The 57,671-nt window shown below is 65.0% G+C and carries 48 protein-coding genes and 1 riboswitch (1 of these 49 running past the window's edge); of the genes, 21 read left to right on the top strand and 27 right to left on the bottom strand.

Features of this window, described 5'->3' with window-relative positions; genetic code table 11:
• The 3 genes from asd to BVH01_RS22030 form a co-directional block, all read left to right on the top strand.
• A protein-coding gene (gene asd / locus BVH01_RS22040) for an archaetidylserine decarboxylase (protein ID WP_168172890.1) crosses the window boundary here: on the top strand, positions 1-252 show its 3' portion. It extends 606 nt beyond the left edge of the window; 252 of the gene's 858 nt are visible here — the last part of the coding sequence; its start codon lies beyond the left edge, outside the window; its stop codon occupies positions 250-252.
• A 129-nt stretch (positions 253-381) separates the two neighbouring features.
• Positions 382-2,178: a molecular chaperone gene (locus BVH01_RS22035; RefSeq protein WP_075932372.1), complete on the top strand. Its 1,797-nt coding sequence runs from the start codon at positions 382-384 to the stop codon at positions 2,176-2,178.
• 64 nt (positions 2,179-2,242) lie between these two features.
• Positions 2,243-4,306, top strand: a complete 2,064-nt coding sequence (locus tag BVH01_RS22030) for an EAL domain-containing protein (protein ID WP_075932371.1) — start codon at positions 2,243-2,245, stop codon at positions 4,304-4,306.
• Between the two features lie 269 nt (positions 4,307-4,575).
• Here BVH01_RS22030 and serB read toward each other — a convergent pair whose 3' ends face one another.
• A complete protein-coding gene (gene serB / locus BVH01_RS22025; protein ID WP_075932370.1) occupies positions 4,576-5,784 on the bottom strand; it encodes a phosphoserine phosphatase SerB in 1,209 nt (402 codons plus the stop codon).
• Positions 5,785-5,963: 179 nt separating this feature from the next.
• On the opposite strand from serB, the gene BVH01_RS22020 reads away from it, so the two are divergent.
• Entirely contained in the window at positions 5,964-7,496 is a 1,533-nt protein-coding gene (locus BVH01_RS22020) for an AhpA/YtjB family protein (RefSeq protein WP_075932369.1), read from the top strand.
• A gap of 320 nt (positions 7,497-7,816) precedes the next feature.
• Here BVH01_RS22020 and BVH01_RS22015 read toward each other — a convergent pair whose 3' ends face one another.
• The 10 genes from BVH01_RS22015 to BVH01_RS21970 form a co-directional block, all read right to left on the bottom strand.
• A complete protein-coding gene (locus BVH01_RS22015; RefSeq protein WP_013793202.1) occupies positions 7,817-8,032 on the bottom strand; it encodes a molybdopterin-binding protein in 216 nt (71 codons plus the stop codon).
• A gap of 51 nt (positions 8,033-8,083) precedes the next feature.
• Positions 8,084-8,896 carry an aliphatic sulfonates ABC transporter ATP-binding protein gene (gene ssuB / locus BVH01_RS22010; protein WP_075932368.1) on the bottom strand — a complete coding sequence of 271 codons (813 nt, stop codon included), beginning with the start codon at positions 8,894-8,896 and terminating at the stop codon, positions 8,084-8,086.
• A complete protein-coding gene (gene ssuC, locus BVH01_RS22005; protein ID WP_075932367.1) occupies positions 8,893-9,684 on the bottom strand; it encodes an aliphatic sulfonate ABC transporter permease SsuC in 792 nt (263 codons plus the stop codon). Before ssuC ends, ssuB begins: the two co-directional genes overlap by 4 nt.
• Before the next feature lie 50 nt (positions 9,685-9,734).
• Complete coding sequence (gene ssuD, locus BVH01_RS22000) at positions 9,735-10,883, bottom strand: FMNH2-dependent alkanesulfonate monooxygenase (protein WP_027903256.1); 1,149 nt, start codon at positions 10,881-10,883, stop codon at positions 9,735-9,737.
• 55 nt (positions 10,884-10,938) lie between these two features.
• Positions 10,939-11,904 (bottom strand): sulfonate ABC transporter substrate-binding protein, encoded by a 966-nt coding sequence (locus BVH01_RS21995; RefSeq protein ID WP_075932366.1) that lies wholly within the window; start codon positions 11,902-11,904, stop codon positions 10,939-10,941.
• 103 nt (positions 11,905-12,007) lie between these two features.
• Positions 12,008-12,595 carry an NADPH-dependent FMN reductase gene (gene ssuE, locus BVH01_RS21990; protein ID WP_075932365.1) on the bottom strand — a complete coding sequence of 196 codons (588 nt, stop codon included), beginning with the start codon at positions 12,593-12,595 and terminating at the stop codon, positions 12,008-12,010.
• A gap of 9 nt (positions 12,596-12,604) precedes the next feature.
• On the bottom strand, positions 12,605-13,243 hold the full coding sequence (locus BVH01_RS21985; protein WP_075932364.1) for a peroxiredoxin: 639 nt from the start codon (positions 13,241-13,243) through the stop codon (positions 12,605-12,607).
• A gap of 136 nt (positions 13,244-13,379) precedes the next feature.
• A complete protein-coding gene (locus BVH01_RS21980) occupies positions 13,380-13,931 on the bottom strand; it encodes a sugar O-acetyltransferase (protein WP_075932363.1) in 552 nt (183 codons plus the stop codon).
• Between the two features lie 59 nt (positions 13,932-13,990).
• Positions 13,991-14,656, bottom strand: a complete 666-nt coding sequence (locus BVH01_RS24875; protein ID WP_075932362.1) for a DUF4375 domain-containing protein — start codon at positions 14,654-14,656, stop codon at positions 13,991-13,993.
• Between the two features lie 81 nt (positions 14,657-14,737).
• On the bottom strand, positions 14,738-17,095 hold the full coding sequence (locus tag BVH01_RS21970; RefSeq protein ID WP_075932361.1) for a DNA polymerase II: 2,358 nt from the start codon (positions 17,093-17,095) through the stop codon (positions 14,738-14,740).
• Between the two features lie 101 nt (positions 17,096-17,196).
• Here BVH01_RS21970 and BVH01_RS21965 point away from each other — a divergent pair, with 101 nt between their 5' ends.
• A complete protein-coding gene (locus BVH01_RS21965) occupies positions 17,197-17,832 on the top strand; it encodes a class I SAM-dependent methyltransferase (protein WP_075932360.1) in 636 nt (211 codons plus the stop codon).
• A gap of 125 nt (positions 17,833-17,957) precedes the next feature.
• Here the strand turns inward: BVH01_RS21965 and BVH01_RS21960 are convergent, their stop codons facing one another.
• A complete protein-coding gene (locus tag BVH01_RS21960; protein ID WP_083659521.1) occupies positions 17,958-19,832 on the bottom strand; it encodes a potassium transporter Kup in 1,875 nt (624 codons plus the stop codon).
• Positions 19,833-20,001: 169 nt separating this feature from the next.
• On the opposite strand from BVH01_RS21960, the gene BVH01_RS21955 reads away from it, so the two are divergent.
• The 8 genes from BVH01_RS21955 (at position 20,002) to BVH01_RS21915 (ending at position 31,323) form a co-directional block, all read left to right on the top strand.
• On the top strand, positions 20,002-21,528 hold the full coding sequence (locus BVH01_RS21955; RefSeq protein ID WP_075932358.1) for an ATP-binding protein: 1,527 nt from the start codon (positions 20,002-20,004) through the stop codon (positions 21,526-21,528).
• The gene (locus BVH01_RS21950; RefSeq protein ID WP_075932357.1) at positions 21,525-22,214 is read left to right on the top strand and encodes a response regulator; all 690 of its coding nucleotides are present in this window, start codon (positions 21,525-21,527) and stop codon (positions 22,212-22,214) included. Before BVH01_RS21955 ends, BVH01_RS21950 begins: the two co-directional genes overlap by 4 nt.
• Before the next feature lie 300 nt (positions 22,215-22,514).
• Positions 22,515-23,105, top strand: a complete 591-nt coding sequence (gene betI, locus BVH01_RS21945; protein ID WP_075932356.1) for a transcriptional regulator BetI — start codon at positions 22,515-22,517, stop codon at positions 23,103-23,105.
• A 363-nt stretch (positions 23,106-23,468) separates the two neighbouring features.
• The gene (gene betB / locus BVH01_RS21940; RefSeq protein ID WP_075932355.1) at positions 23,469-24,941 is read left to right on the top strand and encodes a betaine-aldehyde dehydrogenase; all 1,473 of its coding nucleotides are present in this window, start codon (positions 23,469-23,471) and stop codon (positions 24,939-24,941) included.
• Positions 24,942-25,081: 140 nt separating this feature from the next.
• Positions 25,082-26,791, top strand: a complete 1,710-nt coding sequence (betA, locus tag BVH01_RS21935; RefSeq protein WP_075932354.1) for a choline dehydrogenase — start codon at positions 25,082-25,084, stop codon at positions 26,789-26,791.
• A 109-nt stretch (positions 26,792-26,900) separates the two neighbouring features.
• Positions 26,901-28,316 carry a multidrug transporter subunit MdtD gene (gene mdtD, locus BVH01_RS21930; protein WP_075932353.1) on the top strand — a complete coding sequence of 472 codons (1,416 nt, stop codon included), beginning with the start codon at positions 26,901-26,903 and terminating at the stop codon, positions 28,314-28,316.
• Positions 28,317-28,389: 73 nt separating this feature from the next.
• On the top strand, positions 28,390-29,769 hold the full coding sequence (gene dbpA / locus BVH01_RS21925) for an ATP-dependent RNA helicase DbpA (protein ID WP_075932352.1): 1,380 nt from the start codon (positions 28,390-28,392) through the stop codon (positions 29,767-29,769).
• A gap of 318 nt (positions 29,770-30,087) precedes the next feature.
• Positions 30,088-31,323, top strand: coding sequence for a diguanylate cyclase domain-containing protein (locus BVH01_RS21915; protein WP_075932351.1), 1,236 nt, complete (start codon positions 30,088-30,090; stop codon positions 31,321-31,323).
• 4 nt (positions 31,324-31,327) lie between these two features.
• On the opposite strand, the gene BVH01_RS21910 is transcribed toward BVH01_RS21915, so the two are convergent.
• Positions 31,328-32,062 (bottom strand): ABC transporter substrate-binding protein, encoded by a 735-nt coding sequence (locus tag BVH01_RS21910; RefSeq protein ID WP_139315582.1) that lies wholly within the window; start codon positions 32,060-32,062, stop codon positions 31,328-31,330.
• Positions 32,063-32,333: 271 nt separating this feature from the next.
• Here BVH01_RS21910 and BVH01_RS21905 point away from each other — a divergent pair, with 271 nt between their 5' ends.
• Positions 32,334-33,518 carry an NAD(P)/FAD-dependent oxidoreductase gene (locus tag BVH01_RS21905; protein WP_075932350.1) on the top strand — a complete coding sequence of 395 codons (1,185 nt, stop codon included), beginning with the start codon at positions 32,334-32,336 and terminating at the stop codon, positions 33,516-33,518.
• A 57-nt stretch (positions 33,519-33,575) separates the two neighbouring features.
• Here BVH01_RS21905 and sstT read toward each other — a convergent pair whose 3' ends face one another.
• Both sstT and BVH01_RS21895 read right to left on the bottom strand, forming a co-directional pair.
• Positions 33,576-34,817: a serine/threonine transporter SstT gene (gene sstT, locus BVH01_RS21900; RefSeq protein WP_075932349.1), complete on the bottom strand. Its 1,242-nt coding sequence runs from the start codon at positions 34,815-34,817 to the stop codon at positions 33,576-33,578.
• A gap of 230 nt (positions 34,818-35,047) precedes the next feature.
• Positions 35,048-36,436, bottom strand: coding sequence for an L-serine ammonia-lyase (locus tag BVH01_RS21895; RefSeq protein WP_075932348.1), 1,389 nt, complete (start codon positions 36,434-36,436; stop codon positions 35,048-35,050).
• A gap of 142 nt (positions 36,437-36,578) precedes the next feature.
• On the opposite strand from BVH01_RS21895, the gene BVH01_RS21890 reads away from it, so the two are divergent.
• Positions 36,579-37,520, top strand: a complete 942-nt coding sequence (locus BVH01_RS21890; protein ID WP_075932347.1) for a LysR family transcriptional regulator — start codon at positions 36,579-36,581, stop codon at positions 37,518-37,520.
• Positions 37,521-37,530: 10 nt separating this feature from the next.
• Here the strand turns inward: BVH01_RS21890 and BVH01_RS21885 are convergent, their stop codons facing one another.
• The 9 genes from BVH01_RS21885 to BVH01_RS21845 all read right to left on the bottom strand — a co-directional run bounded on the left by BVH01_RS21885 (position 37,531) and on the right by BVH01_RS21845 (position 46,834).
• Positions 37,531-38,235 carry a membrane integrity-associated transporter subunit PqiC gene (locus BVH01_RS21885; protein WP_083651887.1) on the bottom strand — a complete coding sequence of 235 codons (705 nt, stop codon included), beginning with the start codon at positions 38,233-38,235 and terminating at the stop codon, positions 37,531-37,533.
• 254 nt (positions 38,236-38,489) lie between these two features.
• Positions 38,490-40,739: a DNA topoisomerase IV subunit A gene (gene parC / locus BVH01_RS21880; protein ID WP_075932345.1), complete on the bottom strand. Its 2,250-nt coding sequence runs from the start codon at positions 40,737-40,739 to the stop codon at positions 38,490-38,492.
• Positions 40,740-40,746: 7 nt separating this feature from the next.
• The gene (locus BVH01_RS21875; RefSeq protein WP_075932344.1) at positions 40,747-41,271 is read right to left on the bottom strand and encodes a TIGR02281 family clan AA aspartic protease; all 525 of its coding nucleotides are present in this window, start codon (positions 41,269-41,271) and stop codon (positions 40,747-40,749) included.
• Positions 41,268-42,251 carry an esterase-like activity of phytase family protein gene (locus tag BVH01_RS21870; RefSeq protein ID WP_075932343.1) on the bottom strand — a complete coding sequence of 328 codons (984 nt, stop codon included), beginning with the start codon at positions 42,249-42,251 and terminating at the stop codon, positions 41,268-41,270. The genes BVH01_RS21875 and BVH01_RS21870 overlap by 4 nt, the downstream gene beginning before the upstream one ends.
• Positions 42,251-44,149, bottom strand: a complete 1,899-nt coding sequence (gene parE / locus BVH01_RS21865; RefSeq protein WP_075932342.1) for a DNA topoisomerase IV subunit B — start codon at positions 44,147-44,149, stop codon at positions 42,251-42,253. The genes BVH01_RS21870 and parE overlap by 1 nt, the downstream gene beginning before the upstream one ends.
• 45 nt (positions 44,150-44,194) lie before the next feature.
• Positions 44,195-44,776, bottom strand: coding sequence for a YqiA/YcfP family alpha/beta fold hydrolase (locus BVH01_RS21860; RefSeq protein ID WP_075932341.1), 582 nt, complete (start codon positions 44,774-44,776; stop codon positions 44,195-44,197).
• Positions 44,777-44,840: 64 nt separating this feature from the next.
• Positions 44,841-45,659: a 3',5'-cyclic-AMP phosphodiesterase gene (gene cpdA / locus BVH01_RS21855; protein WP_075932340.1), complete on the bottom strand. Its 819-nt coding sequence runs from the start codon at positions 45,657-45,659 to the stop codon at positions 44,841-44,843.
• A 114-nt stretch (positions 45,660-45,773) separates the two neighbouring features.
• A complete protein-coding gene (locus BVH01_RS21850) occupies positions 45,774-46,226 on the bottom strand; it encodes a DUF1249 domain-containing protein (RefSeq protein WP_075932339.1) in 453 nt (150 codons plus the stop codon).
• Positions 46,217-46,834 carry an NUDIX domain-containing protein gene (locus BVH01_RS21845; RefSeq protein ID WP_075932338.1) on the bottom strand — a complete coding sequence of 206 codons (618 nt, stop codon included), beginning with the start codon at positions 46,832-46,834 and terminating at the stop codon, positions 46,217-46,219. Before BVH01_RS21845 ends, BVH01_RS21850 begins: the two co-directional genes overlap by 10 nt.
• A gap of 171 nt (positions 46,835-47,005) precedes the next feature.
• Between BVH01_RS21845 and BVH01_RS21840 the strand changes: the two genes are divergently transcribed.
• Positions 47,006-47,761 carry an RsiV family protein gene (locus BVH01_RS21840; RefSeq protein WP_256562820.1) on the top strand — a complete coding sequence of 252 codons (756 nt, stop codon included), beginning with the start codon at positions 47,006-47,008 and terminating at the stop codon, positions 47,759-47,761.
• 103 nt (positions 47,762-47,864) lie between these two features.
• Here BVH01_RS21840 and thiC read toward each other — a convergent pair whose 3' ends face one another.
• Positions 47,865-49,766, bottom strand: coding sequence for a phosphomethylpyrimidine synthase ThiC (thiC, locus tag BVH01_RS21835; RefSeq protein WP_075932337.1), 1,902 nt, complete (start codon positions 49,764-49,766; stop codon positions 47,865-47,867).
• 308 nt (positions 49,767-50,074) lie between these two features.
• Positions 50,075-50,181, bottom strand: a riboswitch (TPP riboswitch).
• A 140-nt stretch (positions 50,182-50,321) separates the two neighbouring features.
• Here thiC and BVH01_RS21830 point away from each other — a divergent pair.
• Positions 50,322-51,752 carry a TolC family outer membrane protein gene (locus BVH01_RS21830; protein WP_075932336.1) on the top strand — a complete coding sequence of 477 codons (1,431 nt, stop codon included), beginning with the start codon at positions 50,322-50,324 and terminating at the stop codon, positions 51,750-51,752.
• A gap of 170 nt (positions 51,753-51,922) precedes the next feature.
• On the opposite strand, the gene waaA is transcribed toward BVH01_RS21830, so the two are convergent.
• Together waaA and BVH01_RS21820 are read right to left on the bottom strand one after the other, a co-directional pair.
• Positions 51,923-53,203 carry a lipid IV(A) 3-deoxy-D-manno-octulosonic acid transferase gene (gene waaA / locus BVH01_RS21825; protein WP_075932335.1) on the bottom strand — a complete coding sequence of 427 codons (1,281 nt, stop codon included), beginning with the start codon at positions 53,201-53,203 and terminating at the stop codon, positions 51,923-51,925.
• 51 nt (positions 53,204-53,254) lie between these two features.
• Entirely contained in the window at positions 53,255-54,142 is an 888-nt protein-coding gene (locus BVH01_RS21820; RefSeq protein WP_075932334.1) for a LysR family transcriptional regulator, read from the bottom strand.
• Between the two features lie 86 nt (positions 54,143-54,228).
• Between BVH01_RS21820 and BVH01_RS21815 the strand changes: the two genes are divergently transcribed.
• The 4 genes from BVH01_RS21815 (at position 54,229) to BVH01_RS21800 (ending at position 57,636) form a co-directional block, all read left to right on the top strand.
• A complete protein-coding gene (locus BVH01_RS21815; RefSeq protein ID WP_075932333.1) occupies positions 54,229-54,561 on the top strand; it encodes a multidrug efflux SMR transporter in 333 nt (110 codons plus the stop codon).
• Positions 54,562-54,600: 39 nt separating this feature from the next.
• Complete coding sequence (locus BVH01_RS21810; RefSeq protein WP_075932332.1) at positions 54,601-55,773, top strand: FAD-binding oxidoreductase; 1,173 nt, start codon at positions 54,601-54,603, stop codon at positions 55,771-55,773.
• Positions 55,770-56,606: an aldo/keto reductase gene (locus BVH01_RS21805; protein ID WP_371915618.1), complete on the top strand. Its 837-nt coding sequence runs from the start codon at positions 55,770-55,772 to the stop codon at positions 56,604-56,606. Before BVH01_RS21810 ends, BVH01_RS21805 begins: the two co-directional genes overlap by 4 nt.
• Positions 56,607-56,676: 70 nt before the next feature.
• The gene (locus tag BVH01_RS21800; RefSeq protein ID WP_075932330.1) at positions 56,677-57,636 is read left to right on the top strand and encodes a metal ABC transporter ATPase; all 960 of its coding nucleotides are present in this window, start codon (positions 56,677-56,679) and stop codon (positions 57,634-57,636) included.
• Positions 57,637-57,671: the final 35 nt, after the last annotated feature.

The raw sequence follows: 57,671 nt of genomic DNA, 5'->3' as shown, positions 1-57,671 counted from the left end.
GTCGGCGCGATGATCGTCGCCTCCATCGAAACCGTCTGGGCCGGGCTGATTACCCCACCCAAGCGCGAACTGAAAACCATCCGTTACGACGAAGCCGCCCGCGCACCGGTCAGCCTGGAAAAAGGCGCTGAGCTGGGCCGCTTCAAACTCGGCTCCACGGCCATCGTGCTGTTCGGCCCAGAGCAGGTTAAATGGGCTGAGGAACTGGGCGCCAACAGCCCGGTGCGCATGGGCCAATTGCTCGGCCAGTGAGCCGATGGGGCGTCGCGCAGCCTTGGCCCGCGGCGCCGCAAAGGCTGCGACGATGGCAAGATGCTGCTAGAGTCGCTTAAACCTGACCAATCAGTCGATCGAATGCTGGCGCTGGAGTAACGAAGCTAGATGGATAAACAGAGCCCCCACCTTTTGCTCCGCGTCCCGACGCCGACCAAGCAGGGCCTGACTTTCTGCGACGCCACGCCACGCGACCTGAAACGCTGGATCGCCGGCCTGCCCAAGGCCAACATCGGCGAAACCGCCCGTCAGCTGTATCAGGCGCTGATCGAACTCAACCAGTTGCTGACTCCTTCGGACAATCGCATACAGCTGCTCGAGCTGTTGCGCCCGGAAGTGTATTTCGTCTGCCAGCATCTGGAGCGCCACTTCCTCAACCAGGCCATCGTGCTCGATGAGCGCCCGCGCAAGGTCGCCAACCTCTGCCAGGCACTACAGAACCACCTGGCCATCGGTTACAAACTGATCATCTCGCGCCTCGCCGCGCAGGCCAGCCGCGAGCGCAACGCGCTGCTCGGTACCGCACTGCAACGCGCGGTGCACAGCCTCAACGGCCCGCTGATCCGCACCAGCCAACTCTATTGCCCGGTGCCCGAAGGCCTCTGGCTGGAGCTGCACCAACTCTACCTGATCGCCCGTCGTCACGAACTGCACAAGGTGGTGATCCGCGACCCGCTGGCTCGCCACACCCAGGGGCTGAGCGTCGAGCAGGGCTATATCGTCGCCCTGCTGATCGGCTGCTCGCGCTGCAACCAGATGCGCCAGAGCGCCATTGCCCGCCTCGCCGAAGCGCTGGAAGCGTGGAGCACACTGGTCAACCTGCAGCCCGACGGCCAGCCGAACAGCATCTTCGCCGTCGCGCCGCAACTCGACGGCCCGCCCCGCTACACGTCGCTTTTCCAGCCGAGCGAGCTGCAGGGCGCGCTGGGCATCGATCCGACCCCGCTGGTCGACGCCATCAAGGATCACCTGGCGCTGACGCCCGAGGAGCGCTCCCGCTCGCGCCTGCAGGTGCCCGACGGTTTCACCGTGGACATGCTGCAGCATGCTGCCGCCGCCTGGGGCGACATCTCAGAGCGCACCTTCCAGCGCACCCAGGGCACCGGCAGCATGACCCTGTGCATCGGCATGAGCGCGCTGAACTACTACCTGGCCAATGGCCGCGTGTTCAGCGAGATCCTCAAGCAGCAGGTCGACACCGCCGCCTCGTTCAAACCACGCAGCGGCGAGCCCGATGTGTGGGCCAACGCCCCGGATGCACGCCGCAACGAATGGGAAAACGGTCTTTCCTTCGAGGAAATCGAATACCCCAAACCTGCCAGCGAGCAGCAAGCGCCGTCCGGCGCTGGGGAAAGCTTCCCGACCTTCATGCTGGCCATCGTCAACCACAGCCCCGGCGGGTACTGCCTGTCTTGGCCCAAGGAAGTGCCCAGCCAGTTGCAGGCCGGCGAGATCCTCGGCATTCGCGACAATCCCCAGCAGGGCTGGAGCGTCGCGGTGGTGCGCTGGATCCGCCAGGTACGCGGCGGTGGCACGCAGATGGGCATCGAGCTGATCGCACCCCACGCACAATCCTGTGGCCTGCAACTGGTGCGCAAGGCCGAGCAGAACAGCCAGTACCTACGCGCCCTGCTGTTGCCGGAGATCGCCGCCATTTCCCGACCGGCCACGCTGATCACCCCGCGTCTGCCGTTCCAGGAAGGCAGCAAGGTGCTGATCAACATCAACGGCAAGGAACGCCGCGCGGTACTCAGCCAGAAACAGGTCAGCACCAGCAGCTTCAGCCAGTTCGAGTACCACGATCTGGAGCACAAAACCGCGGATCACGCGACCTCCGTCACAGCCTCCGGCACCCAGCGCCCAGCCGGGGAGGAAGACTTTGACTCACTCTGGAAGTCGCTGTAGATTGCCGGGAAACCCTTAATTCCCCGCCCTCTTCTGCTGTTTTATCGCAGATTCGACTTCGCTAATGGCCATCGAAAAGAAAACCATCCGCCTGCTGATTCTCGAAGACTCGCAGAACGAGGCCGAGCGTCTCGTCAGCCTGTTCCGCAATGCCGGTAATGCCACCCGCGTACACCGCCTGATCTCCAGCGAAGACCTGCTCGAAGCCCTCAAGCACAACTGGGATCTGATGATCTGCTCGCCAGCGAGCGACTGCCTGGAGCCGCACGATGCGCTCGCCTGCATCCGCCGTGAGGGCAAGGACATCCCGGTGATCCTGCTGCTGGCCGACAACGAGCCGGACAGCGTCACCGAAGCGCTGATGCTCGGTGCCCAGGACGCACTCCCCCAGGGCGAGGACGAGCGCCTGGTGCTGGTCGCCCGCCGCGAACTGGTCAACCTCGAAGAGCGCCGTGCCCGCCGCGCTGCCGAAGTGGCGTTGCGTGAGGCCGAGAAACGCTGCCAGTTGCTGCTCGACAGCTCGGTCGACGCCATCGCCTACGTCCACGACGGCATGCACATCTATGCCAACCGTGCGTACCTGGAGCTGTTCGGCTTCGACGACGCCGAGGAGCTCGAAGGCCTGCCGATGATCGACCTGATCGGTGCCAGCGATCAGGCGGCATTCAAGGACTTCCTGAAGAACCATCAGCAGATGGACAACCACGAACTCGGCTGTGCTGGCGTGCGCACCGACGACAGCAACTTCCCGGCGCGCATCACCCTGTCGCCGGCGGCCTACGACGGCGAACCCTGCATTCAGGTGGTGATCCGCGCCGAGACCGCCAACGCTGAATTGGAAGAAAAGCTGCGCGAGATCAGCAGCCTGGACCTGGTCACCGGCCTGTACAACCGCCCCCACTTCCTCGAGCTGATGGACAACGCCGCTCACCGCGCCGTGCATGACGAGCAGCTGGCCAGCCTGGCCTATATCCGCGTCGATCGTTACGCCGCGCTGCTCGCCGACATGGGCCTGGGCGCCATCGACCTGCTGCTCACCGATCTGGCTGCCCTGCTGCGCGCCCACTTCCCCAAGGATGCGCAACTGGCGCGCTTCGGCGACGACGTGTTCGCCGTGCTGCAGACCGGGCTGTCGCCGCAGCAGCAACGCCCGCTGCTCGAAGCGCTGCTGAAGAAAGCCGAAGCCCATCTGTTCGACATCAATGGGCGTACCGCTCAGACCACGCTGTCCATCGGCGTCGCCGGTCTCAACGACACCACGCCAAAGGCCGGCGAAGTCATCGACCGCGCCCAGCGCTGCGCCGATCAACTGGACGAGCCCGGCACCCTCAAGCTGTTCGACCCGGCCGAAGAGCTGGCAGCCGCCGCCAACCGCGGCAGCGTGGTGGCCATGGTGCAGCAGGCGCTGGAACAGAACAGCTTCCGCCTGCTGTTCCAGCCGGTGATCAGCCTGCGCGGCGACGAACACGAGCACTACGAAGTATTGCTGCGCCTGCTCAGCCCGTCCGGGCAGGAAGTGCCGCCGGATGAATTCCTGGCAGTTGCCAGGGAGTCGGGGATGGGCGAGAAGATCGACCGCTGGGTGATTCTCAGCTCGATCAAGCTGCTCGCCGACCACCGCGCCAAGGGCCACGCCACGCGCCTGTTCGTGCATCTGTCCAGCGCCAGCCTGCAGGACCCGACCTTGCTGCCGTGGCTCAGCGTCGCGCTGAAAGCTGCACGGCTGCCCTCCGACGCTCTGGTATTCCAGCTCAGCGAGCCGGACGCGATCACCTACCTGAAGCAGGCCAAGGCGCTAGTCCAGGGCCTGAAGGACCTGCACTGCCATATCGCACTCAGCCAGTTCGGCTGCGCCCTGAATCCGTTCAATACGCTGCGCCACCTGCCGGTAGACTTCGTCAAGGTGGATGGCTCGTTCACCAAGGAGCTGAGCGATCCGGCCAATCAGGAAACCCTGAAGACCATGCTGGCCAGCCTGCACAGCCAGGCCAAGCTGACCATCGTGCCGTTCGTGGAGTCGGCCAGCGTGCTGGCCACCCTGTGGCAGGCAGGCACCAACTACATTCAGGGTTACTACCTGCAGGGCCCGAGCCAGTCGATGGACTACAACTTCTCGTCAGACGACTGATCGGCGGGGCAGCCCGGCTGCCACGCTCCCGCCTCAAATACCTGGGAACCTAGTCATAATCTTTCAGCCCAGGTTCGTCGATTGTGGCAGCTAAGTGGCGGGAGCGGCCGTTATCCGATCCATTGTGGGAGCCGCGACCTCGCGGCGAATCGCTCAGGCACCGCCGAAATAGGCAGTCAGGCTGCAATCGTTTCGCCCCGAGGTCGGGGCTCCCACAGGTTGGTTTGAGTGTCTGCTCCTGCCGGCGCATAAAGATCGTTAACAGGTTCTTAGCGCTGCAGATCGCGCTCGCGCACACCCAGCAGATACAAAACGCCATCCAGCCCAAGCGTCGAGATCGCCTGCCTGGCCGATTGTTTGACCAGCGGTTTGGCGCGGAACGCGACGCCCAGGCCGGCAATCGCCAGCATCGGCAGGTCATTGGCGCCGTCGCCCACGGCGATGGTCTGCTCCAGCTGCAGGCCTTCCTTCTGCGCCAGCTCACGGAGCAGATCAGCCTTGCGCTGGGCGTCGACGATCGGCTCGACGGCGACACCTGTGACCTTGCCATCGACCACCGCCAGCTCGTTGGCGAACACGTAGTCGATGCCCAGCTTGGCCTGCAGCTGCTTGGCGAAATAGGTGAAGCCGCCAGACAGGATGGCGGTCTTGTAGCCTAGGCGCTTGAGCTCGGCGAACAACCGCTCGGCGCCCTCGGTCAGACGCAGCGAGGCACCTATCTCGTCCAGCACACTGACGTCCAGGCCCTTGAGCAGTGCCAGGCGCTCTTTGAAGCTGGCGCGGAAATCCAGCTCGCCGCGCATCGCCCGCTCGGTGATGGCCGAAACCTTGTCGCCGATACCGGCAGCCTTGGCCAGTTCGTCGATCACCTCGGCTTCGATCAACGTCGAGTCCATGTCGAACACCGCCAGGCGACGGTGGCGGCGCTGCAGCGAATCGACCTGAAAGGCGATATCCATGTTCAGCTCGTCGGCCACGCGCAGAAAGTCGGCGCGCAGGCCGGCGGCATCACCCGGCTCGCCGCGCAGAGAAAACTCGACGCAGGCGTTGCCCGGCTGCGCATCCAGTGCCACCGGCAGCGACAGCCGCTCGATACGTTCGATGCTCAGCCCCTGTTCGGCGGTCAACGCGCTGACGCGCTGCAATTGCTCGGCGGTGACCTGGCGGCTCAGCAGGGTGACGATGTGGCGTTCGCTGCCCTGCCCGTCCACCCAGCGCCGGTAATCGGCTTCGTCGAGCTGGGTGAAACGGGCCTGCTGCCCCAGCGCCTGGGCGGCAGCCAGCACGTCCTTGGATAGCATCGGCAGCGAGGCCTGATCAGCCACTTCGATCAGGATGCCCAACGAGGCGGCGCCATGTACGACGGACTGGGTGATGTCGAGGATGTTGACGCCAGCCTGGGCCAGCACGCCGCTAACGGCTGCCGTGAGGCCGGGCCGATCTTCACCGGTAACGTTGATCAGGACGATTTGGCGCAAGGCGTACTCCGGGGCTCGCAGGACTATGAACGGTCTGCCGAACGGCAATGTGCAGCAGGGCCGGTGAAAAAACGCACATTCTAACCATTTCGGCACCCCGCGGGCACGCGCGGCGCTTTGCCCTGTGCGGGCCGCTCGCTATACTGCGCGCCACTTCCAGTCAACGAGAGCCGAGCTCTGTGAACCGGCCCGCCCCCGTAAAGCCCGACAATTTCTTCCTCCTGCTCTTCCGTGCACTGCGTCAACGTCGCGTGCCGCTGGCATTGCGCATCGTCAGCCACAGCCTGTTGCTGGTGGCCATGGCGCTGGTGATCTATGCCTGGGTGATCGGCATGCAGTTCAAGCAGGCCATGCAGCAGCAAGCCGAAGCGCTGGGCAGCAGCCTGATTACCCAGACGGCTGCCTCGGCCACCGAGCTGTTGGTGTCCAACGACATCCTCAGCCTCAACGTACTGCTCAATAACCTGGTGAAGAATCCGCTGGTGGCCCACGCGGCCATTTATAGCGTGGATAACCGCATTCTCGCCGAAGCTGGCACGCGCCCGAGCAAAAGCATGCTCGGTGAAACCGAAGGCCTGTATTCGACGCCCATCACCTTTCAGGAGGTGATGGCCGGGCAGTTGCGCATCAGCCTGGACATGCAGCAGTTCGAACAGCCGATGACCATCAGCCTGCAGAGCATGGGCATTCTCAGCCTGATTCTGCTGGCCCTGACCCTGTCGCTGAGCCTGCGCCTGGGCCGGCAGATTTCCACGCCGTTGATGCAAATGCGCGTATGGCTGCGCGATCCGGACGACTACGCCCCAGGCGGCAACCGTCAGGACGAGATCGGCGATCTGGCGCGCCAGCTACAGGCGCGCCTGGCCCCCGAAAAACCGCCGGAGCCTGAGCCGGAATTCGACGATCTTGATGAGCTGGGCGAGGATTTCCTCGACGACGAGCACGAAGACGACCGCGATGAGCGTGACGAGCGCCCCGCTCCCAGCTTCGCGATGCGTGACCTGCGCGACACCCGCTTCGACAGCGAGGACGACTACGACCCGCCGAGCCGCCGTCGCGACGAGCACGACGACGATGCCTTCGCCGACCTGTACGACGATGAAGACAGCCCGGCCGCGCCTGCACCAGCGGCGCCGACGGCCCCTCGCAAGAGTGCCGTACTGGCCGTTCAGCTGGGCGCTCAGGAACAGCTGCGTCGCCTACCGCGCACGCGTCTGATGGAGCTGCTGGAAAGCTATCGCGGCTGCCTGGACAAGGCGGCGACGCTCTACAAGGCCGAACTGCACACCCTCAACGATGGTAGCAGCCTGATGCTGTTCCACCACGAGGCCAGCGGGGACGACTACCTGACCCACGCCATCTGCTGCGGCGAACTGCTGCGCGCTCTCGGCCACGCCCTGCAGATCGAGGTGGCCGACAGCGGCATCACCCTGCACCTGCAACTGGGCCTGACCCTGGGCGAAGGCCTGAAGGGCCTGAGTCAGGGCGACCTGCTGCTCAGCGAAACCGCCCAGGATGCCCTGGCGTTGTCGCAGCACAGCCGCAACCTGCTGCTGGTCGAGCGCCGCGTCGGCGAAGATGCCACCCTGCGCCAGCGTGCGCGCATCCGCGCCATCGCCAGCCCCGAAGGCGCCAGCTGCGTCGAGCGTCTCCTCGATCCGTATCCGGCACTGCTGGAGCGGCAGATGGCCAAGCTGCGCGAAGAGCACTAGCGATTCAGCAGTGGAAATGAGAAAGGCCGGCGTATATGCCGGCCTTTTTTATGCGTGGCCCATTTACAGTCGATTTGAGAGCGTGGCGTGGGCATTTTTTCGCGGGCATGGACCAGGCGCCCCCGCCCGCTCCCACGGTTGTTGTATCAATCAGCAATGCCCTTTCCATGGAGCAGCTTTGTAGCCTGGTTTAAGCGCCAACTTACGAACATCCGAGGAGGACGCAGACGGTGAAGCCACAACCTGTGGGAGCGCGCCATGCGCGCGATTTCGCAGGCACGGCTCGCTCCCACGGGTTGCGAGTGAACGACGCAGCGCGATCAGAGCTTGGCGATCGACACTTCGGTGGATTTCACGAAAGCGATCACTTCGCTGCCAACGCCCAATTCCAGCTCGCGCACGGAACGGGTGGTGATCACCGAGGTGACGATGCCGGCGGCGGTCTGCACGTCGATTTCCGACAGCACGTCGCCTTCGACGATTTCCTTGATGGTGCCTTTGAACTGGTTACGAACGTTGATGGCTTTGATGGTCATGGCTGAATCTCCTGGGGTTGTAAGTTGCCCACAAAGGGCATGAAGTCAGGGTTAGAGCGCCCAGCGCAGCTGGGTCGGTAGGGGTGAAACCGGATCGGGTTCGGCAGGCAGCGCCGGTATCTGCAGCACACGGTTGAGCACGTCGGCCTCCAGGGCCGCCAAGTGGGCGGAGCCGCGATTGCGTGGGCGCGGTAGGTTTACCTCGATGTCGAGGCCAATCTCGCCGTCCTCGATGAGGATCACCCGGTCCGCGGTGGCTACCGCTTCGCTGACATCGTGGGTGACCAGCAGCACGGTGAAGCCGTGCTTCTGCCACAGGTTTTCGATCAGTTGCTGCATCTCGATGCGGGTCAGCGCGTCGAGAGCGCCGAGGGGTTCATCGAGCAGCAGCAGGCGTGGTTCGTGGATCAGCGCGCGGGCCAGGGCGACACGTTGCTTCTGGCCACCGGACAGGGACGCCGGCCACTCATTGGCGCGATCGGCCAGACCCACTGCTTCGAGCACCTGCTCAGCCTTGGGCCGCCAGTCGCCCGTGAGGCCAAGGCCGACGTTGTCGATCACCCGCTTCCAGGGCAGCAGGCGCGCCTCCTGGAACATCAGCCGGGTATCCTCGCGGGTCGCTGCCAGCGGCCCGTTGCCGGCCAGCAGTTCACCGCCCGTAGGCGCATCGAGCCCGGCGAGCAGACGCAGCAAGGTACTCTTGCCGCAACCACTGCGCCCCACCACGGCGACGAACTGACCGGACGGGATGCGCAGGTCGATATCCCTGAGCACCTGGCGCTCACCGAAGGATTTCTGTATGCCGCGAATGGTCAGCGGCGTGCCTCGCTTGAGGTTGTGTAAAGCGTTCAATGGGGCATTCATTTCGCAGCCGCTCCCTGATAAGCCGGGTGCCAGCGCAACCAGGCGCGTTCGAGGCCGCGTGCAGCGACGTCGGCCAGCTTGCCGAGCACGGCGTAGAGCAGAATGGCCAGCACCACCACGTCGGTCTGCAGGAATTCGCGGGCGTTCATCGCCAGGTAACCGATGCCACTGCTGGCGGAAATGGTCTCGGCGACGATCAGTGTCAGCCACATCAGGCCAAGAGCGAAGCGTACACCGACCAGGATCGACGGCAGCGCGCCGGGCAGGATCACCTGACGGAACAGCGCGAAGCCGGACAGGCCGTAGCTACGCGACATTTCCACCAGCGCCGGGTCGACGTTGCGAATGCCGTGGTAGGTGTTCAGGTAAATCGGGAAAAGGGTGCCGAGGGCGACCAGGAAAATCTTCGCGCTCTCGTCGATACCGAACCACAAGATCACCAGAGGAATCAGCGCCAGGTGCGGCACGTTGCGGATCATCTGCACCGAACTGTCGATCAGACGCTCGCCCCACTTCGACAAACCGGTGATGAAGCCCAGCGCCAGGCCGATGCCACCGCCGATGGCGAAACCGACGCCGGCGCGCCAGCCACTGATCGCCAGGTGCGTCCAGATTTCGCCGCTGGACAGCAGTTGCCAGCCGGCCTCGAATACCGCGCTGGGCGCCGGCAGAATGCGCGTGGACAACAGCCCCAGCGCCACCGAGCCCTGCCAGGCGACCAGCAGCGCCACGGGCAAGGCCCAGGGCGCCAGGCGTAGGGCCAGGCTGTTGGAAGATGTTTTGCTCATCGCGCACCTCGAAATCATCGCGGGCCGGGCCATCCACGCCCGGCCGTGTTTCAGCTGGCCGAAGCCGCCTTGGGCAGAATGTCGTTGGCGACCATTTCACCGAACGGACTCACGTAATTGGCGCCTTCCGGCAGCGCCGGGCGATTCACCTCCAGATGGGGGAACAGCAGCTCGGCGACGCGATAAGATTCTTCGAGGTGTGGATAACCAGAGAAGATGAAGGTATCGATGCCCAGCGCGGCGTATTCCTTGACCCGTTCAGCGACCGTAGGGCCATCGCCGACCAGCGCCGTACCGGCACCACCACGCACCAGGCCGACGCCCGCCCACAGGTTGGGTGACACTTCCAGGTTGTCCTTGCTGCCGCCGTGCAGGGCAGCCATGCGCTGCTGACCGACCGAATCGAAGCGCGCCAGGGACGCCTGGGCGCGGGCGATGGTGTCGTCGTCGACATGGGCAATCAGCTTGTCGGCGGCCTTCCAGGCCTCTTCATTGGTCTCCCGCACGATCACGTGCAGGCGAATGCCGAAGCGCACCTCGCGGCCCTGAGCCGCAGCCTTTTCGCGCACCTGGGCGATCTTCTCGGCCACCGCGGCGGGCGGCTCGCCCCAGGTCAGGTACAGCTCGACCTGCTCGGCAGCGAGATCCTGCGCCGCTTCCGAAGATCCGCCGAAGTACAGCGGCGGGCGTGGTTGCTGGACAGGCGGATAGAGCAGCTTGGCGCCTTTGACCTGAATGTGTTTGCCGTCGTAATCGACCACCTCGCCTTCCAGCACGCGGCGCCAGATGCGGGTGAATTCGACGGACGCCTCGTAACGCTCGGCATGGGACAGGTTGAGGCCATCGCCGGCCAGCTCGTCCGGGTCACCGCCGGTCACCAGGTTGAATAGCGCGCGGCCACCGGACAAGCGATCCAGGGTCGCCGCCTGGCGCGCGGCTACGGTCGGGGAAATGATCCCCGGCCGCAGGGCAACGAGGAATTTGAGCCGCTGGGTCACCGGGATCAGCGAGGCGGCGACCAGCCAGGAGTCCTCGCAGGAACGCCCGGTGGGGATCAGTACGCCGCCGAAGCCGAGGCGGTCGGCGGCCTGGGCGATCTGCTGCAGGTAGCCGTGGTCGACGGCTCGGGCCCCTTGCGAGGTACCGAGGTAGTGGCCATCGCCGTGGGTGGGCAGGAACCAGAAGATGTTGAGGCTCATGGAGTGGTCTCCTTGGAAGTCGCGAGGCCCCCGCCCGACAGGCAGGGGCGAGGGTTCATTGCTGGGCGACCTTGGTGGCCGGGGCATGCCAGATCACGTCGCTGATGTTCAGCTTTTTGGGAATCAGCTTGAGCGCGGTAAAGGTGTCGGCGATCTTCTGCTGGGCCTCGACCACCTCAGGGGTGATCAGTTGTGCACCGTAGCTCTGGCGCTCTACGGCCAGGCGAGTAATGTCCGCCGACAGGCCAAGCAGCGGCGCGACCTGGGCAGTGGCCTCGTCGTTGTTGGCCTTGACCCACTCGCCGACGGCACGGATTTCCTCGACCAGCGCCTCGATCACTTCCGGGTGTTTCTCGGCATACGGGCGGGTCGCCAGGTAGAACTGGTGGTTGCTGACCAGGCCCTTGCCATCGATCAGGGTGCGGGCTTGCAGTTGCTGTTCGGCGGCCGCCTGGAAGGGATCCCAGATCACCCAGGCATCGACGCTGCCGCGTTCGAAGGCGGCGCGGGCGTCGGCAGGCGGTAGGTAAACCGGCTGGATATCGCTGTATTTAAGACCGGCCTCTTCCAGGGCGCGCACCAACAGGTAGTGCACGTTGGAGCCCTTGTTGAGGGCGACCTTCTTGCCCTTGAGCTCGGCGACCGATTTGATCGGCGAATCCTTGGCGACCAGGATGGCTTCGCTGGTCGGTGCTGGCGGCTCGAAGGCCACGTAGAGCAGATCGGCACCGGCGGCTTGGGCGAACACCGGCGGCGTTTCGCCAGTGGTGCCGAAGTCCACCGAGCCGACGTTCAGGCCTTCGAGCAGTTGCGGCCCGCCGGGAAACTCGGTCCATTTGACGTCGATGCCCTTGGCGGCCAGGCGCTTTTCCAGGGAGCCGTTGGCCTTGAGCAGCACCAGGGTGCCGTACTTCTGGTAGCCGATACGCAGCGTCTCGGCCTGGGCTTGAGTGATGGCGCCGAAGGAAATGGCCGCGGCAAACAAGGCGACCAGACTCCGACGCAGGGTGACAGTGCGCATGGCGCTCTCCTCTGCATTGAGTGTGTGGCCACCTGCTGCCTCGTTGACGGGCTAGTAAGGTGGGGCGGCAGCGAACTGCCTGGGATCTGTAGGTTGGCTTGCTTCAGGCGCTCCAGCGCCCACTGAGCAGACGCTCGTTCAGCAGGCCCGGCTCGATGGGCTGGGGCCGACGATTGAGCGCCTGAATCAGGTGTTGCAAGGCGTCGTCCAGACGCTGTTCCAGGGCCGGCGCCAAGTCGCCGCCGTCCTCGGTGTAACTGATCTGGCTGTCATCGGCGAACACGCCGTGCAGCACTTCCTGGGCCTTGAGCGCGGACAGTACCGGCTTCAGGGCGTAATCGACCGCCAGCATGTGCGCGCTGCTGCCACCTGTGGCGACCGGCAGCACCACCTTGTGGTGCAACGCGCGTTCGGGCAGTACGTCGAGCAAGGTCTTCAGGGCACCGGAAAACGACGCCTTGTACACCGGCGTCGCCACCACCAGGCCATCGGCCGCCGCTACATGGGCTTGCAAACCCTGGATCCGCGGGCTGTCGAAACGGGCAAAAAGCAGGTCCTCGGCCTCGAAGTCGCGTACCTGATAGGTCACCACTTCAACACCAACGGCCTGCAGCCATTGCCTGGCCTTGCCCAGCAACACATTGGAGCGTGACCTCAGGCTCGGGCTGCCGCCCAGAAAAACCACCAACATGAGACATCCTTACTTGTTGGGCTGCGGAGTGAGGCGCAGGTAAGGCTTCACGGCGCGATAGCCTTTGGGGAAGCGCTGCTTGATCTCGTCCTCGTCCTTGAGCGACGGCACGATCACCACCTCATCACCGTCCTGCCAGTTGGCGGGCGTGGCCACCTTGTGGCTGTCGGTGAGCTGCAGCGAATCGATCACCCTCAGGATTTCATGGAAGTTGCGCCCAGTGCTCGCCGGGTAGGTGATGGTCAGACGCACCTTCTTGTTCGGGTCGATGACGAACAGCGAACGCACCGTCAGGGTGTCGTTGGCATTGGGGTGGATCAGGTCATAGAGCTCGGACACCTTGCGGTCGGCATCGGCGAGGATCGGGAAGTTGACCGCGGTGTTCTGGGTCTCGTTGATGTCGCCGATCCACTTCAGGTGTGAATCGACCGGATCGACGGACAGGGCGATGGCCTTGACGTTGCGTTTGGCGAACTCGTCCTTCAGCTTGGCAGTGAAGCCCAGCTCGGTGGTGCACACCGGGGTGAAGTCGGCAGGGTGGGAGAACAGGATGCCCCACTGGCCGCCCAGCCACTCGTGGAAACGAATGCGGCCTTCACTGGAATCCTGTTCGAAGTCGGGGGCGATGTCGCCCAGGCGAATGCTCATGGGTGTGCTCCTCAGGTGAGTCGTTGCGTGGCGCTCACTATGCTGAGGAACAGAAAATATTAAAAAGAATAAATAATGATTTATTTATAACCAAACAATAAGTGCTCGATCAGTAAGCGAGCCGTCATCATTGCGATCAATCGCGTATTCGTGCCGGGTTGCCGACCACCGTGGCACCAGCCGGCACGTCACGGGTCACGACGCTGCCCGCACCGATCAGCGCGTCGTCGCCCACCGTCACGCCCGGCAGGATCAACGCGCCGGCGCCTATCCACACATTGCGGCCGATAGTCACCGGCCGCCCGAACTCCAGGCCGGACTCGCGCTCGGCAGCGTCGCGCGGGTGATCGGCGGTGAGGATCTGTACGCCCGGGCCGATCTGCGTCTTGTCGCCGATGCTCACCGCCACCACGTCGAGAATCACGCAGTTGAAGTTGATGAACACGCCATCACCCAGGCTGATGTTGAAGCCGTAATCGCAGTGAAACGGCGAACGCACCACCACGCCCTTGCCGACCGCCGCCAGGCGCTCGCCCAACACCTGGGTACGCTCGGCCGGCGACAGGCCCAGGTTGCCGTTGTAACGCGCCAGCCAGGCGATGGTCGCCGCGCTATCGGCCTGCAGCTCCGGGTCGCTGGCCAGGTAGAGTTCGCCGGTGAGCATCTTGTGTTTTTCACTGAGCGCCATGGCGGGTCGCCTCCTCACGAATGTCCAGTAAAGAACACGGGACAGAGGTGAGGTTCCGGCTAATCGGTCAAAGGTCGCTCGGCGTCGACAACCAGGAAATGATGCAGGGCCTGAACCGGCAGGCTGCTGATCAGCGCCTCGAAACCTTCTTCCAACTCGTCGATACGCGCGTTCTCCGCTTCGCTGAGCCAGCTGCAGATGTCCCACAGCGCGATGTCCTCGGGTTCGTCCTGCAGGCGGGCGAACACCGCATACAGATCACGCAATGCCTGGCAGGCAGCCGGCAGGCCGATCAGCGTCAACGCCTGCTGCGCCAGTTCGAAGGTCGGCATGCCCCAGTTGGCGAAGAACTGCATCAGCCCACCGTTGTAGTAGTCGGCCTGCAGGCGCCACAGCGCCACCAGTTGCTGATCCCGACGATCGAGCGCCTGCAGATCCCAGCCGGCCTGGTCGAGGCGGCGCATGGACTGGTCCTGCAGCTCGTCCCAGACCAAATCGAGGCTGTCGCAGGCACCTGCCCCCTGATGCCGCCAACTGGCGATGAAACCATCTTCAAGGCGTACGTCCTGCCGTTGTTCGGCTGATAGCCGGTCCAGGCGCAGGTAACCGTCGCTCGGAAGGGAGAACTGCTGGCCGTTGCGCAGATGGATATGCGCGGCCTGGCTATCGACGGCGACGCGTTCGATCTGCAGGCAACCGAGTTCAGCGTGCAGGGGATGACTCATCGAGACTCCAACAGGGGAAGGAAGACGCACGACCATGCCAGAGCTCGACTGGCAGCGCCAGACGCCTGGACAGCGAAGCGCCTAGAACAGCTCGAGCTGCCCGCCGATCAATGCGCCGAAGTCATCGTCCACGAACGGCAGGATGGCGTCGGCCACCGGCTGCAGCTGTTTGCTCAGGTAATGGCCGTAGTCGATGGGCGCTCGGCGCAGCTCCATGGGTTCCGGGCCGGCGACGCTGATCACGTAGCTGATCCAGCCGCCGCTCTGGTACTGGCGAGGGCGGCCCTGCTCGTCGTTGTGGGCGTCAGCCAGGCGCGCAGCGCGCACATGGGGCGGCACGTTGCGCTGGTAGTCGTCGAGGCGCCTGCGCAGGCGTTTACGGTACACCAGACGCTCCTCGAACTCGCCAGCCAGGGTGCGTTGCACGTAGTCGCGCACGTAGTCCTGGTAGGGCTGGCCCTTGAAGATGCGCAGATACAGCTCCTGCTGGAACTGTTGGGCCAGCGGCGACCAATCACTGCGCACGGTTTCCAGGCCCTTGAAGACCATGTCCTCGCGGCCATCGGCGCGGCGGATCAACCCGGCATAGCGCTTCTTGCTGCCCTCCTCCATGCCGCGGATGGTGGGCATCAGAAAGCGGCTGAAGTGGGTTTCGAACTGCAACTCCAGAGCGCTCTGCAAACCGAACTCGGCCGCCAGGTGCTCGCGCCACCAGGCGTTGACGCCCTGCACCAGGCTACGGCCGATACGCTCGGCGTCTGCCTCCGCATGAGCGCGGCGTAACCAGACGAAGGTGGAATCGGTGTCGCCGTAGATCACCGTGTGCCCTTCGGCTTCGATCAGCTCACGGGTACGGCGCATCACTTCGTGACCGCGCAGGGTGATGGACGACGCCAGGCGGGTATCGAAAAAACGGCAGCCGCTGGAGCCGAGCACGCCGTAGAAGGCGTTCATGATGATCTTCAGCGCCTGGGACAGCGGCGCGTTGCCGGCTCGCTTGGCCGCCTCGCGGCCCTGCCACACGCGCTCGACGATGGCCGGCAGGCAATGCCTGGTGCGCGAGAAACGCGCGCCACGAAAACCCGGAATAGAGTGTTCGTCGTCGGGCTGGCGCAGGCCTTCGATCAGCCCCACCGGGTCGATCAGAAAGGTGCGGATCAGCGACGGATACAGGCTCTTGTAGTCGAGCACCAGCACCGACTCGTAAAGGCCCGGCCTAGAATCCATCACGAAACCGCCGGGGCTGGCCTCGGGCGGGCGCTCGCCCTGGTTCGGCGCGACGAAGCCCTGGCGGTGCATCAGCGGCATGTACAGGTGGCTGAACGCCGCCACCGAACCGCCGCTGCGATCCACCGGCAAACCGGTGACCGTGGCCCTTTCGAGCAGGAAGGTGAGCAGCTCGGTCTTGGCGAAGATGCGCGTGACCAGCTCGCAGTCCTTGAGGTTGTAGCGGGCCAGGGCCGGCTTGTCCTCGGCGAACATACGGTTGATCTCGTCCATGCGCTGGTACGGGTTGTCGATCGCCTTGCCCTCGCCGAGCAGTTGCTGGGCGACGCTTTCCAGGCTGAAGGACTGGAAGCTCCAGGTCGCCGAACGCAGCGCCTCGATGCCATCGATGATCAGCCGACCCGGCGCGCTGGCGAAGAAATGCTGCTTGGAACCGTGCTCGCGCCAGCTCAGCAATTCGCCGCCACGGCCCAGGCGCAACGGCACTTGCAGGCGCTGGGCATGTTCGTGCAGCACGCGCAGGTCGAACTGCACCACGTTCCAGCCGATGATGGCATCCGGATCAAAGCGCTCCAGCCAGCCGTTGAGCGCTTCCAGCAGCGCAGCGCGGCTATCCAGATAGTCGAGATCGAAATCGACTTCAGCGTGGCCATTCGGCGGCCCGAGCATGTACACCTGGCGCTGGCCGCAGCCTTCCAGGGCGATGGAATACAGCTCGCCCCGGGCGGTGGTCTCGATATCCAGGGACACCAACTTGAGCTGCGGGCGGTAGTCCGGCGCGGGCTTGAGCTGGGCGTCGACCAGCACGCCGCCTGCCGTCTCGGTGCCACCGAACAGCACCGGTGCAGTGATGAAGCGCTCCATCAGGTAGCGCTCGGGCGGGCGGATATCGGCCTCATAAACGGCCACACCGCCCTGGCGCAGGGTCTGTTCCAGCTGGATCAACGGACGTTGCTGCCGGCAGTACAGGCCGAGCACCGGCCGTTGGTGGAAATCGCGCAGCTGCAACGGGCGCAGCTCGAATTGTTTGTCGCCAGCGATCAGCGCCTCGGCGCGGGCACGCTGCTCGGCGGGGATGAAGGCCACCGAGGTTTGGGGCGGCAGGCGCACCAGGCACGGGCCGGCGTCGGTCGACAGCCAGAATTCCACCTGGGTACCAGCCGGCGTATCGCGCCAGTGCCGGGTCAGGACGAAGCCCTGCCGTAGATCCACCCTGCCACCTCGAATGCTGTTCAGGGTGCGATGGTAACCCGGCCGCGCAACGGCTGCAGAATGGGGTTAAATGGCCGCCAGGTTTTGTACGGAGGCTCGCCATGCCCCTCGATCATCAACAGCTGCAACAGATCACCACCCTCACGCTGGCCCATTATCAGGCCGGCGCCGAAGAATTTCGCGAGGGCACCCGCGACCACGACGTCAGCCAGAACATCGAGGCGCTGCTGCGTCATGTGCGCGGCAGCACGCCTCTGAGCCTCCTCGATTTCGGCTGTGGACCGGGTCGGGATCTGCGCGCCTTCAAGGCCCTGGGCCATCAGCCTGTCGGCCTCGACGGCTGCGCTGAATTCGTCGCCATGGCCCGCGCCGATAGCGGCTGCGAGGTGTGGCAGCAGGACTTTCTGGCCCTGGATCTGCCGGCCGAGCGCTTCGACGGCATTTTCGCCAATGCCGTGCTGTTCCATATTCCAAGCCAGGAGCTACCGCGCGTACTAGGCCAACTGCGCAGCAGCCTGAAGCCCGGCGGCGTGCTGTTCAGCTCCAACCCGCGCGGTGACAACCAGGAAGGCTGGAGTGGCGATCGCTACGGCGCCTGGCACGACCTGGCCAGCTGGCGCCGCCTGCTCGACGCCGCCGGTTTCGACGAACTGGAACATTACTACCGGCCCACCGGCCTGCCGCGGGAGCAGCAACCGTGGCTGGCGAGTGTTTGGCGCAAGCGGGAGATGGTTTGATTCGACGGGCGATGGTTCTGGCCATCCGGAGCCCCCACGTGAGAACGAACCATCCGCACGATTTTCGCGCGCGTGGCGCCGCGCCCACAAAAGCCTGCTGCCAACCGCTCCTACCTTGAAACGTCCTAAATCTCCACCTGCGTCCCCAACTCGATCACCCGATTCACCGGCAGGCGAAAGAAGCCCAGCGAGCTACCGGCGTTCTTCTGCAGCACGGCGAACAGGCGCTCGCGCCACATGGCCATGCCGATGCGCTCGGAGGGGATCACCGTTTCCCGGCTGAGGAAATAGGTGGTCTGCATCGGCGGGCAGTCGATGCCCTTTTCGCTCAGTTGGGCCAGGGCCCGGGGAATGTCCGGTGCCTCGAGGAAGCCGAAGCGCAGGCGCACGCGGTAGAAGCCCTGGTCATAGGCCTCCAGATCGAAGCGTTCGGCCAGCGGCACCCGCGGGCGATCCTCGTAAAGCACGGTGAGCAGCATCACCCGCTCGTGCAGCACCTGGTTGTGCAGCAGATTGTGCAACAGCGCGTGGGGCACCACCTCGACCCGACTGGTCAGGAACACTGCCGTACCGGTCACCCGATGGGGCGGCTGCAGGGCGATGCTGGCGATGAAGTCACGCAGCACCAGGGAGTGTTCGTCGAGACGCTCGAGCACCAGTTGGCGACCGCGCTTCCAGGTTGTCATCAGGCCGAACAGCAGCAGGCCGACGACCATCGGCACCGCGCCGCCGCCGATGATCTTCGGCACGTTGGCGGCGAAGAAGATGCCGTCGACCAGCAGGAACACCGCCAGCAGCGGCACGGCCAGCACCTTCGGCCAGCGCCACAGCAGCAGGATCACCGACGACACCAGCAGCGTGGTGCACAGCATGGTGCCGGTCACCGCCACGCCGTAGGCGCCAGCCAGGCCGCTGGACGACTGGAAGCCGAGCACCAGCAGCACCACACCGACCAACAGCATGCTGTTGATCAACGGAATGTAGATCTGCCCCTGCTCGGCGCTGGAGGTGTGCAGGATCTGCATGCGCGGCACGTAGCCGAGCTGGATGGCCTGGCGAGTCACCGAGAAGGCGCCGGTGATCACCGCCTGGGAGGCGATGATGGTGGCCAGTGTCGACAGGCCGATCAGCGGAATCAGCGCCCAGCCCGGCGCCAGCAGATAAAACGGGTTGCGCACCGCCGCGGGGTCGCCGAGCAGCAGCGCACCCTGGCCGAAGTAGTTGAGGATCAGGCACGGGAACGCCAGGAACAGCCAGGCATGCACGATAGGCTTGCGGCCAAAATGGCCGAGGTCGGCGTACAGGGCTTCCGCGCCGGTGATGGTCAGCACCACGGCGCCCATCACCGTCAGGCCGAGCAACGGGTTGGCGATGAAGAACTGCAACGCCCAGTAGGGGTTGAGCGATAGCAACACTTCCGGACGCTGCACGATGCCATGCACGCCCAGGGCGCCGAGCACCAGAAACCACACCACCATCACCGGGCCGAACAGGTAACCGATGCGCGCGGTGCCATGGCGCTGCAGCAGGAACAGCGGAATCAGGATCAACAGCGCCAGCGGCACCACCCAGTGGTCGATGCCGTCGACCACCAGGCCGACGCCTTCGACCGCGGAAAGCACCGAGACCGCCGGCGTGAGCATGCTGTCGCCGTAGAATAGCGCGGCGCCGAACAGGCCGAGCATGATCAGCACGGTGCGCAGCCGCGGATAATCGGCGGCCGCCCGTTGCGCCAGGGCGGTGAGCGCCATGATGCCGCCCTCGCCGCCGTTGTCGGCGCGCAGGATGAACATCACGTACTTGACCGTGACCACCAGTGTCAGCGACCAGAAAATCAGCGACAGGATGCCCAGCACGCTGGCCTGGGACAGGCCGACGCCGTAATGCGGCGAGAAGATTTCCTTGAGGCTGTACAGCGGGCTGGTACCGATGTCGCCATAGACGATGCCGACGGCGCCGACCAACAGGGCGAAGGGCGAGGTACGGGAAGGGGTGCTCACGTTGCAGGGTATCCGTGATGAACTCGATTACCCTTAGGTATACGCCGGCTTTACGCGCGCAGCAGCTTCATGCCGCGCAGTTTTACGGCTTTTTTACGCGCAGGCGCGCTTCTTTACGCCAACCTTGCACGACGCCATGATCTGCCCACGCCCCGCACCGGAATTGCGCATGACCACCGCCGCCGATCGCCCTACACGCCGCACGCCAGCCCCGCCACGCGATTACCTGCTCGCTGCTCTCGCTGCCGGGCTCGGCTGCCTGTTGGCGCTGGCCGTCTCGCGCTGGCTTGACTTGCCGAACATCTCCCTGGTGTTTCTCGCCGTGGTACTGGTGGTAGCGGTGCGCAGCAGTGTCGGCCCGGCCCTGCTGTGCGCCCTACTGTCGTTCGTCGCCTACGGGTTCTGCTTTCTGCCACCGACCTGGTCGGTGGTGGTACACCGCGAGCAGGACGTGCTGACCCTGCTGTTCTTCCTGCTCATCGCCCTGCTCACCGGCAACCTCGCCGCCCGCCAGCGCCAGCAATTCCGAGACCTGCAGGTGGCCCAGCGGCAGACCGAAAGCCTGTTGGGCTTCGCCGGCAGGCTGTCCAGCGCCCAGGACCAGCGCGACCTGCTGGCCGCCATGCTCAGCCAGCTGGACCTGCCGGCCGAGCGCCTGTGCCTGCTCAGCCGCGACGCCCAGGGCAACTGGTACCAGGCCGACGGCAGCCGGCTGGCGCTTAGCGAGCTGGAGCGCATCAGCGCCGAACACGCCTGGCAGAGCCGTCATCCGCGTGGTTACGACAGCCACAGCCTGGCCCATCCGCACTGGTGGTGGTGGCCATTGATGGACAACGATCAGCCACTGGCGCTGCTGGGCATGCGCACCGCCCAAGGCGATCCGCCAGCGGGTGAGCAACGCCAACTGATCGACGTGCTGTTGCCGCTGCTGGCCCACGCCCTGGCCCGTGTGCAACTGGTCGAGACGCTCGGCCATACGCGCCTGCAACATGAAACCGAGCGCCTGCGCAGCGCCCTGCTCGCTTCGGTGTCCCACGACCTGCGCACGCCGCTGACCGCCATGCGCGGCAATATCGAAACCCTGCAGTTGTTCATCGACAGCCTGGACGCAGCGACCCGCTACGACCTGCTGCAAAGCACCGCCAGCGAAGCCTCGCGCCTGGACCGTTACATCCAGAACCTGCTGGACATGACCCGCCTGGGCCACGGCGGCCTGCACCTGGAGCGCGACTGGGTAGCCGCCAGCGACCTGCTAGCTGCCGCTCTGCAGCGCCTGCAACCGGTGCTGCAGCACCTGCAGGTGCGTATGGATGTACCCGCCGACCTGCCGCTGCTGTGGGTGCAGGGCGCACTGATCGAACAGGCGCTGGTCAACGTGCTGGACAATGCCGCGCGCTTCTCGCCGCCCGGCGGCGTCATCGACATCCGCCTGAGCCACGACGGCGAGACGTTCAGCTTCGCCATCGCCGACCAGGGGCCGGGGATTCCCGCCGACGAACAGGCGCAGATCTTCGACCTTTTCTACACCGCAGCCCGAGGCGATCGCGGCGGTCAGGGCACCGGCCTCGGCCTGGCGATCTGCCTGGGCATGCTCAACGCCCACGGCGGCACGGCGCGGGTCGAATCGATGCCCGGCCAGGGCACCACCTTGATCCTGCAACTGCCCCTGCAAGCCCCTGACGAGAACCCGGCATGACTGAAGCGCGCATCCTCCTGGTCGACGACGAAGCGGCGATCCGCAAGTTCCTGCGCATCGGCCTGCAGGCCCAGGGCTACCAGGTACTGGAGGCCGACTGCGGCGAGGCGGCCCTGCGCCTGGCGGCCCTGGAACAACCCGACCTGGTGGTGCTCGACCTCGGCCTGCCCGACCTGGACGGCCAGGAGGTACTGACCCGCCTGCGCGAATGGTCCGCCGTGCCGGTGCTGGTGCTGTCGGTGCGCGCCGGCGAGAAGGACAAGGTGCAGGCCCTGGACAACGGCGCCAACGACTACGTCAGCAAGCCCTTTGGCGTGCAGGAGTTTCTCGCCCGGGTGCGCGCACTGCTGCGCAGCCGGCCAGCGGGCGAAAAGCCCGCCGCGGCGCTCGCCAGCGGCCCGCTGCGGGTCGACTTCGCCTTTCGCCGCGTGACCCTGGATGACCAGGAAATCAGCCTGACGCGCAAGGAATACGCGGTACTCGAAGCCCTCGCCCGTCATCCCGGCATGGTCGTTACCCAGCAGCAACTGCTGCGCGACATCTGGGGCCCGACCCACATCGAGCACAGCCACTACCTGCGTATCGTCATCGCTCATCTGCGCCAGAAGCTCGGTGATGACCCGGCGGCGCCGCGGCTGATCATTACCGAAGCAGGTGTCGGCTACCGGCTGATCGCCTGTTCATGATCTTTCAGCCCAGATTCGTCGATTTTGGTAGCTGAGTGGCGGGAGCGGTCGTTATCCGATCCATTGTGGGAGCCCCGACCTCGCGGCGAATCGCTCAGCCACCGCCGAAATAGGCAGTCAGGCTGCAATCGTTTCGCCCCGAGGTCGGGGCTCCCACAGGTTGGCTTGAGTGTCTGCTTCTGCCTTGCAGTTACCGCTCCATGCGCATATCGATCGTGAACAGGCTCTGAGAAACTTGAACGCCCCGACAACTCCACGCGCTCTGTTAGACTCGGGAAACACCCCTCGCCGGAGAACACGATGCCCAAGGTCGGAATGCAGCCGATCCGCCGCTCCCAGCTGATTGCGGCAACCCTGGAAGCCGTCGACCAGGTTGGCATGAGCGATGCCAGCATCGCCTACATCGCGCGGATTGCCGGCGTATCGAACGGCATCATCAGCCATTATTTCCAAGACAAGAACGGCCTGCTCGAGGCGACCATGCGTCACCTCATGCAGGCGTTACGCGAGGCGGTACATGCACGTTATCGGCTGCTGCGCGAAGACACCCCACGGGCACGCCTGCGCGCCATCATCGACGGCAACTTCGACGAAACCCAGGTCAGCGGCCCGGCGATGAAGACCTGGCTGGCGTTCTGGGCCAGCAGCATGCACCAGCCGGCCCTACGCCGCCTGCAGCGGGTCAACGACCAGCGACTGTATTCCAACCTGTGCGGCCAGTTCAGCCGCGCCCTGCCGCAAGCACAAGCCCGCGCCGCCGCCCGCGGCCTCGCAGCACTGATCGACGGCCTGTGGCTGCGCGGCGCACTGACCGGCGAAAACTTCGACACCCGCCAGGCCGCGCAGATCGCCTACGACTATCTGGATTTGCAGCTCGCCAAGGCGGGTTAAAGCTAGCTGTCTCCAATTCGGAGGATGGGTCGGGCCGACCTGCGCGGCCCGACCTGCGCGGCCCGACCCATCCTACGGACTATGTGGGAGTGCGCCACGCGCGCGGATCGCGGGCATGGACTAGGCGTCCCCGCCCGCTCCCACAGCCATCGTTCGCCCGCCCGTGAAAACACCTGAAGCCCTGCACTCATGCCGTTCCTGGCATGGTTTCGGTCGTCCCCAGGATTTTTATTGATTGATCGATCAATAAAAATAAAGTAGGCTGTTTTTTAACCAACTCGGCTGACATCTCTTTTCATCTCGTTCAGTCGATCCATTCGCCAAGGCGCTGAGCGCGTCTTGCCCCGATCAGGAGGACGCCCCGTGGCCCGATTCGCAGACCAGCAGCTCTACATTGGCGGCCAGTACGTCGACGCCAGCAGCGGTACTACCTTTCAAAGCATCAACCCAGCCAACGGCGAGGTGCTGGCCAACGTGCAGCGCGCCAGCCAGGACGACGTCGAACGCGCCGTGGCCAGCGCCGAACAGGGCCAGAAGGTGTGGGCGGCGATGACCGCCATGCAGCGCTCGCGCATCCTGCGCCGCGCTGTTGACATCCTGCGTGAGCGCAACGATGAGCTGGCCGAGCTGGAGACGCTCGATACCGGCAAGCCGCTGTCGGAAACCCGCTACGTCGATATCGTCACTGGCGCCGACGTGCTGGAGTACTACGCCGGCCTGATACCGGCCATCGAGGGTGAACAGATCCCGCTGCGCGACACCAGCTTCGTCTACACCCGCCGCGAACCGCTGGGCGTGGTCGCCGGCATCGGTGCCTGGAACTACCCGATCCAGATCGCCCTGTGGAAATCCGCGCCGGCCCTGGCCGCCGGCAACGCGATGATCTTCAAGCCCAGCGAAGTCACCTCGCTGACCGCCCTGAAGCTCGCCGAAATCTACACCGAGGCCGGCGTGCCGGACGGCGTGTTCAACGTGCTGACCGGCCTGGGCGCGGAGGTCGGCCAGTGGCTGACCGAGCATCCGCGCATCGAGAAGATTTCCTTCACCGGCGGCACCGTGACAGGCAAGAAGGTCATGGCCAGCGCTTCCAGCTCGTCGCTCAAGGAAGTGACCATGGAGCTGGGTGGCAAGTCGCCGCTGATCATCTGCGAAGACGCCGATCTAGACCGCGCCGCGGACATCGCCATGATGGCCAACTTCTACAGCACCGGTCAGGTGTGCACCAACGGTACCCGGGTGTTCGTACCCCGCGCCCTGCAGGCGCGCTTCGAGAGCAAGATCGTCGAGCGGGTCAAACGCATCCGCCTGGGCAGCCCGCAGGACGACAACACCAATTTCGGCCCGCTGGTCAGCTTCGCCCACATGGAACGCGTGCTCGGCTACATCGAGCAAGGCCGCCAGCAGGGCGCGCGCTTGCTGATCGGCGGCGAGCGCGTCACCGACGGTGACTACGCCAACGGCGCCTACGTGGCACCCACGGTATTCACCGACTGCCGTGACGACATGATCATCACCCGCGAGGAGATCTTTGGCCCGGTGATGAGCATCCTCGTCTACGACAGCGAAGACGAAGTGATCCGCCGCGCCAACGACACCACCTACGGCCTGGCCGCCGGCATCGTGACCCGCGACCTGAACCGCGCGCACCGGGTTATCCACAAGCTGGAAGCGGGCATCTGCTGGATCAACACCTGGGGCGAGTCGGCGGCCGAGATGCCGGTCGGCGGCTACAAGCAATCCGGCGTGGGGCGCGAGAACGGCCTGACCACGCTGGCCCACTACACGCGCATCAAGTCCGTGCAGGTCGAGCTGGGCGACTACGCCTCGGTGTTCTGACTCGCCACCACGGAGTGGGAGCAGCCGGGCAGCGCACCGCTTAGCTGCTCACACGAGAAAGTCGCAGTCCCGTAGCCCGGATGCCATCCGGCAACAGTCACCGTGTTCTCCCGGACCACAGCCGGGTAACAGGAGGAGCCATGACTCAGGAATTCGATTACATCATCATTGGCGCCGGCTCGGCCGGTAACGTGCTAGCGACCCGCCTGAGCGAAGATGCGGATGTCAGCGTACTGCTGCTCGAAGCTGGTGGCCCTGACTACCGCCTCGATTTCCGCACCCAGATGCCGGCCGCCCTGGCGTTTCCCCTGCAAGGCCGCCGCTACAACTGGGCCTACGAAACCGACCCGGAGCCGCACATGGGCAATCGCCGCATGGAATGCGGGCGCGGCAAGGGCCTGGGCGGCTCGTCGCTGATCAACGGCATGTGCTACATCCGCGGCAACGCCATGGACTTCGACAACTGGGCCAAGCAGCCCGGCCTGGAAGACTGGAGCTACCTGGATTGCCTGCCCTATTTCCGCAAGGCGGAAAGCCGCGACACCGGCGCCAACGACTACCACGGCGACAGCGGCCCGGTCAGCGTGACCACGCCCAAGGCCGGCAACAATCCGCTGTTCCACGCCATGGTCGAGGCCGGCGTGCAGGCCGGCTACCCGCGTACCGATGACCTCAATGGTTATCAACAGGAAGGCTTCGGGCCGATGGATCGCACCGTGACGCCCGAAGGCCGTCGCGCCAGCACCGCACGCGGCTATCTGGACCAGGCCCGCGAACGGCCGAACCTGACCATCGTCACCCACGCCACCACCGACCGCATCCTGTTCGATGGCAAGCGCGCCAATGGCGTCGCTTACCTGACCGGCAATGCGAACGAGGCGACCATCGCCCATGCCCGCCGCGAAGTACTGCTGTGCGCCGGTGCCATCGCTTCGCCGCAGATCCTGCAACGCTCCGGCGTTGGCCCCGGCGAATTGCTGCGCAGCCACGACATCGACGTGGTGCATGACCTGCCGGGCGTTGGCGAGAACCTGCAGGATCACCTGGAAATGTACCTGCAGTACGCCTGCACCCAGCCGGTGTCGCTGTACCCGGCGCTCAAGCTGCTCAACCAGCCGGGCATCGGCGCCAAGTGGCTGTTCGCGGGGGATGGCATCGGCGCCAGCAACCAGTTCGAAGCCGGCGGTTTCATTCGCTCGCGCGCGGAATTCGAATGGCCGAACCTGCAGTTCCACTTCCTGCCGGTGGCGATCAATTACAACGGCAGCAACGCGGTCAACGAGCATGGCTTCCAGGCTCACGTCGGTTCCATGCGCTCGCCGAGCCGTGGCCGCGTGCAGTTGAAATCCAGGGATCCGCGCCAGCACCCGAGCATCCTGTTCAACTACATGAGCAGCGAACAGGACTGGCAGGAATTTCGCGACGGCATCCGCCTGACCCGCGAGATCATGAACCAGCCGGCGCTCGACCCGTACCGCGGTCGCGAGATCAGCCCGGGCGCCCACGTGCAGACCGACGAGGAACTGGACGCCTTCATCCGCGAGCACGCGGAAACCGCCTTCCACCCGTCCTGCTCCTGCAAGATGGGCTCGGACGACATGGCGGTGGTCGACGGCCAGGGTCGCGTACACGGCCTCGAAGGGCTGCGCGTGGTTGATGCGTCGATCATGCCGGAGATCATCACCGGCAACCTCAACGCCACCACGATCATGATCGCCGAGAAAATCGCCGACCGTATCCGCGGTCGCCAAGCGCTGCCGCGCAGCACCGCGCCTTACTACGTGGCCAACGGCGCGCCGGTACGCGGCACCCCGCAACGGGTGGTCGAGGACATGCGCTCGGCCTCCTGAGCCAACTGACACCCCCGCGCCTGAATCAGGGCGCGGGGTGTCTATTTGTTGCGACATTTGTCGCCAAGTTGGGTCACACTGATCCAACCACCGCTGATCACCGATCGCCATGACCCTGCTCGACGCCCGCACTGCCCGCCTGCTGCCCTGGATCGTCGCCATCGCATTCTTCATGCAGACGCTGGACGGCACCATCCTCAACACCGCTCTGCCGAGCATGGCCGCGGACCTGTCCGAAGACCCGCTGCGCATGCAGTCGGTGGTCATCGCCTACATGCTCACCGTGGCGCTGCTGATTCCGGCCTCCGGCTGGCTGGCCGACCGCTTCGGCACGCGGCACATCTTCTTTGGCGCCATCGCCCTGTTCAGCCTCGGCTCCCTGCTCTGCGCGGTCTCCCAGTCGCTGACCATGCTGGTGATCGCACGCATCATCCAGGGCCTGGGCGGCGCGCTGATGATGCCGGTGGGGCGCTTGGTGGTGCTGCGCGCCTACCCGCGTACCGAGCTGGTGCGCATCATGAGCTTCATCACCCTGCCCGGCCTGCTCGGCCCGCTGATCGGCCCGACCCTGGGTGGCTGGCTGGTGGAATACGCCAGCTGGCACTGGATCTTCCTGCTCAACCTGCCGGTCGGCGCCCTGGGCTGCTGGGCCGCGTACCGTTTCATGCCGGAGCTGCGCGGCAGCGAGCGCACGCGTTTCGATCTGATCGGTTTCCTGCTGTTCGGCGCCAGCATGCTGCTGATCACCATGGCCCTCGAAGGCCTTGGCGAACTGCACCTGCCGCACATGCGCGTGGTGCTCCTGCTGCTTGCCGGCCTGGCGTGCCTGGCCGCCTACTGGCTGCGCGCCGGGCGCACGGCCAATGCGTTGTTTCCGCCGCGGCTGTTCAACACCCGCAGCTTCGCGGTGGGCATCTTCGGCAACATCTTCGCGCGCCTGGGTACCGGTGCATTGCCGTTCCTCACGCCACTGCTGCTGCAACTGGGCATGGGCTATTCGCCGGCCCAGGCGGGCATGAGCATGATTCCCCTGGCGCTCGCCGCCATGGCCATGAAACCGCTGGCCAAACCGCTGATCGACCGCCTCGGCTACCGCCGCATCCTGACCTTCAACACCGTGCTGCTGGGCCTACTCATCACCAGCATGGCGCTGGTCGACGGCCAGACCTCGCACCTGCAGCTGGCCATCCAGCTGAGCCTGATCGGCGCCTTCAACTCGCTGCAGTTCACCGCCATGAACACCGTGACCCTGATCGACCTGCCCGACAGCGAGGCGAGCAGCGGTAATGGCTTGCTGTCGGTGGTGGTGCAGCTGTCGATCAGCATGGGCATCGCCACCGGTGCCGCGCTGCTCAGCGGCTTCAGCCTGGACAACGCGGATGCGGCCGATGGCGTGCTCAGCGCGTTCCAGGCCACTTACCTGTGCATCGGCCTGCTGACGATCCTGGCAGCCGGCATCTTCCTGCAGTTGTCGGCGGAGGACGGGCGCAGTGCCAGGCGTGTGAAGGTCGACGTCGACGAATGACGAGCAGTCGGCAGGCCATGACGTGGCGCCTGTTACACTAGGGCTCTTTCCGAACGCTCTTCAGGCCCGTACCGTGACCGCCACCGCTTTCTCCTCGCTTGCCTTGTCGCCCGCCATGCTGGCTAACCTCGAGTCCCTCGGTTACGCGCAGATGACGCCCATCCAGGCGCAGAGCCTGCCGGTGATGCTCAAGGGCATGGACCTGATCGCCCAGGCCAAGACCGGTAGCGGCAAGACCGCGGCCTTTGGCATCGGCCTGCTGGCGCCGCTCAACCCGCGTTATTTCGGCTGCCAGGCGCTGGTGCTGTGCCCGACCCGCGAGCTGGCCGACCAGGTCGCCAAAGAACTGCGCCGCCTGGCCCGCAGCGAAGACAACATCAAGATTCTCACCCTGTGCGGCGGCGTGCCCATGGGCCCACAGATCGGCTCCCTGGAGCACGGCGCGCAGATCATCGTCGGCACCCCGGGGCGCGTACAGCAGCACCTGGCCAAGGGCACGCTGAAGCTGGACGGCCTCAATACCCTGGTGCTCGACGAAGCCGACCGCATGCTCGACATGGGCTTCTACGACAGCATCGCCGAAATCATCGGTCAGACCCCGGAGCGCCGTCAGACCCTTCTGTTCTCGGCCACCTACCCAGCCGGCATCAAGCAGCTGTCGGCGACCTTCATGCGCAACCCGCAACAGGTCAAGGTCGAGGCGCTGCACGACGACAGCCAGATCGAGCAGCGCTTCTACGAAATCGCCCCGGAAGAGCGCATGGACGCCGTGGTCAAGCTGCTCAACAGCTACCGTCCGACCTCCTGCGTGGCCTTCTGCTTCACCAAGCAGCAATGTCAGGAGGTGGTCGACCACCTCACCGCCAAGGGCATCTCCGCCGCCGCCCTGCACGGCGATTTGGAGCAACGCGAGCGTGACCAGGTGCTGGCGATGTTCGCCAACCGCAGCCTGTCGGTGCTGGTCGCCACCGACGTGGCCGCCCGGGGCCTGGATATCGACGGCCTGGATATGGTGATCAACGTCGAACTGGCGCGCGATTCGGAAATTCACATCCACCGCGTAGGCCGCACCGGCCGTGCCGGCGAGAAAGGTCTGGCCATGAGCCTGGTTGCCCCGGCCGAAGGTCATCGCGCCCAAGCCATCGAGAACCTGCAGAAATCGCCGCTGAACTGGCACCCGCTGAGCAGCCTGAAACATCAAGGCGGCGCGCCGCTGCAGCCGCTGATGATGACGCTGTGCATTGGCGCCGGGCGCAAAGATAAATTGCGCCCCGGCGATATTCTCGGCGCCCTCACTGGCGAGGGCGGCATTCCCGGCGCGCAGGTCGGCAAGATCGCCATTTTCGACTTCCAGGCCTACGTCGCCGTCGAACGCAGCCTGGCCGTGAAAGCGCTCAAGTGCCTGAGCGAAGGCAAGATAAAAGGTCGCTCGCTGCGCGTGCGCACGCTATAGGGTCTGTTGACGTTTCACGCACGGCCGCGCCGGAGCCCGTTTTTGCGCGAGGCAAGGCACGAGATGCGAAGTTTGGCAGGCCAAATGAGCCATCGAGTAACGCCGCATCGCGCAAAAACGGGCCCGGCCCTGCGGGTTGCGCGAGAAATCTCGCCATGCGTTGTTGGAGGACTTGGCAAGGGAACAGCCATTCCCTGCGTCCTCCGCCTAGCGGATCGCCGCCCGGCCTGGCGAGATTTCTCGCGGCAACGCGGCTCGCGTTGAAACGTCAATAGACCCTAGAATCAAGCCAATGGCAGAGCGGGCATAGGGGGTTCCGTGCGCAATATTCTGGTCATCGAAGACAGCCCGCTGGTGCTCAAGATCCTCGATCACCTGTTCCGCCAGGAGCCGGATCTGCAGCCGGTGTTCTGCGCCTCCCTCGGCGAAGCCGAAGTGATGCTGGAAACCTCGGCGGATCTGTTCTTCGCCGCCATCGTCGACCTGCACCTGCCCGACGCGCCGGACGGCGAAAGCGTCGACCTGGTGATGCGCTACGCCCTGCCCTGCATCGTGCTCAGTGGTTCGTACAACGAGAAGCGTCGCGACGACCTGCTGCTCAAGGGCGTCGTCGACTACGTGCTCAAGGAGAGCCAGCACTCCTACGAGTACGCCTTTCGCCTGCTGCACCGCCTGGAGAGCAACAGCCAGGTGAAGATCCTGGTTGCCGAGGATTCCGAGGCCACGCGCAATTTCATCCGCCACGTACTGGCGCCCCATCGCTACCAGATCATCGACGCTCACGACGGTGACGAAGCCCTGCGCATTCTCAAGGAGCAGCCGGACATCGACCTGCTGGTGGTCGACCACAGCATGCCGGGCATCAGTGGCTTCGATCTGGTCAAGTTGCTGCGCCAGAAGATGAAGCGCAACGACCTGGTGATTCTCGGCCTGTCCGCCGACACCAAGGGCTCACTCAGCGCGATGTTCATCAAGCATGGCGCCGATGACTTCCTGCGCAAGCCGTTCTGCCCCGAGGAACTCAATTGCCGGGTGATCTCCACTCTGGAGCGCCGCGACATGCTGCGCGCTCTGAAGAAAGCCGCGCAGTACGACGCCCTGACCGGCCTGAACAACCGCCGCGCCTTCTACGAGCAGGGCCTGCAGCAGTTCCAGCAGGCGCAGCGCGAAGGCTACCCGCTGAGCGTGGCGATGCTCGACATGGACCTGTTCAAGCAGATCAACGACGAACACGGCCACGCCGCCGGTGACGCCGCGCTGATCGCCTTCAGCCGCGCGTTCAGCGCCGCCTTCCCGGACACGCTGCTCGGGCGCCTGGGCGGCGAGGAATTCGCCATGGTCAGCGCGCAACCTGCCGAGCAGCTGGGCCAGGCTCTGGACCAGCTGCGCGCGCACTGCAGGCAGCTGAAATACGCTGTGGGCGCCCCGCCACTGTCATTCAGCGCCGGTATCCACCACGGCCCCCCGGAGGATCTGGAAAGCCTGCTGCACCTGGCCGACCAGCAGCTCTACCAGGCCAAGCATCAGGGTCGCGGACGCACCAACTGGTCGTGACCGCTCACTGCAGACCGTAGCGCGTCATGATCGCCGCATAGCTGCCATCGGCCTGCATGGCGGCGATGGCAGCATCGAAACGGCGGGCGATCTCCGCATGCTCGACATGGGTGAGGCGAATGAGAATATGCAGGCCATTCTCGCTCAGGGGCATCGGCAGGAACTCCAGATCGTCGGCGATCGCCTTCAGCGAGTCGTTGAACAGGAAGCGGGCGACGTACTCATCCTCCAGCGCCAGGCTGACTCGGCCGCGTTGCACCATGTGCGCGGCGCTCTCGAAACTGCTGACCTCGACAGTCTGCATCTGGTCGTCGGCGGTGAATGCCGGCGAATAGGCATAGCCACGCCGCACCGCGATCTGGTGGCCATGGAGATCGGCGAGCTGATCGAAAACGATGCCCGCGCCCTTACGCTGCACCACACGAATGCGGTTGACCAGATAGGGCGCGGAGAAATACCCGAACGCCTCCCGCTCCTTGCTGTACCAGGCGGTGATCAGCACATCGTAGTCACCGCGCTGCAGCCCCAGCACGGCGCGCTGCCAGGGCACTTCTCGATAGTCGTTGGCGTAACCGGCACGGCTCAGCGCGGTACTCACCAGTTCCACTGCCACGCCGTTGCCTGGTAGCCGCTGATCGGTGAACGGTGGCCAGCTGTCGGCGACCAGACGCAGGGGCTGCGCACTCGCAGCCCACGGCAACAGCACTAGCGACAGCAACCAGACGCGCCAGGTTTTCAATGGTGGCAAGCCCTGCAGATGGAGGAGAAAAGGATCACGCTGACGCATGATCAAAAGGCTGATAGACAAGATAGCGGCAAAAAGCCAGTGCAGCTCGCTATCGGCCCTTATTCGCTAGACCCGAACGCCGCGTCAGGGGTTCGAAAAAACGCATCGGCGCGCCAGCGTAACCGAGCAGATTCCGTACCACAGCGCCCTCAGCCCTTCAGGTAAACTGCGCCGTTTCGCGTCGGCCCAGCCATGCCGGCGCCCAGCGTACGAGGACCATGCCGTGCTTTCACCCCAGGTTGTCATCATTGGTGCCGGCGCCGCCGGGCTGATGTGCGCGATGACCGCCGCCGCCCGCGGTCGCCGCGTGCTGCTGCTCGACCACGCCAACAAGGCCGGCAAGAAGATCCTGATGTCCGGCGGCGGGCGCTGCAACTTCACCAATATGTACTGCGAGCCCGGCAACTTCCTCTCCCACAACCCGCACTTCTGCAAGTCGGCGCTGGCGCGTTTCACTCAGTGGGATTTCATCGCCCTGGTCGCCAAGCACGGCGTGCCCTACCACGAGAAGAAACTCGGCCAGCTGTTTTGCGATAACAAGTCCAGCGACATCCTCGCCATGCTGCTGGATGAGTGCCAGCAGGTCGGCGTCGATCTGCGCCTGAATACCTCGGTGAGCGCCATCGAACGCGCGGGCGACGGTTACCACCTGGCCACAAGCGTCGGCGCGGTCACCTGCGAGTCGCTGGTGATCGCTACTGGCGGGCTGTCGATCCCGACCCTGGGCGCCACCGGCTTCGGTTACCAGATCGCCCGCCAGTTCGGCCACGAGCTGCTACCGACCCGAGCCGGCCTGGTGCCCTTCACGCTTACCGACCCGCAATTGAAGACCCTGTGCACGGAGCTGTCGGGCACCTCGGTGGAAGATTGCCGGGTCAGCTGCAACGGCCAGAGCTTCGTGGAGAACATTCTGTTCACCCACCGCGGCCTTAGTGGCCCGGCGATTCTGCAGATTTCCTCCTATTGGCAGCCCGGCGACACGGTGAGCATCGACCTGTTGCCGCACATCGACCTGCCCGAATGGCTGCAGACCCAGCAGCGCGAGCGGCCCAACAGCGAACTGAAAACCCTGCTGGGCGAGCTGTTCACCAAGAAGATGGCTGGCCTGCTGGCCGACCAGTGGTTCGCCTCCAAGCCGATGAAGCAATACACCCCGGCCGAGTTGAAGGCGATTGCCGAGCGCCTGGCCGACTGGCAGCTGGTGCCGGCCGGTACCGAAGGCTATCGCACGGCGGAAGTCACCCTGGGTGGGGTCGATACCCGCGAGGTGTCGTCCAAGACCATGGAGTCCTTGAAGTCACCCGGGCTGTATTTCGTTGGCGAAGTGCTGGACGTGACCGGCCACCTGGGCGGCTTCAACTTCCAGTGGGCCTGGGCCTCCGGCTACGCCGCGGCGCAGTACGCGTAGGCGACAGCGACCCATGAAAAACGCGCCCTGGGACGCGTTCTTCATTACCAGAACGGGTTATGCGTCGACCCGATTGTCCTGCTCCGCACGCGCCTCACCGGCGTAGGAGACGGCGGCGGTGAACACCACGTCAGTGTGGGAGTTCAGCGCCGTTTCGAAGGAATCCTGCACCACGCCGATGACGAAACCGATGGCGACGACCTGCATGGCGATCTCGGTGTCGATACCGAACAGGCTGGTCGCCATCGGGATCAGCAGCAGCGAACCTCCGGCCACACCGGACACGCCCGCCGCCGCCAGGGACGACACCACGCACAGCAGCAGCGCGGTCGGCAGGTCGACGTTAATACCCAGGGTATGGGTGGTCGCCAGCGCCATCACGGAGATGGTGATCGCCGCGCCGGCCATGTTGATGGTCGCACCCAACGGGATGGTGATCGAGTAGGTGTCCTTGTCGAGCTTGAGCTTCTCGCACAGACGCAGGTTGACCGGGATGTTGGCCGCCGAGCTGCGGGTGAAGAACGCCGTCACGGCGCTTTCGCGCAGCACGGTGAACAGCAGCGGATACGGGTTGCGGCGCATCTTCAGGTAGGCCAGCAGCGGGTTGATGACCAGGGTCACGATCAGCATGCAGCCGATCATCACCATCAACAGCCGCGCATAGCCATACAGCGCCTCGAAACCGGACTCGGCCAGGGTGCTGGAAACCAGGCCGAAGATGCCGATCGGCGCCTGGTTGATGACGAAGCGCACCACCTGGGTGAAGGCGTTGGACACGTCGTGCAGCATGGTGCGCGTGCTCGGCGCGGCGTGGCGCAGGAACAGGCCGAGGGCGACCGCCCAGGCCAGGATGGCGATGTAGTTGGAGGTATTGAGCGCCTGCACCGGGCCAACGAAGATGCTGGTCAGCAGGTTGTGCAGCACATCGATGATGCTGCCCGGCGGGTTGCCTTCGGCCGAGCCGACGTCCAGCGACAACATGGTCGGGAACAGGAAGCTGGCGCACACCGCCAGGGCTGCGGCGCTGAAGGTGCTGATCAGGTACATCAGCAGCACCGGACGAATGTGGGTGGGCTGGCCACTCTGGTGGGCCGCCAGGGACGAGATCACCAGCACCAGAACCAGCACCGGCGCAACGGCCTTCAGGGCGAGGACGAACAGTTCGCCGAGCAGACCGACCTTGAGTGCGGCGTCCGGGGCGAAATAGGCGAGCAGAATGCCGAGCACCAGGCCGATGAAGATGCGTAGCACCAGGCTGGTATTCGAGTAGGCGGAAGCAATGCGTTTAAGAGTATTCATGTTGTAGACGCTGTCCAGAATTCTAGGCTTGATGGCATTGGGGGACAGGTCAGCAAGGGAATGAACCACGCCAACCGGGCAGGTCACCCCAAGACATCCCGCGATTATAAGGGACGCAAGGGGCGACAGCGCTACCCAGATGGTGCGCCAGGTCAGGCGGGGACGTGTTACCTGGTGTTAGTCAGCCGGGCGAGCCTCGGAGGCTCGCCGCAGATATCGGGCGGCGGCAATCAGCACTCGATGATATTGACGGCCAGGCCGCCGCGAGCGGTTTCCTTGTATTTGGTCAGCATGTCGGCGCCGGTTTCGCGCATGGTCTTGATCACCTTGTCCAGGCTCACGTAGTGCGCGCCGTCGCCGTACAGCGCCATGCGCGCCGCGTTGATGGCCTTCACCGAAGCGATGGCGTTGCGCTCGATGCAAGGGATCTGCACCAGGCCGCCGACGGGGTCACAGGTCAGGCCCAGGTGGTGCTCCATGCCGATCTCGGCGGCGTTCTCGACCTGCTCAGGAGTGCCGCCCAGCACGGCGCACAAGGCGCCGGCAGCCATCGAACAGGCCACGCCGACTTCGCCCTGGCAGCCGACTTCAGCGCCACTGATCGAAGCGTTTTCCTTGTACAGGATGCCGATCGCCCCGGCGGTGAGCAGGAAATCGATGATGCCGCGCTCGGTGGCACCGGAAATGGCGTTGGCATAGTAATGCAGCACGGCGGGAATGATGCCGGCGGCGCCGTTGGTGGGCGCAGTGACTACCCGGCCACCGGCGGCGTTCTCTTCGTTGACCGCCAGGGCCCACAAGTTGACCCAGTCGAGCATGCGCAGCGGATCTTCGGTGTAGCTGCGTTGGAAGCCACCCAGCTTGCGCGCCAGGATCGCTGCGCGCCGGCGCACCTTGAAGCCGCCAGGCAGGATGCCCTCGGTGCGGCAGCCGCGCTCGACGCAACCCTGCATCACTTTCCAGATGGCCAGCAGGCCGTTGTCGATTTCCTCGTCGGTGCGCCAGTGGCGCTCGTTGCGGCGCATGATCTCGGCGATGCCCACACCGTACTCGCGGCTTAAGCGCAGCAGATCCGCACCGGTGCGAAACGGCAGCGGCAGCGCGGTGGCGTCCGGGGCGATCACCTTGTGCTTGGAGCCGTCGGCGAGCACCGCCTCGCTGACCACGAAGCCGCCTCCCACCGAGTAGTAGGTGGCCTCGTGCAGCTGAATACCGGCGGCGTCGAACGCCGCGAACCGCAAGCCGTTGGCATGCAGTGGCAACGCCTTGCGGATCATCTTCAGGTCGGTTTTTTCATTGAACGGTACCGCGTGACCGCCTGGCAACACGATACGTTTGTCGGTGCGAATGGCGTCGATATAGCCGGCAACCTGCTCGACATCCACGGTATCCGGCTCGTAGCCGCTCAGCCCCAGCAGCACCGCCTTGTCGCTGCCGTGGCCCTTGCCGGTGGCGCCCAGCGAGCCGTACAGCTCGGCGACCACGCGCACCACACTCGGCATGTGCCCCTGGTTCTCCAGCGCATGGGTGAACAAGGCGGCCGCACGCATCGGGCCAACGGTGTGTGAACTCGATGGGCCGATGCCCACTTTGAACAGATCGAATACGCTGACGGCCATGGCTGATTTTTCTTCTGTTGGGTGAGGACGGGCGCACGGTCAGGCGCCGTCGGTGAGAAAAATCTAAAAGCCCACTTACGTTATGTATACTGATTTATTCTTACCGTATTGATTAGAGAATCTTACCTATCGGGCATCCGTCATGGATCTGATCCGTCTGCGCACCCTTCGCGAGCTGGCCCGTTGCGGCACCATGGCGGCCACTGCCGAGTTCCTGCACCTGACGCCGTCTGCCGTGTCCCAACAGGTCGCGCAGTTGGAACGCGAGGCCGACGTGGCATTGATCGAGCGGCGCGGCCGTGGCGTGGTACTGACGCCGGCCGGCACGCGGCTGGTGGCCCATGTGGAGCGGATCCTGGTGATTCTCGACGAGGCGCGCTCGGAGCTCGCGCAGATGCGCAGCGAGATCGCCGGCGAACTGCGCGTCGCCGCATTTCCCTCGATCGCCGTGGCACTGGTCGCGCCCATCGTGCACAACCTGCGCCAGGCCTATCCGCGCCTAGAGGTGGTGGTCGCCGACCTGGAGCCCCAGGAAAGCCTCAGCGCATTGAACGCCTGGCAGATCGACGTGGCGGTGGTCGATGACCTGGCTGGTGCCAGCAAGGCGCGCCAGGAACATTACGAGCTAATTCCACTGACCGAGGATCGCCTGCACGTGCTGTTACCCGTCAGTCATCCATTGGCATCACGTGCCACACTGACCATCGCCGACCTGCAGGACGAAGCCTGGGCGCTGGACTCCACCAACAGCTCGTTCGGCGAATTCATCACCAACCTGTGCCGCCGCTCGGGCTTCACGCCACGCATCAATGCGCACTGCGCAGGCTTCGAAATGGTCGCAGCGATGGTCGCCTCCGGCAATTCGATTTCGGTGGTTTCCGGCCTGCGCCTGCTACGGCCGGTGGAAGGCGTGACCGCCGTGCGCCTGGCACCGGCAATTCAACGCAAGATATTTCTGGCCTACCGCAAGGGCGAACGCAAGCACCCGGCCGTCACCGTCTTTCTCGACGAGGCGGTGCGCACGGCGGGCGTGCTGGAGGGCTATCAGCGAGAAGACGCCGAAAGCGGGTCAGGCCAGGCCTGACCCGCCGGCATCAGAAGCGGAACACTTCGGCGTCGATGCGAATCGGCTCGGCCACCGGCATCTTCGGTGGCTCCTGCCGGGCAGCCGGCACCGGCGCCTTGCGGCGTGGCTCTTCGGCAGCGAGCGGGGTGTTGCCGTGATTCTTCACCGCGGTGGCCAGCTGCGCGACCAACTGCTGCACCACTTCGCTCTGGGCGCGGACCTGATCGGCGACCGAGCCCTTGTGCTTTTCTTCCAAGCGCACCAGGCGGGTGTCGAGCAACTGCCCGTCACGGCCGACCAGCCGCCACTGACCTTCAAGCACCGCAGGCTGGTGCGGGCCGGAATCCAGGCGGGTGACGGACAGTAGCACCTGCACCTGGGCCTTGTAATTCGGGTTGTCCGACGCCAGCACCAGGCGCTGGCTGTTGATGCGGTTCGACAATTGGCGCAGCACCTGGCGATCCAGGTCGGTGGCCAGGCTACCGGCCCAGCGCGAGGTCAGGGCGGGGCTCAGGCTGCCGTCGTCCTGGCGCTGCAGCAGGGTTTCGCGCTGCAGGTAATCGGCGACGGTGATCGGGCCCAGCAACACGCTCATGCCGTCCTTGTCGGCAGTCTTGGTCGGTGCCGGGCCGCCATCGAGCTGGTAGAGGGAGACGGGCATCAGGTGCGAGCAACCGGTCAGCATCAGCAGACCGGTGAGAAGCAGGGTGAGAGGAAGCCGCTTAGCAATCATCAATATCTTCCGGCTGGCGACAGGGCCAGCGATCGTGGCTACAGGTGAAAAAGCCAATAACAAAAAATAGATAAATCATCGCGTCGGCCAGTGCCGATGCGATGCCAATAATCCCTGTCCACATGCAATGCGCCTGCCACCCGACGACTGAATACTAGGGTGGCAGATGGCCCACCGTCCGGCGGGCATGCGAGGGGCGGTATCATCCGATAAACCGCCCGTTAACTCCAGCCCCAGGCCATTGGCCAGCAGCCCTACTCGACCAGCAGGGCGTCCACGCGCTGGAAGCCACGCGGCAATTTGTTGCCGCGGCGGCCGCGCTCGCCCTTGTAGTGTTCGAGGTCATCGGCCTTCAGGGACAGAGTACGCTTGCCAGCCTGCAACACAAGGGTCGCGCCCGCCGGCAGCACGGCCAGGTCGGTGAGGTACTCCTCGCGGCTGGCCACTCGATCGCCGGGAATGCCGATGATCTTGTTGCCTTTGCCCTTGCCCAGTTGCGGCAGGTCGGCGACCTTGAACAGCAGCAGGCGGCCCTCGGTGGTCACCGCGGCCAGCCAGTCTTCCTCGCGGTTGGCGAGCGGCCGCGGGGCCACTACGCGCGCACCATTGGGCAGGCTGAGCAGCGCCTTGCCGGCTTTGTTCTTGGCCTGCAGGTCTTCACCCTTGACCACGAAACCGTAGCCGGCATCGGAGGCGATCACGTACAGCGCCTCATCATCGGGCAGCAGCACGCACTCGAAGGAGGCACCCGGCGGTGGCGTCAGACGGCCGGTCAGCGGCTCGCCCTGACCACGGGCCGACGGCAGCGAATGGGCGGCAAGCGAATAACTGCGTCCAGTGGAATCGATGAACACCGCGTACTGATTCGAGCGCCCGGGCGCGGCGGCCTTGAAGCCATCGCCGGCCTTGTAGGACAGGCCGGTGGCGTCGATATCGTGGCCCTTGGCGCAGCGTACCCAGCCCTTTTCGGAAATCACCACGGTCACCGGCTCGGTGGGCATCAGCTCGGTTTCCGACAGGGCTCGGGCTTCGGCACGGGCAACGATCGGAGAGCGGCGGTCATCACCATACTTTTCGGCGTCTTCGAGGATTTCCTTGCGCACCAGCTTCTTCAGCTTGGCCTCGCTGCCCAGCAGCGCCAGCAACTTATCGCGCTCCTTGATCAGCTCGTCCTGCTCGCTGCGGATCTTCATCTCTTCCAGGCGCGCCAGCTGACGCAGGCGGGTGTCGAGGATGTAGTCGGCCTGGATCTCGCTCAGTTCGAAGCGCTCGATCAGGCGCGCCTTGGGATGCTCCTCGGTGCGGATGATGTGGATCACTTCGTCCAGGTTGAGGAAGGCGACCAGCAAGCCTTCCAACAGGTGCAGGCGCTTCTCGACCTTGTCCAGACGGAACTGCAGGCGCCGACGCACGGTGCCGACCCGGTACTCCAGCCACTCGCGCAGCATCTGGCGCAGATTCTTGACCTGGGGCTTGCCATCCAGGCCGATCACGTTGGTGTTGACCCGGTAGCTGGACTCCAAATCGGTGGTAGCGAACAGGTGGGTCATCAGCTCGTCGGCATCGACGCGGTTGGAGCGCGGGATGATGACGATGCGGCACGGGTTCTCGTGGTCCGACTCGTCACGCAGGTCGGCGACCATCGGCAGCTTCTTGGCCTGCATCTGGCTGGCGATCTGCTCGAGCACCTTGGAGCCGGATACCTGATGCGGCAGCGCGGTGACCACGATGTCGCCATCCTCGACGCTGTACACGGCGCGCATGCGCACCGAGCCGCGGCCGGTTTCGTAGATCTTCAGCAGGTCGGCGCGGGGCGTGATGACTTCCGCCTCGGTCGGGTAATCCGGGCCCTGTACGTGCTCGCACAACTGCTCGACCGTGGCGTTCGGCTCATCGAGCAGACGCACGCAGGCGGCAGCGACTTCGCGCAGGTTGTGCGGCGGCACGTCGGTGGCCATGCCCACGGCGATACCGGTGGTGCCATTGAGCAGCAGGTTGGGCAGGCGCGCCGGCAGGGTCGCCGGCTCATTCAAGGTGCCGTCGAAGTTCGGCACCCAGTCCACGGTGCCCTGGCCCAGTTCATTGAGCAGCACTTCGGAATAGCGCGACAGGCGCGCCTCGGTGTACCGCATGGCGGCGAACGACTTGGGATCGTCCGGTGCACCCCAGTTGCCCTGCCCATCGACCAGGGTGTAGCGGTAGCTGAACGGCTGGGCCATCAGCACCATGGCCTCGTAGCAGGCGCTGTCGCCGTGGGGGTGGAACTTGCCGAGCACGTCACCGACGGTACGCGCCGACTTCTTGTGCTTGGCGTCAGCGTCCAGGCCCAGCTCACTCATCGCATAGACGATGCGCCGCTGCACGGGCTTGAGGCCATCGCCGATATGCGGCAGCGCGCGATCCATGATCACGTACATGGAGTAGTTGAGATAAGCCTGCTCGGTAAAGTCGGCAAGGGAGCGGCGTTCGACGCCGTCCAGGCTCAGATCGAGGGTTTCGCTCATGCGTGCCTCATTGCAAGGTTGATTGGCGCAGCATCAGGCTGCCGCCCTTCTGACTGAATTCGAGTTGTTTCAAGGCGCTCATGCCCAGCAGGATCTCGTCGCCATCCATGCCTGGGGCGATGAGTGCGGACACGTCATGCAAGATGATATCGCCGAGCTGCAAGCGCTCCAGGCGCGTACGGTGGGCCGTGGCGATGCCGTTAGCGGTACGAATCTGAACCGGCGCGCCGGCCTGCAGACCGAGGTCGCGGGCGACCTGGCTGGGGATGGCGACCTGGGTGGCACCGGTGTCGAGCAGAAAGCTCACCGCCTCGCCGTTGATCTGCCCATCGGCCCGATAATGCCCACCGGGGCTGCTGGCCAGGCGCACTTCGACGTAATCATCGCCATGCACCGATTCCGGCTGGCGATTGGGATGCTGCTTGGCATCTTCCCAGTTGCCGAAGAAATGCGTAGCCAGCAGCAGGCCGGCGCCCCAGGCTAGCACCAGCATCACCCGGCCGGCACGGCGGCCTGCGGGCTGTTCGCTCACTGCGCAGCCCCCCAGCCGCCGGCCGGCGCGGCGAAGCGCCAGATCACTGGGCGCTTCTCGCCGTCGCCACGGGCGTGCCCACCGTTGTCGAGGCCGATCCAGGCGCCCTCGGCGTCCATCGAAAGGGCTTCGGCAACGCCGTAATGCAGCGGATAACGGCGCTCGTCGGTCAGCGCTTCGGCGGCGAACGACCAGCACCGCTCGACCTCGCCGCTGGCCGGCGTGCGCCGGCAGATGCGGTGGGCCTGGCGCTCGAGGGTGTAGAGCTTCTCTTCGAAGAAAGCCAGGTCGGAGAAATCCACCGGCGCGGGGCGGCCGCCTAGCGCCGCGGGCGAGGCTTCCTCGCCGCCCTCGTTGAGCAGCACGCAACCACCTTCGCAGCGCCAGGTGGCGCGCCGGTTATGCAGCACCACTAGGCCGCGCCGCTCCTTTTCCGCGGCCAGCCACAGGCGCTCGCCGGCCGGGTCGATGGCGATGCCTTCGAACAGCGAGTTGAAGTGCAGCAGCATGCCGCTGGCCCGCGCCTGGCGCACCATGCCCTCAGGCAGGTTCAGCCATTGCGCATCGGCCGCCGGCGGTACCTGCAGCACCGCCGCGCGGGTTTCGCTGACCAGATAGCGATTGCCCTTGGCGTCGCAGGAGATTCCCTCGAAGTCCAGGTGACCGCCGCGCACCAGGCCGGCTACCCACGAGCGCATACGCAACCCCCAGGGCAACGGCATGTCGGGCGCCGGTGGCGCCACGAAACGCTCGGCCTCGGCCTGCCAGACACTGACCGACGAATCGAGACGGTACAGGCGATCATCCTCGCGGTCGGACACCGCCCACAGCGCATCACCGCACCAGGCCAGACCCGACAGGTTGCCAGCGTCCATCCCGGCCACCGGGTGTTCGCTGATGAGTTTGAGTTCTTCGAGCGGCGTGGCGGCCAGCACCGGCGTCACGGCTGCGAACAGCACGGCGCCGAACAGCTGGCGCATCAGAGCAGCACCTCGGCCAGGTTGCCCTTGGACTCCAGCCAGGATTTGCGGTCGCCGGCGCGCTTCTTGGCCAGCAGCATGTCCATCACTTCGCGAGTGCCCTCGAAATCCTCGAGGGTCAGCTGCACCAGGCGCCGGGTGTTGGGGTCCATGGTGGTTTCGCGCAGCTGTGGCGGGTTCATCTCACCCAGGCCCTTGAAGCGGGTGACCTGGGGCTTGCCGCGTTTTTTCTCGGCCACCAGGCGATCGAGGATGCCGTCGCGTTCCGCCTCGTCGAGGGCGTAGTAGATGTCCTTGCCCAGGTCGATGCGGTACAGCGGCGGCATGGCCACGTAGACATGGCCGGCGTCGACCAGCGGGCGGAAGTGACGCACGAACAACGCGCAGAGCAGCGTGGCGATGTGCAGGCCGTCGGAGTCGGCATCGGCGAGGATGCAGACCTTGCCGTAGCGCAGCTGCGCCAGGTCGCTGGAGCCGGGGTCGATACCAATGGCCACGGCGATGTCATGCACCTCCTGGCTGGCCAGCACCTCGCCGCCGTCCACTTCCCAGGTGTTCAGAATCTTGCCGCGCAGCGGCATGATCGCCTGGAATTCCTTGTCCCGCGCCTGCTTGGCGCTACCGCCGGCGGAGTCACCCTCGACCAGGAACAGCTCGCAGCGCAGCGGGTTCTGGCCCGCGCAGTCGGCCAGTTTGCCGGGCAGCGCCGGGCCCTGGGTGATCTTCTTGCGCTCGACCTTCTTGCCTGCCTTGAGGCGGCGGCTGGCATTGCTGATCGCCAGCTCGGCGAGTTGTTGGCCGAACTCCGGGTGGGCGTTGAGCCACAGGCTGAAAGCATCCTTGACCACACCGGAAACGAATGCCGAGGCCTCGCGAGACGACAGGCGCTCCTTGGTCTGGCCGGAGAACTGGGCGTCCTGCATCTTCATCGACAGGACGAAGGCGATGCGCTCCCAGACGTCTTCCGGCGCCAGCTTGACGCCGCGGGGCAGCAGGTTGCGGAACTCGCAGAACTCGCGCATGGCGTCCAGCAGGCCCTGACGCAGACCGTTGACGTGGGTGCCGCCCTGGGCCGTGGGGATCAGGTTGACGTAGCTTTCCTGCACCGCGTCGCCGCCTTCGGGCAGCCACAGCAGCGCCCAGTCCACGGCTTCCTTGTTGCCGGCCAGGCTGCCGCAGAAGGGCTCGTTGGGCAGGCGCTCGAATTCACTGACCGCATCGACCAGGTACGACCGCAGGCCGTCTTCGTACAGCCACTCGACTTTTTCGTTACTGGCCTTGTCGTGGAAGCTGACCGCCAGGCCGGGGCACAGCACGGCCTTGGCCTTGAGCACATGCTTGAGGCGACTGACCGAGAATTTGTGGGAATCGAAATACTTGGCGTCTGGCCAGAAGTGCACGCTGGTACCGGTGTTGCGCTTGCCGACCGTGCCGGTCACTTCCAGGTCGCTGGCCTTGAAGCCATCGGCGAAGGCCATGGCGTACTCACTGCCATCGCGCTTGACGCGCACTTCCACGCGGGTCGACAGGGCGTTGACCACCGAGATGCCGACGCCGTGCAGGCCGCCGGAGAACTGGTAGTTCTTGTTGCTGAACTTGCCGCCGGCATGCAGCTTGGTAAGGATCAGCTCGACGCCCGGCACGCCCTCCTCGGGATGGATGTCCACCGGCATGCCGCGGCCGTCGTCGATCACTTCCAGGGAATTGTCCTCGTGGAGGATCACCTGGATGGACTTGGCGTGGCCGGCCAGGGCTTCGTCGACGCTATTGTCGATGACTTCCTGAGCGAGGTGGTTGGGGCGCGTGGTATCGGTGTACATCCCCGGGCGCTTGCGCACCGGGTCGAGGCCGGAAAGCACTTCGATGGCATCGGCGTTGTAGGCGTTTTGCTGGGCCATGGGTCTCTGCAATGCTCTGATTGATCGGGGATTCGGTGCGGCCACTCAGGCAGCGGGGGCAATGCCGGCAAAGGCGAACACCATCGGCAGGCGCTCGGCGAAGCCCTGGAAACCGTGGTCGCCACCCGCTTCGATGCGCAGGGCGCAGTGCCGGTAGTAGGCCTGGGCGCGCCGGTAGTCGAGGGTTTCGTCGCCGGTTTGCAGCCATACCTGGTAACGATTCGGGTCTGCTGGCGGCTCGACAGCAAGCTCGGCCAGGGCCGTCACATGGTCGGCGGTCAGTTCCCAGGTTTCGTTGCTGTAAAGGTTGGTTTGTGTGCCCAAGTAGCCGTCGAACAGCTCGTGGGGCCGCACCGCCGGGTTGATCAGCAGCGCCTTGAGCCCGTGCCGCTCGGCCAGGTGGGTCGCATAGTAGCCGCCCAGCGAGCTGCCGACCAGCGTGGGGCGCCCCAGCTCGGCGATCAGCGCGTCGAGCTGGGCAATGGCCTGGCGAGGATGATGATGCAGGGCCGGAACCCGCAGCTGGGCCTGCAGGCCACGGGCGGTCATGGCGGCTATCAGCTGGCTGGCCTTGGTGGAAGCCGGCGAGCTGTTGAGGCCATGGATATAAAGAATGCTATTGGTCATAACGGGAGGCTACTAGCGCCAGCCTGCAGGCTGCAAGCGCTGCTGTCGCTGCGGCCTGCGCGCCTCAGTAGCCGCCAACGCTGTAGTCGGGCTCGAACACGAAGCCTTCGACCCGAGACACGCCGGTATCCAGACGCCCGTCATCGTGCAGACGCAACCAGCGATAGCCTGGCGCCGCGCTGTCGGCCTGGAAATCCTCACTGCCCGGCGTGAACTGCACGCAGGTGGAAGGCGAGGCCAATAGCCGCAGGTCACCGCGCTGGGTGTCGATGGTCTGGTGCACATGCCCCCAGAGCACGGCGCGTACCTGGGGAAAGCGCTGCAGCAGGTTGAACAGGGCATCCGGGTTGCGCAGGCCGATCGGCGCCATCCACTGGCAGCCGATATCCACGGGATGATGGTGCAGGCAAATCAGGTGGTGGCGATCCGGCGCTTCGCTCAGCGCCCGCTCCAACAGCGCCAACTGGGGCTCCTGGAGATAGCCCGGTACGGCGCCGGGGATGGACGAGTCGAGCAACGTGATCCGCCAATTGCCCAGGTCGACGACCGGCTCGAGCAGGTCGGTGCCCACGCAGGCGGTCTGCATGGCGGGAATGTCGTCATGATTGCCCGGAATCCAGCGTGCCGGGGCGTCGATCGCGGCGCTCAATTCGACGAAACGCTCGTAGGACGCTGCGCTGCCGTCCTGGGACAGGTCACCGGTGGCCAGAATCAGGTCGATGGCCGGCTGCTCCTTGAGCACCTGCTCGATCACCCGGCGCAGGCTGTCGGCGGTATCCATGCCCAGCAGTCGACCGTCCGCATCGGCGAACAGATGGCTGTCGGTAATCTGCACCAGCAGAACCGAAGAATCGGCAGAGGGGGAAACGGCCGCACGCGCCAAGGTGCTTCTCCTTGAATGAGTGCGAATTATGGAATCGTCAAACGAGGTGGTAAACCCGTAAACAAGCACTGGTTCACAGAAATCCGATGCAACTTCATGGCCAAAGGCCATCAATCACATCAACGGCTCGGTTTCATGCCCGCAGGCCAGGCAGTGACTCAACCATTCGCCGAGAAACACGTTGAGCTGAGTTTTCTCGTCCGGCTGGTGCATGGCGGCGTTGGGATAAGGATAAATGCCGCGAAAGCGTCGCGCGCTTTGAGCACCGGTAACCTCGGCCATGCGCGCATCATGGTAGACGCGCACTTCCAGCTGCGGCACCGGCAGCCATGGCAGGCTGTGCTCCTGGCGCACCTGTACCGTGGACGTATACGGACAGCTCTCGACCACTTCCAGCGCCAGCACGCCGAGCTGCCGCTCGCCCTGGCTGAGCGCGACTCGCCGAGCCCCCTGGGTTTCTCGCATGCCGGGCAGCAGGCGCATCAGCCGCGCATAGTTGGCTTCGCAAGCCGCCTGCAGCTCGATCAAGTCGACCCGGTAGCGCTCGCGCAGCAGATTCAACCCCATAGCCCCCTGACCTCGGCACGGTTGAGCGCCAGCCACTGCAGGGCGATGATGCTCGCCGCATTGTTGATCTTGCCGTCCTTGACCGCCTGCAGCGCGTCCTCGAAGGGCCATACCTGCACGCGGATGTCCTCGCCCTCTTCCTCGAGGCCGTGAATACCGCCCACGCCAGCGCTGTCGCAACGGCCGAGGAACAGGTGTACGAACTCGTCCGAGCCACCTGGCGAGGGGAAGTAGCGGGTTATCGGCCACAGCGAGGTCAGCGTCAGCCCGGCCTCTTCCTCGGCTTCGCGTAGTGCGACTTCGTCCGGCTCCTCGTGCTTGTCGATCAGCCCAGCCACCAGTTCGACCAGCCACGGGTTGGTGGTCTTGTGCATGGCGCCGACGCGGAACTGCTCGATCAGCACCACGCTGTCGGTGACCGCGTCGTAAGGCAGCACGCAGACGGCATCGTGGCGGATGAACAATTCGCGGCGCAGCACCGGGCCCATTTCGCCGGAAAACTGCCGATGGCGCAGGTGAAAGCGATCCAGACGGTAGAACCCGCGGAAGCATTCCTCACGTTCGATGATTTCCACCGCGTCCGGGCCGGGGTTGAAGGTTTCGGTCATCAGCTGCTCTCTCGTTCACCTACATATTGGAACCATCCTAGGGGCTGTTAAGGCTCTCCCGCAAGCGACGTATCGAAAGCCTGGCCGATCTGCCCGCATTGGCGAATAATCGCGAACTCCCCTGCCGTCAGGCAGTCGAACGCCCGTCCTCTGCCAATGGCTTTTTCCTGCATGAACATGTCCCAAGTTGCCCGTCTCGGTGCTCTTTTCAGCCTTGCCCTACTGCTCGGCGCTTGCCAGAGCCTGTCCCGTCCCGACGCGTCAGCGGGGGTGGCGACCACCCATGAGAAGTGGGAGCACAAGCCAGCCGACTGCAGCGCCCAGGATTGCCCGCTGGTCAACGTCGAACTGCAGCGCGTGACCGATCAACCGGCCCTAAATGCTCGCATCGAAGCCACCCTGCTCGACTTGGTGAAAGCCGCCACCGGCACGCGCCCCGCGTCGCTGGCCGAACACGAGCGTGACTTTCTCGCCAACGGCAAGCCAGGCTGGGTGAGCTACCTGCAGGCCAAGGTACTTAGCCAGCATGACCAACTGGTGGTGATCGAGCTGTCCAGCTACCACTTCATCGGCGGCGCCCACGGCGTACCCGGTCGCACCTACCTCAATTACGACCGTGAGCAGAACAAGGTACTGAGCCTGCAGGACATGCTGGTGCCCGGCGAGGAAGCGGCGTTTTGGCAGATCGCTCAGCGCGCCCACCAGGCCTGGCTGATCGCCCAGGGCCACGGCAACGATGTGGAATACCGCAAGACCTGGCCGTTCGAGCGCACCGCCAATATCGCCCTGAACCCCGATGCGGTGATGCTCAAATACGATGTCGCCCGCCTGGCGCCCTACTCCGACGGCCATCCGGAAATCCTGATCCCCTACAGCCAGCTGCAGGGCATCCTGCGCCCGGCCTATATGCCTGGCGCCGCGCGCTAGAGCGGGATTGCTAGGGTCTGTTGCCGTTTCAACGCGAGCCGTGCGTGAAACGGCAACAGACCCTGGACGCAGGCGCGATATTCGTCGCGCCTGCGCCTGAGGTTTACACCTGCCGGTAGATCACCGAGCCTTCTTCCTTGAAACGCTCGGCCTGCTCCTTGAAGCCCGCTTCGACCGCCTTGCTCTCGTCCGATAGACCGTTCTCCTTGGCGTACTCACGTACCTCCTGGGTGATCTTCATCGAGCAGAACTTAGGCCCGCACATCGAACAGAAGTGAGCGACCTTGGCCGAGTCCTTCGGCAGCGTCTCGTCGTGGAAGCTACGGGCGGTATCCGGGTCGAGGCCGAGGTTGAACTGGTCTTCCCAGCGGAACTCGAAGCGCGCCTTGCTCAGCGCGTTGTCGCGGATCTGCGCACCCGGGTGACCTTTTGCGAGATCGGCGGCATGCGCGGCGATCTTGTAGGTGATGATCCCGGTCTTGACGTCATCCTTGTTCGGCAGGCCCAGGTGCTCCTTGGGCGTGACGTAGCAAAGCATGGCGCAGCCGAACCAGCCGATCATCGCCGCACCGATGCCCGAGGTGATGTGGTCGTAGCCCGGTGCGATATCGGTGGTCAGCGGGCCGAGGGTGTAGAACGGCGCCTCGTCGCAGCATTCCAGCTGCTTGTCCATGTTCTCCTTGATCAGTTGCATCGGCACGTGGCCGGGGCCTTCGATCATGCACTGCACGTCATGCTTCCAGGCGATCTTGGTCAGCTCGCCGAGGGTTTCCAGCTCACCGAACTGGGCGGCGTCATTGGCGTCGGCGATGGAGCCCGGACGCAGGCCGTCGCCCAGCGAGAAGCTGACGTCGTAGGCCTTCATGATTTCGCAGATTTCCTCGAAATGGGTATAGAGGAAATTCTCCTTGTGGTGGGCCAGGCACCACTTGGCCATGATCGAGCCGCCGCGGGAAACGATGCCGGTGACCCGCTTGGCGGTCAGCGGCACGTAACGCAGCAGCACGCCAGCGTGGATGGTGAAGTAGTCCACGCCCTGCTCGGCCTGTTCGATAAGGGTGTCGCGGAACAACTCCCAGGTCAGGTCTTCGGCCACACCGTTGACCTTTTCCAGCGCCTGGTAAATCGGTACGGTGCCGATCGGCACCGGCGAGTTGCGGATGATCCACTCGCGGGTTTCGTGGATATGCTTGCCGGTGGACAGGTCCATCACCGTGTCCGAGCCCCAGCGGATGCCCCAGGTCAGCTTGGCCACTTCTTCCTCGATGGAGGAACCCAGGGCCGAGTTGCCGATATTGCCGTTGATCTTCACCAGGAAGTTGCGGCCGATGATCATCGGCTCCAGCTCGGTGTGGTTGATGTTGGCCGGAATGATGGCGCGGCCGCAGGCGACTTCCTCGCGGACGAACTCGGGGGTGATTTCCTTGGGAATGCTGGCGCCGAAACTCTGGCCGCCATGCTGTTCCTTGAGCAGGCCGGCGGCGCGGTGCTCGGCGAGCTTCATGTTCTCGCGAATGGCGACATATTCCATCTCCGGGGTGATGATGCCCTGACGTGCGTAGTGCATCTGGCTGACGTTCTTGCCGGCCTTGGCGCGGCGCGGGTTGCGCACGTGGGCGAAGCGCATCTTGGTCAGTTCCTCGTCGGCCAGGCGCCGCTGGCCGAACTCGGAGGACAGGCCATCCAGGCGCTCGGTGTCGCCGCGATCCTCGATCCAGGCGCTGCGCACGTCGGCCAGGCCCTTGCGCACGTCTATGGTTACGCTCGGGTCGGTGTAGGGGCCGGAGGTGTCGTAGACGGTGACCGGCGCGTTGATCTCGCCACCGTTCTTTGTTTCAGAGAATGCGGTTGGGGTGACATCCAGGCTGATCTCACGCATCGGTACGCGAATGTCCGGGCGACTGCCCTGCACGTAGATTTTCTGTGAGCGTGGGAAAGGCTGGATCGACTGCTGGTCGACCTGGGCGGACTCACTGAGGTTCTGCTGTTGTTGTTTGACGCTCATCGGTTGGCTCCTCGGCTGGATGTCGGGGAGAACCTGACGGACACACGCGATGAGCCAACGCCGAGCCCGGGCTGCTTGAACATGCGGAGATCGTGACGAGCGCCGGCATGATCAAACAGCCAGGGCGCGGGCACACCACGAGTGCGGTGTGGGGGAATCCACCATGCAGATCGATGAAAAACTAGCTGCGTTGCCATCGCGGCGTTAAAACCGGCTCAAAATGCTCATGTACTACTCGTACACTCCGCTTTTTCGCCACTTTTTGCCTTGCGCTGGCTGCCTCGCCTACGTTTTTAAACGATCTGTAGAGGTGGATACCTCTTGTTCCCTACGCAGGCCTTAACCTGATCAGGTTCAACGGGATCCGGAACTCTCCGATCTCAGCCTCCGATTCGAGGCACCCCGACAAGAACCCGGTCAGTCTACTGGCAGCCGCAGGTGGCAGCAATGCGCAGGCGACCCGTCGGTCGCGTGATGGCCACTATCGCCGCGCCTTGACCACCCCGATGGCCGGGCTTAGTCTCGCCTGCTACTGCCCCTCTAGGATCCACCGACATGCTGCGCAGACTCTCCCTGGCCGTTGCCGTGACCGCCACTTCAACCGCCACGGCCTGGGCAGAACCCGCGCCGCTATCGGTGCGTACCGACCTGATGTCGGTGTACCAGGAAGCCGCCGCCAACAATGCCGACCTGGCCGCGGCCCGCGCCGACTACCAGGCGCGTCGCGAAGGCGTGCCCCAGGCCCGCGCCGGCCTGCTGCCGAATCTCAGCGCCGGCGCCCGCGTCAACGACACCCGCACGGCCCTGCAGCAGCCTGCGGCCACCCAGTCGCGCAGTGCCACGGTCTACCAGGCCAACCTCAGCCAGCCATTGTTCCGTGCCGACCGCTGGTTCCAGCTGCAGGCCGCAGAGGCGGTCAGCGAGCAAGCCGCCCTGGAGCTTTCGGCCAATGAACAGAACCTGATTCTGCAGAGCGCCGAAGCCTATTTCTCGGTGCTGCGCGCCCAGGACAACCTGGCCTCGACCAAGGCCGAAGAAGCCGCCTTCAATCGCCAGCTCGACCAGGCCAACGAGCGCTTCGATGTCGGCCTCTCGGACAAGACCGACGTGCTGCAGGCCCAGGCCGGCTTCGACAGTGCCCGCGCCAACCGCATCACCGCCCAGCGCCAGGTCGACGACGCCTTCGAGGCGCTGATCACCCTGACCAACCGCGAATACCGCAGCATCGAGGGCATCCAGCACAGCCTGCCGATCCTCACCCCGATGCCCAATGACGCCACCGCCTGGGTCAACACCGCGGCGGCCCAGAACCTCAACCTGCAGGCCAGCAACTTCGCGGTGAATGCCGCCGAGGAAACCCTGCGCCAGCGCAAGGCCGGCCATGCGCCGACCCTGGACGCGGTGGCCAGCTACCAGCGCGGCGACAACGACGCCTTCGGCCTGAGCAACCCCAACTACACCGGGCAGAGCTACGGCAGCGACGTGTCGCAACGCAGCATCGGCCTGGAGCTGAACATCCCGCTGTACAGCGGCGGCCTGACCAGCTCCCAGGCACGCGAGGCCTACCAGCGCCTGAGCCAGTCCGAGCAGCGCCGCGAAGGCCTGCGCCGTGAAGTGGTGCAGAACACCCGCAACCTGTACCGGGCGGTGAATACCGATGTGGAAACCGTGCAGGCGCGTCGTCAGTCGATCATCTCCAACCAGAGCGCGCTGCAGGCCACGGAAATCGGTTATCAGGTCGGCACTCGCAACATCGTCGACGTGCTCGACGCCCAGCGCCAGCTATACAGCGCCGTGCGCAACTACAACGACGCGCGCTACGACTACATCCTCAACAACCTGCGCCTCAAGCAGGCCGCCGGCACCCTCAGCCCGGCCGACCTGGAGGCACTGGGCGCCTACCTGAAACCGGACTACAACCCGGATCGCGATTTCCTGCCGACGGATCTGGCCAAGGCTGGCGAAGCGAAGCTGCAGGGCGAGTAAGCACGCGGGCAGTCAGGACTAGGAATACAAAGGCGGTTGTTAAGCAGCCAATCGTTGGAGCGCGCCATGCGTGTGAATTCGCGGGCATGGACTAGGCGTCCCCGCGCGCTCCCACATGAATCGAGGCTGTGCGCAGCGTTGCGGCCACATCCAGGCCAATTGAGCAGGCCTTAAACGAGCAGCCTTCCCAACCCATCCAGCAGGCGTTTCAACGCCCCCTGATTGGCCTTGAGCACCGCCAGCCCGGCATCGCGCATCTCGGCTGCTCTTGCGGGATTACTCAGCAGCATTGCGACCTGATCGCCGAGCGCATCGGCATCCGCGACTTCGCTGAGCGCGCCGTGCTCGAGCAGTTGCGCGGTGATTTCCAGAAAGTTGAAGCGGTGCGGCCCCATGATCACCGGCAGGCCCAGTGCAGCCGGCTCCAGCGGGTTGTGGCCGCCGGTCTCGACCAGGCTGCCGCCGACGAAGGCGATATCGGCCAGGGCGTAGAGAAACATCAGCTCGCCCATGCTGTCGCCGAGCAGCACCTGCACATCGTGACCCACCGCTTCGCCCGCGGAGCGCCGCACGTAGCTCAAGCCCGCTTCACGCAGTTGCGTCGCGGCCGTATCGAAACGCTCCAGGTGGCGCGGCACCAAAATCAGCAAGGCATCCGGCTGGCTGGCGAGCAATCGCCGGTGCGCCTGGATCACCAGCGCATCCTCGCCCTCGCGGGTGCTCGCAGCGATCCACACCGGCCGCTGCCGCGCCTGCCATTGCTCGCGCAGCGCGCTGGCGCGTGCACTCAGCTCGGCGTCAACCTGTTGGTCGAACTTGATCGAGCCGGTCACCTCGACGGCTTCGGGTCGCGCGCCAAGGGCGATAAAGCGCTCGGCTTCGACCTGCGTCTGCACTGCGAGCAGGTTCAGCTCGGCGAGCATCGGCGCGGTAAGTTTGGCGAAACGCCCGTAGCCCCTGGCCGAACGCGCGGACAACCGACCATTGGCCAACGCCACCGGAATGCCGCGGCGGGCACATTGGTGGATGTAGTTGGGCCACAGCTCGGTCTCCATGATCACCGCGAGCTTCGGTCGCACCTGCTTGAGAAAGCACGCTGCGGCCCAGGGCATGTCGTAGGGCAGGTAGCAGTGCTGCACCCGGCCGGCGAACTGCGCCTCGGGAAACAGCGCACGGATGCGCTCGGAGCCGGTGGGCGTCATGCAGGTCAGGGTGATCGGCAGATCCGGATAGCGGGCCAGCAGCTCACGCACCAGCGGTGCCGCGGCGATGCTTTCGCCTACCGATACGGCGTGCACCCAGATGCCGCCGGGGCGCAGTGGCGGCAGCAGGGCGAAGCGTTCGCCGATACGATTGGCATACGCCGGCGCACGCCAGGCGCGCCAAGCCAGACGCAGACCAATCAGCGGCAGACAGAAGTGAAACAGCAGGCTATAGAGATGTCGGTTCATGGCGGCGAAGCTTAGGGTTGCCGGCGGGGCAGCACAAGTCGCGCCACGGGCTCATGCCTTGAGCACTCGCAACCGTTCGGCCAACGCCGCAGCCAGCCACTGGGCGGCAGGCCCGAGCACCTCGTCGCGGCGGAATACCATTTCCAGCGGCAACGGCGGCGCGATCCAGTCGCTGCGCAGCTCCACCAGATGCCCTTGATAGGTGGGGTACTGGGCCACGTGCCGCGGCAGGCAAGCCCAGCCCAGGTTGCGCATCAGCAACTCGGCCATCGAGTAGAAGCTGTCGGCATGCCAGGCCGAGGGGCTGATCCGTTCGTTACCCGGATACTGGGTGTCCTGCAGGGAGATCAGCAGTTGGCGGTGGCGCGCCAGCTCACGGCGCCCGACCGCGCCGGCCTGCGCCAGCGGATGGCCAGCCCCGCACACCATGACCATTTCCACCATACCCAGGCGCCGCCGTTCGAGTTCTGCCGGCATGCCCTCATGATGGAACAGCAGGCCAAGATCGGCACGCCGCTCGATGAGCCGACGCGCCACCACGCCCTGCCCGCCACTGGTCATCTGCACTTCCACGCCTGGAAAGGCTCGTGCCAGGACCTCGAGACTGTCGAGCACCGGAGGCAGCGGCAAGGCCTCATCCTGGGCGAGCCGCAGACAGGCCTCCTCCCCCTTGGCCAGGCCGAGCGCTCGGCCCTCCAGCCGCTCGCACTGGCGCAATAACTCGCGCGCCTCTTCCAGCAGCGCCTGGCCGGCCTCCGTCAAACGGGGCTGACGCCCGCTGCTACGCTCGAACAGACGGACGCCGAGGTCATCTTCCAATGCGGCCACCGCCGTGCTGACCGCCGACTGCACGCGACCCAGGCGACGCGCCACGGCCGAAAACGAACTGCCTTCGGCGACTGCAACGAAGACGTCTAACTGCTCAAGACTCCAGCGCACAACCTATCTCCTAAATAGATAGGTAATGAGTTTACCTAACAGCAGGCGACGGTAAAATTGGCAGCCTGTTAAGAGGAGTGCTGCCGATGAATGGTTATCTCTATCTCGCCCTGGCAATTGCCGCCGAAGTCGTCGCCACCACCTCCATGAAGGCCGTGGATGGTCTGAACAAACCCCTGCCGCTGCTGCTGGTGATCGCGGGCTACAGCATCGCCTTCTGGATGCTGATCCTAGTGGTACGCACCATTCCAGTGGGTATCGCCTACGCCATCTGGGCCGGGCTGGGCATCGTGCTGGTCAGCATCGCGGCAATGTTCGTCTATGACCAGAAACCGGACCTGCCAGCCGTGCTGGGCATGGCCCTGATCGTCAGCGGCGTGGTGGTGATCCAGCTGTTCTCCCGCGTCACCGGCCACTGAGCGTTATACTGCGCACCTGTTTTTCTGAGAGGCGCCCGCATGTCCCAAACTCTGAGCACAGACGTCCTGATCGTCGGCGGCGGCGTCGCCGGCCTGTGGCTGAACGCACGGCTGCGCGCCAAGGGCTACGCCACGCTGCTGGTGGAGCGCGAAAGCCTGGGCGGCGGTCAGAGCGTCAAGTCCCAGGGCATCATCCACGGCGGCGCCAAGTACGCCCTGCATGGCGCCCTGAGCGGTGCATCGGAAGCCATCGCCGACATGCCACGGCGCTGGCGCGAGGCGCTGGATGGCACGGGCGAGTTGGATCTGTCTGGCGTGCGTCTGCTTTCCGACGCCCATTACCTGTGGTCGCCAGGCACGCTGGCCGGCAACCTGACCAGCTTCTTCGCCAGCAAGGCCGTACGCGGGCGGGTCGACCAGGTCAAGGGCGAGCAACTGCCTCCAGCGCTGCAGAACCCGAAATTCAAGGGCAAGGTCTATCGCCTGGCAGAATTGGTGGTGGACGTGCCCAGCCTGATCACCCGCCTGGCCGAGCTCGCTGGCGACAGCCTGCTCGCCGCCGATGCCATCGAGCCACTGCACGAGAACGGCCAACTGGTTGGCCTGCGTGTCGATGGTCGCGAAATCCGCGCCCAGCGCATCGTGCTCAGCGCCGGTCGCGGCAACGCCGACCTGCTGGCCAGCCTTGGCATCGCCCAACCCAGCCAGCAACTGCGCCCGCTGCACATGGTGATGGTCAAAGGGCCGAGCCTAAAGCCGCTGTACGCCCATTGCCTGGGCGGAGGCCCCAAGCCGCGGATTACCGTGACCAGCCACCCGAGCGCCGATGGCGAATGGGTCTGGTACCTGGGCGGCGACCTGGCTGAAGCGGACGGCGTAGCCCGCGACGAAGCCGCGCAGATCGAAGCCGCACGCAAGGAGCTCACCCAGCTGCTGCCCTGGATCGATTTGTCCACAGCCCAATGGGCGACCCTACGTGTCGAGCGGGCGGAACCCGCGCAAAGCGGCCTGGTGCGGCCGGACAATGCTTTCCTGAGCGACCAGGGCGCCCTGCTCGTCGGCTGGCCAACCAAGCTGGCCCTGGCGCCGGACTTCGCTGATCGCGTGCTGAGCCATCTCGAGCGCGACGGCATTCGCCCGGCGGCTCAAGCTGCCTTGCCCGAACTGCCACGCCCGGTTATCGGCCGTACTGCGTGGGAGGCAGCATTCTGATGCGCGACCTGCACGAGCTGCATCGCCCGCTGGGCTCCACCGGCCTGAGCGTTTCCCCCCTTGGTTTGGGCACCGTCAAACTGGGCCGTGATCAGGGCGTCAAGTACCCCAACGGCTTCACCATTCCCGATGACCAGCAGGCGCTGCAGTTGCTCGGCCTGGCCCGGGAGCTGGGCATCAATCTGCTCGATACCGCGCCGGCTTACGGCACCAGCGAACAGCGCCTCGGCCCGCTGCTGCGCGGCCAGCGCCACGATTGGGTGATCGTCAGCAAGGTGGGCGAGGAGTTCGACAACGGCCTGTCGCATTTCGATTTTTCCGCCGCGCACACCCGACGCTCGGTGGAGCGCAGCCTGAAACGTCTGGAAACGGACTATCTCGACCTGGTGCTGGTGCACTCCAACGGCGACGACCTGGCGATCCTGCAGCACGAAGCGGTCTACCAGACCCTCGCCGAGCTCAAGCAGGCCGGGCTGATTCGCGGCTTCGGCTTCTCCGGCAAGACGGTCGAGGGTGGTCTGCTGGCACTGGAGCGCGGCGACTGCGCCATGGTCACCTACAACCTGGGCGAGCAGCAGGAACGTCCGGTATTGGACTATGCTGCCAGTCACGCCAAAGGCGTGCTGATCAAGAAAGCCCTGGCCAGCGGCCATGTCTGCCTGGACAGCAGTGTCGACCCGATACGCGCCAGCTTCGAGCTGATCTTCGCTCACCCGGGTGTGGGCAGCGCCATCGTCGGCACCATCAACCCACTGCATCTAGCGCACAACGTGGCAGTGGCTGCCGAGGTTATTGTCGGCACTAAAAGTGGTAACAGAGGATCAGCAGAGTGATGAACAGGCGTTCCGATAACGCCTTTTGACGCCGCCCAGGCGGCCGACCCCGACGCAAGAAGGAGCCGACATGCCGCGCATCATTTCCCGCAAGGACCCCGCCACCTTCAAGACCTTGCCGTTATACGTCGAGGCAACGCCTGATGGCATCGCCTACCAGAGCCTTGGCCGCCCACTGAATTTCAGCGAAATGCTCGAACGCCGCAAACCGGTCGAGCTGCCCGACAGCCAGCGCTTCGCGGCGGAGCTGGCCAACCTGGGTGTATCGGTGCGCCTGACCCTGCACTGGCAGGGCCGCGAATACTGGCTGCTGGTGCGCCAGCGCCGCCACGACCGCGGCGATGTCGTGCTCAAGCTGATCTCCGGCTACGTACCGGCCCACGAACTCAACCTGCCGCTGCTGACCGCTATCCAGGAAGTGGCCGAGGAATGCCTGTTGGAAACCAGCGAAGGCTGGCTCTACGGCCGCTTCGGCGACACCTGGCTACCAGCGCCCTACGAGGGCGCACTCAAGTACCGGGAGAACGTCCATTTCCGGCTCAGCCCACTGTCTGGCGCCGCTCGCCCGGTGCAATGCGGCAACCTGACCTTGCTGGAGCGCCCGCGGGCCTACGTGCATGTACCCACCGCATCGCTGCAGCTGGTCTACGACCTGCGCCTGGACCTGCCCAAAGAGGCGAAGCAACCTAGTCTGCTGCACGTCGATGAGCACCTGGAGAACGGCAAGCTGATCGCCCGTCTGGATCACGCCCGCCCCGATCTGTATTTGATTCCCCTGGAGCAGGGCCGCCCCACCGCCGAGCTGTTGACCCTGCGCCAAGGCCAACTGGTGCCTGCCAATACTCGCGGCCTGTGGCTGGCGGAAAGCTTCGCCGCCCAGGACGGCTGGCTGGTTCGCGATGAACGCATCCGCTGGAAGGATTGGCTAACGCTGCAGAACCTGACGCCGAAGCCCGGCAAGTCCGAATTGTTCGGCACGCGCCCTGAGGCTTCTTCAAGGGCTCGCCTGGATACCGCCGCGGCGGTCTGACCGGCAGGCGCCACAAAACAAAACCCCGCCAAGTG

The sequence above is a fragment of the Pseudomonas sp. PA1(2017) genome (assembly GCF_001945375.1).
In the GTDB taxonomy this organism is placed as follows: domain Bacteria; phylum Pseudomonadota; class Gammaproteobacteria; order Pseudomonadales; family Pseudomonadaceae; genus Aquipseudomonas.
Note: the sequence above shows the minus strand (reverse complement) of the source record. Positions and strands in the feature narration are given on the sequence as shown.

Bases quoted from the DNA above. Each gene is read 5' to 3' on its own strand.
- BVH01_RS22035 (WP_075932372.1), top strand. From the start codon at position 382: ATGGATAAACAGAGCCCCCACCTTTTGCTCCGCGTCCCGACGCCGACC.
- BVH01_RS22030 (WP_075932371.1), top strand. From the start codon at position 2,243: ATGGCCATCGAAAAGAAAACCATCCGCCTGCTGATTCTCGAAGACTCG.
- BVH01_RS22015 (WP_013793202.1), bottom strand. From the start codon at position 8,032: ATGACCATCAAAGCCATCAACGTTCGTAACCAGTTCAAAGGCACCATC.
- ssuB (WP_075932368.1), bottom strand. From the start codon at position 8,896: ATGAATGCCCCATTGAACGCTTTACACAACCTCAAGCGAGGCACGCCG.
- ssuC (WP_075932367.1), bottom strand. From the start codon at position 9,684: ATGAGCAAAACATCTTCCAACAGCCTGGCCCTACGCCTGGCGCCCTGG.
- ssuD (WP_027903256.1), bottom strand. From the start codon at position 10,883: ATGAGCCTCAACATCTTCTGGTTCCTGCCCACCCACGGCGATGGCCAC.
- BVH01_RS21995 (WP_075932366.1), bottom strand. From the start codon at position 11,904: ATGCGCACTGTCACCCTGCGTCGGAGTCTGGTCGCCTTGTTTGCCGCG.
- ssuE (WP_075932365.1), bottom strand. From the start codon at position 12,595: ATGTTGGTGGTTTTTCTGGGCGGCAGCCCGAGCCTGAGGTCACGCTCC.
- BVH01_RS21985 (WP_075932364.1), bottom strand. From the start codon at position 13,243: ATGAGCATTCGCCTGGGCGACATCGCCCCCGACTTCGAACAGGATTCC.
- BVH01_RS21980 (WP_075932363.1), bottom strand. From the start codon at position 13,931: ATGGCGCTCAGTGAAAAACACAAGATGCTCACCGGCGAACTCTACCTG.
- BVH01_RS24875 (WP_075932362.1), bottom strand. From the start codon at position 14,656: ATGAGTCATCCCCTGCACGCTGAACTCGGTTGCCTGCAGATCGAACGC.
- BVH01_RS21965 (WP_075932360.1), top strand. From the start codon at position 17,197: ATGCCCCTCGATCATCAACAGCTGCAACAGATCACCACCCTCACGCTG.
- BVH01_RS21955 (WP_075932358.1), top strand. From the start codon at position 20,002: ATGACCACCGCCGCCGATCGCCCTACACGCCGCACGCCAGCCCCGCCA.
- BVH01_RS21950 (WP_075932357.1), top strand. From the start codon at position 21,525: ATGACTGAAGCGCGCATCCTCCTGGTCGACGACGAAGCGGCGATCCGC.
- betI (WP_075932356.1), top strand. From the start codon at position 22,515: ATGCCCAAGGTCGGAATGCAGCCGATCCGCCGCTCCCAGCTGATTGCG.
- betA (WP_075932354.1), top strand. From the start codon at position 25,082: ATGACTCAGGAATTCGATTACATCATCATTGGCGCCGGCTCGGCCGGT.
- mdtD (WP_075932353.1), top strand. From the start codon at position 26,901: ATGACCCTGCTCGACGCCCGCACTGCCCGCCTGCTGCCCTGGATCGTC.
- sstT (WP_075932349.1), bottom strand. From the start codon at position 34,817: ATGAATACTCTTAAACGCATTGCTTCCGCCTACTCGAATACCAGCCTG.
- BVH01_RS21895 (WP_075932348.1), bottom strand. From the start codon at position 36,436: ATGGCCGTCAGCGTATTCGATCTGTTCAAAGTGGGCATCGGCCCATCG.
- BVH01_RS21890 (WP_075932347.1), top strand. From the start codon at position 36,579: ATGGATCTGATCCGTCTGCGCACCCTTCGCGAGCTGGCCCGTTGCGGC.
- BVH01_RS21885 (WP_083651887.1), bottom strand. From the start codon at position 38,235: ATGATTGCTAAGCGGCTTCCTCTCACCCTGCTTCTCACCGGTCTGCTG.
- parC (WP_075932345.1), bottom strand. From the start codon at position 40,739: ATGAGCGAAACCCTCGATCTGAGCCTGGACGGCGTCGAACGCCGCTCC.
- BVH01_RS21870 (WP_075932343.1), bottom strand. From the start codon at position 42,251: ATGCGCCAGCTGTTCGGCGCCGTGCTGTTCGCAGCCGTGACGCCGGTG.
- parE (WP_075932342.1), bottom strand. From the start codon at position 44,149: ATGGCCCAGCAAAACGCCTACAACGCCGATGCCATCGAAGTGCTTTCC.
- BVH01_RS21860 (WP_075932341.1), bottom strand. From the start codon at position 44,776: ATGACCAATAGCATTCTTTATATCCATGGCCTCAACAGCTCGCCGGCT.
- BVH01_RS21850 (WP_075932339.1), bottom strand. From the start codon at position 46,226: ATGGGGTTGAATCTGCTGCGCGAGCGCTACCGGGTCGACTTGATCGAG.
- BVH01_RS21845 (WP_075932338.1), bottom strand. From the start codon at position 46,834: ATGACCGAAACCTTCAACCCCGGCCCGGACGCGGTGGAAATCATCGAA.
- BVH01_RS21840 (WP_256562820.1), top strand. From the start codon at position 47,006: ATGAACATGTCCCAAGTTGCCCGTCTCGGTGCTCTTTTCAGCCTTGCC.
- thiC (WP_075932337.1), bottom strand. From the start codon at position 49,766: ATGAGCGTCAAACAACAACAGCAGAACCTCAGTGAGTCCGCCCAGGTC.
- BVH01_RS21830 (WP_075932336.1), top strand. From the start codon at position 50,322: ATGCTGCGCAGACTCTCCCTGGCCGTTGCCGTGACCGCCACTTCAACC.
- waaA (WP_075932335.1), bottom strand. From the start codon at position 53,203: ATGAACCGACATCTCTATAGCCTGCTGTTTCACTTCTGTCTGCCGCTG.
- BVH01_RS21815 (WP_075932333.1), top strand. From the start codon at position 54,229: ATGAATGGTTATCTCTATCTCGCCCTGGCAATTGCCGCCGAAGTCGTC.
- BVH01_RS21810 (WP_075932332.1), top strand. From the start codon at position 54,601: ATGTCCCAAACTCTGAGCACAGACGTCCTGATCGTCGGCGGCGGCGTC.
- BVH01_RS21800 (WP_075932330.1), top strand. From the start codon at position 56,677: ATGCCGCGCATCATTTCCCGCAAGGACCCCGCCACCTTCAAGACCTTG.